Below are 45,013 nucleotides of genomic sequence, written 5' to 3'. Positions count from 1 at the left end.
AAAGCAAAAACCCCAGAATACAAGCGACATAGCCCGTCTTTACTGGGGTCTTCAAGCCACCCTAAGGTGGCTTTTTAAAAGTTAAAACGGTCTTAGTTCAGCGCTTTCGCAACTTCTGCTACTTGCAGTTTGAGGCTTTCTAGACCACCACCTGACAAGTACCAAAGCTCTGGTTCAAGATAAGCAACTTGGATGTCTGAGCCACCGTTTGCAGCCAATTCAGCCTTGAAGCTTTCCATGTCCATGGCGCCAGATTCAGCGCCGATGGCCGCGCTGCGGTCTACAATCATCACTACTGCAGGTTTCATAGCTGCCACATTGGCCGCTGTGAGAGGTGTGAAGCTGCGGGCACCACGTTTAATGGTTTCTACACCTTCTGGAAGGGTGGGAGTTTTCAGACCCAGCAGGTCGTTAACCACGCCATCATTGCGAAGGCTCACATTGCCGCCATTGTGAGTCAAAACAACAACCGATTTGTTAGACCCTTTGACCTGATCGATCTGTTTTTTCAGCGCCTGTAATGCCGTCGCCGCTTCGGACTCTTTATCAAAAGACGCCGCCAAGTCGTTTACCTTTTGACTGAAGCCAGTCCAGTAATCCTCTCCTTGGGCGCCCACATTTTGCACGTTAAACAGGGCTTCCAACTCTGGAATCTTGCTCCCTTGGCGACCCGTGACTAGAACAAGATCAGGCTGAATGGATTTTAGAGCTTCCACATCAGGATTTTTTAAGCCACCAATGTCGGCGTACTGGTCACCTGAAAATTCACTCAAGTAATTTGGCAGTCCCTGCTTAGGCACACCTGCCACCACATCGCTTAATCCCAGAGCATGCAAGGTATCAATACTGCCAAAATCATAGCTCACGACTTTGGCATATTCTGCTGCGCTCGCCATTTGGCTGGCTAATAGGATCGCACTGACGGCGATGGCACGTTTTAGGATCATATCCGTTTCCTCTAGAGTAATAATGAAATCAATTCTTCATTGAGAATTGATCTCATTATTTCACATCCTGCCCATCGGCAGCTGTCTGTATCGGGAACATACCGTTTCAAAACCTGAAACGACTGCAAAGCCTTAACAAGCCTGTGGATAGGGAGTAGATTTATCCACTTAGATTTAAGGACTGTCACGAATGTTGAAAACTCTGATAATCATCGACCAGCAAGAAGGGATCGATCATCCTAAATTAGGGCCTCGCAATAACCCAAATGCAGAACAAGTGATGCTCTCACTTTTATCTCATTGGCGAGCGCAGGGCTGGCCAGTGGTGCATGTGATACATAGATCCAAGGAGCCGGACTCCGTCTTTTGGCCGCACCAATCGGGCTTTAACCTTAAGTCTGACTTCCAACCACAAGACAAAGAAACCCGACTGGAAAAATCCGTACCCTGTGCCTTCACACAAAACCACTTAGCAGAGGTTCTCGAAACCCTTGGCAGTCATGAGCTTGTGATCACCGGCGTGGCTACCAACAATTCAGTAGAAGCCACTGCTCGCACTGGTGGGAATCTAGGGTATGACGTCTATGTCGTGGAAGATGCCTGCTTTACGTTTGCCAAAAACGACTACTTTGGTAACCCTCACAGCGCAGCAGAGGTGCATGCCATGTCCTTAGCGAACCTTGATGGTGAATACGCTCAAGTGGTTCACAGCGAAGTGTTTCTTGGGGCATGAGATTTATGGTTTTGATACAGGTTTTGACTTAGTCGCCAGCGGCGTCGAGACAATTTAAAAAAGGTCCAAACATCCCCTTCAAACTGCTCAAAGCGCCCAGCAACGGCTAAGTCTGGACGATCAAGATCCGCCTCAAAGCCAAGCTTGGTTAAGATTTTAATGGATGCCGGATTGTTCCACTTTAGGCAATGGGCATGCATTTCCTCTAATCCTAAGGTGTCAAAGGCAAACGTGAGTAACAGACGAGCTGCGCACTCGCTGATTCCTTTGCCCCAAAAAGGCTCCCCCAGCCAATAAGCCAATTCCCCTGTGTTTTGAATGCGATGGAGCTTTTTCAAAATACAACAGCCAACTACTTGGCCTTGCCAGACAATCACCCAATGCAACTCTTCCGATTGACTTGGATCCGCCAAAAAATCTCGGCTGGATTGTAGCCATGTTTGCACCTGTTCTTCAGAACAATGGGCTGGCACACCACTGGTACGACTGACTTGCTGATTGTTAGCTATCCTTGCTAACGCTGCCACATGGTGTTCAGCCATTGGCTCTATCTTGATATCCATCTTGTGCGCTCTTGGCTCCCTAAACAAACCTCTATGTTAACAGAAGATCACCATCTCAAAACAGTAATGACAATCAGTTGCATTTGATTTAGATTATCATCTTTAACATTACGACAAAGGAAGTAAGCAAATGTCCGATCAAAAACTTAACGATGCAATGCAATCCATGTTGGCAGAGCAAACGCCTATCTTGGCAACCGTCATTAAAGAGTCCGGCATGCCAAACATCGGCCCTAAACGCTCCTTGCGTGTTTATGACGGCAACCATCTAATTTTTAACGAAAATACAGGCGGCCAAACCCTAGAAAACATCAAGCAAGGCTCAAAAATCGCCATTGCAGTGATCGATCGCCCCAACCTAGACGGCTACCGCTTTGTGGGCACACCAGAAGTCCATCTTGATGGTGTTTTTTATGACAATGCCGTTCAATACGCCGCAGATAACGGCATGAAAACACCAAAGTGCGCTGTCTTGATCAAAGTCGATGAAGTCTACACCCTAAAATCTGGCCCTACCGCTGGACAACAAATCGCCTAGAGCACTCACCGCTCGTCAGCCCCTAATGGCCATCATGCATTTAACTCAAACCGCATGATCCCTTAGGGGCTTTTATTCCCACTCTTTCTCCTAACCATTGCACCATTGGCCTTATTTAAACCACTTTTGGCTGGATTATCTGGCAAGAAGTTAAGAGGAATGAACTACAGCTTTTGCCCCATGCACAGCAACAATAAGAGTCAGTATTTTCATGTTGACCCATTGGATGAGGTGCCTATGAACAAGAGTATTAATAACCCAACACAACACACGTCCCTTAACGATAAGGAAGTGTCTCACAATGCCGAGCGCCGGGACCTGCTTAAGATGACAGGTGCAGGCTTGGCTGCTGTGGGAGTGAGTGCAATGGCTTCAAGCCCTGCCATTGCCCAGAGTGCTACCAGTCTGTCTTTAGACAATAGCTGGGATAAAACCTTCCCTAAGAGCGACAAGGTTGACCATAAAAAAGTCATCTTCCAAAACCGTTACGGCATTCCTTTGGCGGGCGATTTATACACCCCTAAAAATGCCAATGGCAGTCTTGCGGCCCTGGTGGTAAGCGGTCCATTTGGTGCGGTGAAAGAGCAGTCTTCTGGGCTGTACGCACAAACCATGGCCGAGCGTGGATTTGTTACCTTGGCTTTCGATCCTTCGTTTACCGGTGAAAGTGGTGGTGCTCCCCGAAACGTTGCGTCTCCTGACATTAACGTCGAAGACTTCAGCGCAGCAGTGGATTGTATTGGCACTCAAGCCCATGTGGACCGCGAGCGCATCGGCGTTATTGGCATATGTGGATTTGGTGGCATGGCACTGAGCGCTGTTGCCGTGGATAAACGAGTCAAAGCCGTTGTTGCCAGCACCATGTACGATATGACTCGAGTGATGTCGAAGGGCTATAACGACAGTATGACCCAAGAGCAGCGCACGCAAACCCTTGAGCAACTAAGCCAACAGCGTTGGAGTGATGTGGAAAACGGTAAGCCAGCCTACGGCCCTGTTTCTTTGGAGTTACAAGGTGGTGAGCCGCAATTTGTGGTGGAATACGCAGATTACTACAAGTCAGAAAACCGTGGTTTTCACCCTCGTGCAATCAACTCCAATGCCTCTTGGACACTGACTACGCCTCTGTCTTTTATGAATCTTCCCATTCTGACTTACATTGCGGAAATCGCACCACGTCCTGTGTTGTTGATTCATGGGGAGGTGGCTCATTCCCGCTACTTTAGCGAAACCGCTTACGCTGCTGCGGCGGAGCCAAAAGAGTTAATGATCATTCCGAACGCGACCCACACGGATCTATACGATCAACTGGATAAAATTCCGTTCGACAATATCACTCAATTCTTTGAAAGCAGCCTCGCTTAGTCTCACCTTAAGAGCAATAGGTTATAAAAAAGCCCCGCCTGATGCGGGGCTTTTTTGAGACTGAATCGGTTTCTACTTGATGTGTTGTTTGACTTTGATGCGCATATCAAACTCAACCCCTTCACCCAACTTGCTGTAACACTTGATTGAGCCTCCTAGGGCATTAGTAATGATGTTATAGGTCACATTCAGCCCCAGACCCGTACCGCCTTTGCCACGGTTGGTAGTGAAGAAAGGATCAAAAATCTTAGGTAGGTTTTCAGCACTGATGCCTTTGCCGTCGTCTTTGTAACGCAGATTAAAAGTCTTATCCCCACATTCATTCACCGAGATCACAATATTGCCGGACGTGTGATCAACGAAACCATGGTTGATAGAATTGACTATCATGTTGGTCAGTACTTGAGATAAAAGCCCTGGATTAGTGACCACCTGCACCCTGTCAGGACAATCCACTGCCACTTGGACATTGGATTTACGGGTCAGTGATCCCAAGCTAAAGACGACTTCTTCGATGTAAGCTTTTAGATCGATCTGCCGTTCGTCTTCACTGGTTTGGTCTACGGCGATTTGCTTAAAGCCTTTTACCAATTGGGCCGTTCGCTCGAGGTTTTTATTTACGATACCTGACAGCTCATTGGAGTTATTTAGAAAATCTTCGAAATCGGTCTCGGTAAGCTGCCCTAATTCGTAACGTTTGCGAATGGCGGCGCTTTCATCCATAAGCTGGGAAATACCCACTAAACCCACGCCAATAGGAGTATTAATCTCATGGGCCACCCCTGCGACCAAGGATCCGAGACTGGCCATTTTTTCTGACTCAACCAGTTTTTCTTGGGCTTGTTGTAGGCTTTCGATCATATTTTCCAATACGACATTTGACTCTTTCAGCTCAAGGTTACGCTCTTTGATTTGCAGCTCTAGCTCTTTCTTTTCCGAGATGTCACGAATGACGGCATAGATAAGATCCGCCCCCTGCAAGGTCACCTTAGTAACAATGACTTCGGTCCAAAATTCGGTTCCATCTTTCTTTGAATGCACCCACTCAAAACGCACACCACCTTTATGCAGTGAATCAAAGATAATCTCTTTAGCGGCGTCTTTTGAAGGCCTACCGTCTGCTTGGAATTCTGGGGAGATATCCTTTGGATGAAGCCCAATCACCTCTTCTTTGCTGTTAAAACCAAACATACGAACAAAGGCCTTGTTGCAGTCAATGTACTTTTGACCATCGAACACACTCAAGCCATCCATGGATTCGTTAAACAGGGTCTCGAAGGTTTCTTTTTGCTGGGCCAGTTCTAAGGCGAGGTTCTTTTTCTCAGAAATATCACGCCAGTTACAATGAATGACCTCTTCGCCATTTAGCATAAGTTTGGTGATGATCACCTCACACCAAAACAGATCACCGTTAAACCTCTTGTGCAACCACTCAAAGCGCACACTGCCTTCTCGAAGGCATTGCTCGATCTTCTCTGTGCCTTTTTCTAAGGAGGTACGACCATCAAGCTGGTATTCAGGGGACAAGTCAAAAGGCGTTAATCCGAAAAAGTCTTCTTCATTTTCTATACCCACCAAATCCAACATGGACTGGTTACAGTCAAAGAAAACACCTTCTTTGAAAAGCGCCAAACCGTCTTTAGAGTTTCGAAAAACTTTTTCAAAGCCACTTTCTTGCGACGTCACATCATTCATGGGGCAGTGATCCCTAGATAAAAGGAAGGAAGAGTCAGATTTCAAACTAGCAAATAAGCTTAGAAATGCCACTTTGTTATGTAACCAAAATTGTAATTAACGTAATCACAAAAAAGGGCAGACTACGGAAGCAGCCTGCCCTTAGAAAAAACACTATGGTTTAGTGTGCCAGTTTCAACACTACAACCCCTGAAATGATCAATAGAATGCCGATGTAACGCATCAAAGAGGTGGCATCACCAAACACCATCACCCCCACTAAAAACGTACCCGCAGCACCAATCCCCGTCCACACGGCATAAGCCGTCCCCAGTGGAATGTGTTTTTGCGCCATAAATAAAAACGTGCCGCTGACCACCATGAAAACCACAGCCATCATTAAACCGGGCCATTTCACAGCGGATGTTTGTGCGATCTTCATACCTAAAGGCCAGCCTATTTCCGTTAAGCCTGCCAAAATCAAATATACCCACGCCATACTTGCTACCTCCGAATAAGCTCCTAAGACGCTTGTGAATTTGACGGTCATATTATCTGGATATACGATGCTTTAAAGTTAATTACTATCTAATAAATTCATATATGCAAAACTTAGAACACCTTCGCATGTTGGTCTTGTCCGCTGATCTCGGCTCGTTCTCAGCCTGTGCTCGTCATATGGGCAAAGTACAATCGGCTGTCAGTCATGGCATTAGTAATTTAGAAATAGATTTAAACGTTGAACTGTTTGACCGCTCCACTCGCAAACCGTCTCTCACACCCGCAGGGGAACGCTTGTACCGCAGCGCTAAAGCCCTGCTCACTCAATCAGAAGAGTTCGAGCTGATCGCTAAGGCCATCAACCGACAAGAAGAAGGCACCCTGCGTTTGGCCGTTGACGATGGTTTGATGACCCCAACCGTTTTGCAGGTATTGGGGGAGTTTTCGCAAAAGTTCACTCATACCCAGCTGGATCTAGTGCTTTTGCCCTCTCCTGACATCATTCGACAGGTACAACAAGGCCATTGCGTATTGGGCTTGATGACCTCAGAAGTGGAATCCTTTAAAGAAGTGGCCTTCTCTTATATTGGGCAAATGGAGATGGTGCCAGTGTGTCACCCAGAGCACGAGTTGGCGACGCATTCCGGTGTGACAGAAACGGATTTATTCCCCCACCGTCAGATCACTGTGCGCGGCCACCAAAAAGTAGAGCCTGCGAGCTTGGTTAGCATGAGCCCCAATAACTGGTGGAGTTCGAGCCATAGTGCGGCACAAACTCTAATCGAACAGAATATTGGGTGGGGCTATCTGCCCAAACATAAGATCGAAAGCGAACTCAAACAAAAGCGTTTAATCGCCATTCAAACCGTGTTTGACCAACGCACCTGGGAAGTCCCCGTGGATCTCGTTTGGCCAAAGGGAGCCACCATAGGGCCGGCGCTACACTGGTTATTGAACGCCTTCAAAGACGCCTTTTAAACCCAAAACACCTTAAAGTGACAAGGTTAAACCGCCTTCTGGCAACGGCAGGGCCGTTTTATAGCGCACCTGTTTTAAGGCAAAACTTGAGCGGATACTCGCCACACACGGGATTTTGGATAAGTACTGCAGGATGAAGTGCTCTAAGGCCTTGATGTCCGCCACCACCACCCGCAGTAAGTAGTCTTCGTCACCTGTCATCAGATAGCACTCCATTACCTCAGGGCGATCATCAATGGCGTCCTCAAAGCATTTCAGTGCTTCTTCTACTTGTTTCTCTAAGGTCACATGGATAAATACGTTTAAAGTTAAACCAAGCTTTTCTGCTTCCAGCAGAGTCACTTGCTGCTTTATGAGCCCTTTTTCTTCCAACGCTTTGACTCGGTTGTAGCAGGGAGTGGTCGACAAATTCACCGCCTTGGCTAACTCCGCGTGGGTGATCCGGGCATTTTCCTGCATGTACGAAAGAATACGAATATCCGTCTTATCCAAGCTAACCATTATAAATTTTCTCTAAAAGTAATTTATTGAAGAAAATAATTACTACCTAAGATAAATTCAACAAAAAACTCAGAAAATAAAACTCACCCTAACTGCTTACAATGTATGGATCAGCAATACAGGTGATCTATGCAGAAAACATCTACCTTTCCCACAGCGCCTTTTTCAGGGCTTGGCCTCGCCTCACAACAGGCCGAGCATTTCAAAATGATCGCCTTATTTGTCCTAGGCATTGCCTTATTGGGAGGAAATTGGCCGGTCATGAAGCTTGGCCTAAACCACATTCCCCCTATCTGGTTTGCCGCTGTGCGATTTATTTCTGGCTGCATCTGCTTGATATTGCTACAGGCGCTATCAGGTCGCTTAGTCCTACCAAAGCGTCGAGACTTTCCCATCATTGCCAGCGTTGGCTTGATTCAAATGATGATGTTTACCGCCCTTGGTGCCATCGCCATGTTGAGTGTTTCAGCAGGGCGATCCGCTATCTTGGGTTACACCACGCCCTTATGGGTCACTCCGGTGGCTATGTTCCTATTCAAAGAACGCTTCAGCCCACGCCAACTGGCCGGCACCATCGTCGGCTTTGCAGGTGTCATGCTTATGTTGAATCCTGGGGAGATCAATTGGCAAGACAGCCAAACCGTGCAGGGCAATGCTTTATTGTTGTTTTGCTCCCTGTGCTGGGCCGTGTGCATCCTACACATTCGTCATCACCAGACAGAGGCTAGCGCCTATCAGCTGGCCCCTTGGCAGATGCTCTTAGCCAGCATGTGCTTGCTGCCATTGGCCTACTGGATTGAAGGGGGCTTCACAGGGGATCTAAGTCCGACCTTCTGGTGGGTGATGCTGTATGTGGGGCCTCTGGCCACAGCGTTTTCCTTTGTTGCCATTAACGCGGCAGGGCGCTGGCTTTCCTCAGCGAGCATGTCGAATGCCATGCTCGGTGTCCCTGTGATTGGGCTGCTCACTTCCACTATATTCTTAGGGGAACCTTTAAGCGCATCCCTATTAATCGGAGGTGTGGTTATTCTGGGAGGGATTGTCTGTGTTACTTGGAAGTCCGCAAAAGGCGCTTAAGACACGCCTTTAGTGGAAGATTGACGCCCCCATTTAGGCAACGACCAGTCAAACTTCACGGCACAAACAGACAATAGAATCAAAGCCACCCCCACTAGTTGCCAAAAGGAAATATGGGTCGCAAAGGCAATATGATCCACAAACAAGGCGGTTATTGGATAAATAAACGACAGGATCGCCAACAAGTTCGTCGGCAGCTTCTGAAATGCGTCATACATGATGATGTACATAAAGCTGGTATTGATAGCCCCAAGGATAAATAAATCCAACCAAGCAATATTATTGGATGGCAAGGCTTCCCATTGCACAAAAGGCAACAACATCAGCACCCCGACTCCCATTTGAATCAAAGCCACTAAATAGGGCGGCACACTGCGCACCTGCTTTGTGATCAAGGTAGTAGCCGTGTATAACAATGCAGCCGCCAATGCTAAACCTAACCCCAATACGGCTTCAAAAGAATTACTGTCCCCTTGCAACAAACTGCGCACTTCCGCCATATCCAGCTCAATGACGAACCATAGTCCCGTGAAGGAGACGATCAGCCAAAAGATCAGGGAGCCCGTGGGGGCTTGGCGCGACAAAAACGCTCCCGCCAACACCAACATTAATGGCTGGGTGTGATAGGCCACCGTTGCGATGGAAAATGGGATATAGGAGAAGGAAGCAAACAAAAACACCCAATTCGCCACCAAGGTGACCCCGCCCAACAGCACGAGCAGCAAGATACTGCGCTGCTTGAGCGCTTCGGGTAATACCCCTCGATAGAAGGCATAAGCCAACAACAGGCCACCGCCGATCACACAACGAAAAAACACCACATTCCAAAACGACTGTCCCGAATGCACCACAAAATAGCCAATGGTGCCTGACAGCATCATGGCGAGAATCATCTCAAGATTCCCTTTGGTCATTTCATTTACTTTCACGCTCTAATCTCCTAACGTTGAATAAGCATAAGATTAGAGGCTTTCAACGGGCATTGGCATAGATAAAACTATGTAAAACCAGCTCATAACATTTATAACGTGAGGCAAAAATGCGAAGTAACCTTAAAAACGAAGTTAGAGCATTGGACGGTATCGATGCGAAGCTGGTTTCGCTTCTCAATGAGAATGCGCGCATGAGCATAGCGGAGCTTGGCCGCGCTGTGAATATGTCCTCCCCCAGCGTAAACGAACGTCTAAAACGCCTTGAAGAAGCAGGGATTATCTCAGGTTACACGGTCACTTTAGATCCCGAGCAAATCGGCTATACGCTGCAGGCGATTGTGCGCATGCGCCAACTGCCAGGCAAGCTAAAAGAGCTGGAAGAATTGATCCAATCGATCCCACAGTTCATCGAATGCGATCGAGTCACCGGAGAAGACTGCTTTTATGCCCGACTCTGCCTGACCGACATCCACCAGCTCGACGAGATTCTCAATCGCGTGTGCGAGATTGCTGAAACCAACACCTCCATCGTCAAATCCACCCCAGTCAAACGCCGCCAAGCGCCATTGCTGGTGGGAGGGAGTTAAGGTTGGTTACGCATTTCTCGCACACGCATTGGCATACGGTCGATATCACCAAATAAACGATCCAGATCTAACCCAGAAATACGTTCTTTCAAGCCCCCATCTTTACCAATCAAAATGACTTCATTGTCACTCAGTTGGTACTGGCTCTTAACGCGGTTTAATAAACTTGGACTCACAGTGCCTGGATAATTGGTTTGTAATTCATCATCAGAAAACACAAACCAGATCACATCCCGATCAATGATGCCGTTATTTTCTTGGCTAAAGAGATCGGTCAGCTCATCGCGGTTTTGTTCACTGTTCGCCACTATAATGCGGTTCTCCCAGATCAAATCTTTTAAACTGGTTAATTCACCATTACTGGCCATGGCTGTCTGTGCGAGTGTTGCTGCGGCGAGTGCACAGGGTATTAGGTAACGTTTCATAAACACCTCCTTAATGGATACTAAAGGGCGTTACGCAATCCAACTGTACACAGATCAACCAAAATTACTTCTTTACACTAGAGCGTTGATACATTTTTTCTTTAAAAGCTCTATCACCAGTGCTTAAATCCTATAACGATTAATGACTTGGGACTGGGAATGGCTAAACGTAAAAGAGGTGTATTCGGTTGGATATGGTATGTGATTTGGCGTTTGGCCTTATTGATTGTCGTATTGCTACTGATCTTGCGTTTTCTCCCCCCGCCGACCACAGCCTTTATGCTGCAGAGCCCAACGCCTGTCACTTATGAATGGGTTGGCATACAGCACCTGCCGTCCCATGTGTCTTTAGCTGTAGTTGGCTCGGAAGATCAGCGTTTTCCTGATCACTTTGGTGTGGACTTCACAGCCATCAGTAAGGCCATCACCCAACGAGACGAAGGGGAAACCTTACGCGGCGCCAGCACCATTACCCAACAAACCGCCAAGAACCTGTTTTTATGGCCCGGTCGAAGCTATATTCGCAAAGGCCTAGAAGCAGGGATTGCATTAGGACTAGAAGCCCTCTGGGGGAAAAAACGTATTCTTGAGGTTTACCTCAATATTGCAGAGTTTGGCCCCGGCATATACGGAGTAGAAGCCGCCAGCCAACATTACTTTGGTAAAACTGCGAAACGCCTCACGCCCAGACAATCCGCCCAATTGGCCGTATTGCTCCCCAACCCGAAAGAGCGAGACCCGAACCACCTCACCCCATATCTGAGGGAACGGGTGACATGGGTGGAGCGCCAGATGGATCAATTAGGCACAGGGTATTTAAACTCAGTGCTGGAGTAACGAACGCTTGTATCGATTGCTATGCCTTCACTCACAGATCTAAGTCAGTCGAAAGACAACAACTTTAATCTGCTCCGTATGGTCTGTGCGCTGGGCGTTCTATGGGCGCATAGTATCTTGGTTTATACCGGTGAACCGCTGCCTTGGCAGATTTTTCACATTCGTTTGGATCACCTTTTTGTCGCAGTCTTTTTTGCCATCAGCGGTTTTTTGATTTGCCGCAGTTTACTCGTCAGCCAAGACTTGAAGCGCTATGCCATCGCACGCATGGTGCGCTTATTTCCGGCGTTATGCCTTGTAGTGGCAATAACTGTGTTAATTGTAGGTCCCTCCTTAAGCACCCTGCTGCCCTCAGAATATTTCAGCCATCCAAACACTTGGCAATATTGGCAGAACCTAAACTTGCTGAGCATCCATACCCAATTTGACCTCCCCAAGGTATTCAGTAATGCTCCGTTCCCAAACAATGTGAACGCCTCCCTTTGGACCTTGCCCATCGAAGTTTGGCTGTACGTCATGACCGCCATGGCTTACTGCCTAATTCACCTGATTATCGAACGCTGGCCATTGCTCCCTCGCCAACATCCCCAAAGCCTAATGCTTACCATTGGCCTTGTTCTGCTGATAATACTCAGTCTGTTTGGCAGTATCGCCACTCAACACCGCAACGATGATGCAGGGGTTATGCTGGTCTTCGTCTGCGTCTTTTTTGCGGGGGCTCTGAGCTATTTGGCCAGAAGAGCTCTCGTTCTAAACCTGCCATTTATGCTGGGGCTTTGGCTGGTGGCTCTCGTCTTACAAAATACACCACTGTGGCTCGCCGGCTTCTGCCTAAGCCTTGTTTACAGTGTCCTCTGGCTCGCCTATCGCCCTAATGGAGTGATTCGACGTTTTAACCGCCTAGGGGATTATTCGTACGGCACCTATATCTATGGCTTTATGATTCAACAGAGCACACTGGCCATCTGGCCGACACTCTCCTTCAGTAGCTTCTTAGTGATATCAACAATGGTGACACTAATGTGTGCGGTAGGCTCTTGGCATGGGCTGGAAAAGCCTTTTATTAGGCATTTCAAGCTAAGCTCTTCAGATAGATAAGCTACAATTACGCGGCGCATTTCACACCGCCATTTGTTAAGATAGCCTCCTTTCGATTGGCGCTACCCTGAAGGCTCCCTATGACTGTTCTTTTAATGACTCCTCCTATGACCCAGCTGAATACGCCGTATCCGGCGACAGCCTATTTGACTGGCTTTTTGCGGTCTCGGGGCTATGAAGCAGTGCAGCGAGATCCTGCCATTGAGTTGTTTTTGGAGATGATGACGGGACAGGGTCTCGACATCATGCGTCAGCATGTAGAAGAAAACTTTGAGCAGTTTGAGGATGACGAGCTGCCGGATGTGATTTATACCTTTTTAGCGGAGTTTGACCGCTATAAGCTGTGCGTCGAGCCCGTTATTCGCTTTTTACAGGGCAAGGACTCCAGTCTTGCCATGCGCATTAACTCCCGTCGTTTTTTGCCTGAGGGGCCTGCGTTCGATGCCATCGAGCAGATGGAATCGGTTTCGGGCGATGTGCTCACCAAAGCCTTTGGAGATCTGGGAGTCCAAGACAAAGCTAAGTATCTAGCGACTTTATTTATCAATGACTTATCCTCTGTCATCACCCAAGGGGTAGACCCTTATTTTGAGGTCAGTCGCTACGGCGAGCGTTTGGCTGCAGCCAATCCCACCTTTGATGACCTGTACGATACGCTCATGGGGGAACCTAGCTTTAGCTCGGAGATCCTTGAGCAGTTGATTGAAGTCTATTTAGAAGAAACCCAACCCAGCGTCATTGCCTTAACAGTACCTTTTCCCGGTAACGTATTAGGGGCGTTGCGTATTGCGCAAACCTGTAAAGAGATTAACCCTGACATTCCTGTGGTCATGGGCGGAGGCTTTGTGAACACAGAGCTGCGCGCTCTGAAAGACCCTCGGGTGTTTGAGTTTGTGGACTTCATTTGTCTAGATGATGGGGAACGTCCATTTATCACCCTGTTGGAATACTTTGATGGCCAACGGGAAGTGGACGAGCTTGTGCGCACCTACTTTTTAGCAGAAGACGAAACTGGCGAGCCATTTGTCTACTTTAATGACAACAAAGCGCTGCACGACATTCCGCAAACAGAAGTAGGTGCCCCCGTTTACGATGGCTTGCCCCTGACGGAGTATTTGTCCCTGTGTGAGATGCTCAACCCTATGCATCGAATTTGGAGCGATGGCCGCTGGAATAAGCTCACCATTGCCCACGGTTGTTACTGGAAGAAATGCAGCTTCTGTGATGTCAGCCTCGATTATATTGAGCGCTATGATTATGCAGGGGCAGATATCCTTGTGGACCGTATTCAAGAGCTGATTGAAGAAACCGGTCAAACGGGCTTCCACTTTGTGGATGAAGCTGCGCCACCTAAGGCGCTATTCGCTCTGGCAGAACGCTTGATTCAACGGGGCGTTGTAATCAGCTGGTGGGGCAATATCCGGTTTGAGAAGACCTTTACCCCAGAAAAATGTCAGCTACTGGCGGACTCAGGTTGCATAGCGGTCAGCGGCGGTTTGGAAGTAGCGTCCGACCGACTGCTAAAACTCATGAAGAAAGGCGTCAGCGTCGAACAGGTGGCACGGGTGACCAAAGGCTTCAGCGATGCTGGCATCTTGGTACACGCCTATTTGATGTATGGTTTCCCCACACAAACAGAACAAGAGACGGTGGATGCCCTTGAAATGGTGCGCCAGATGATGTCCCAAGGCTGTTTCCAATCCGCCTACTGGCATCGCTTTGCGGCCACGATCCACAGCCCCATCGGCATTCATCCAGAAGAATATGGCATCACACTGGCAGAACGCCCTGAGACCTTATTTGCAGAAAATGATGTGGACTTCTTTGATCCCACTGGCACAGATCATGACATGCTAGGGAATGGCCTGCGTAAAGCCCTGTACAACTACATGCACGGCATTGGCTATGATCAACCTATGAGTTTCTGGTTTGATCAATCAGTCAGCCGCACCACAGTTAAGAAAGACTTAATCAGCAAAGCTTTCAGTAGCCTCATCGCCAGCAGCTAGAGCTGTCTGGCGACGGACCTAACGTTAGATTTTAAGTACTCAATGCGGGATCAAAGATCAACGAGCGGTGGGCGCAGATTCCCGCAAACATACCGGATGCCACCGCCAAGGTGCCGCTTTGCATTGGGTTAGACAGATCCCCCGCCACAAACAATCCCTTGATGGAGCTCTCTTTCATCTCGTCCACTTTGACCACATTCCCCATGGGCGTTTCTTGCATTGCCAAACCTAGCCGCTCAATCAAAGGTGTATTCATTTCTATCTGTGGCCCAACATAAAGTCCCCCTAGGGGAATCTCTCGACCATCGGCTAACACCACGCCTTGGACCTGTTTCCCCACATGGATCACCCGCACTACAGGCGTTCGCTCGATGGTGACACCCCGGCGCCTGAGCAGGCCAGCCATATCCCCCTCTGGCTCAAATTCCCCTTGAGTAAAAAGCGTTGTCGCCCCCCAATCAGGAATCATGGCGGCCTGATGCAATGACATCTCCGTGGTCGCCAAGACCCCTAGATTTTGATTGCGAAGCTCATAGCCATGGCAGTAGGGACAATGGACAGCACTCTCGCCCCAACATTCAGCGATGCCGTCAATCTCAGGTAGGCGATCACGAATGCCTGACGCCAAGATCACTCGCAGACCTTTGGCTTGCCGATCTGATTGCGTGATAACAGAGAACCCCTCAGCACACTGCTCCAGCCCTTCTACTAAATCTTCCCAAAGTTCAAAAGTAGGGTACGCGTACAACTGGCTTAGACCGATTTCACGAATTTCAGCAGGACTTTTACCATCCAAACCAAACACCCCATGGGATGCTTTAGCAAAACGATTTCGGGGAGAGTTCCCATCGATCAACAACACCTTCCGCTGGGCTCTTACCAATTGCATGGCCGCCGACAGCCCTGCAAAGCTGCCTCCAATAATGATTACGTCATAGGTCATATTTGCCTCCAAGACAGGCTTCAACTATTAAGTAACTTTTATTGTTACATTTAAAAACCCTCAAACGCAATACATGTAACATTAAATGTTTCGTGATAGACTCAGAACCCTATCTATGAGGTGACATCATGCGCAAAGACAGTCGACTTTCTCGAGTACTCCATGTCCTCATTCACTTGGATGCATTTGAACATCCGGTAACGTCAGACACCTTGGCAAAGATGCTGGGCACAAACCCAGTGGTAGTCAGGCGTACCATGGCTTTGTTACGGGAGCAGGGGTATGTGAAATCAATCAAGGGGCACAGTGGTGGTTGGTCACTGGCAAAAGCACTGGGAGATATCACCCTGTTGGACATTCACCAAACATTAAGTGACAGCAGTGTCTTTACTATTGGTTTGACGGACGAGCATACCGAATGCCCTATCGAGCACGCGGTAAACCGAACGTTAAAAGAAGCCATGGATGAAGCAGAAGGAGTGTTACTCAAACGCTTTGGGGAAGTGCCTTTGTCTGAGCTGACGGTTGAATTCAAAGCCGCTTTAGCTAAGAGATAAAGCCTTAAGCTAAGAAATAAAGCCTTTAGCCTTGCTCAAACCCTTCAAGTACATTGACCACATTGGTCCCTAAAGCCTCTGTGGCATAACCCCCTTCCATGATAAAAGCCGTCGGCAGCCGCAAACTCGCAAGCTTGTGACCCACTTTAAAAAAGTCATCGCTCTGTATGGTGAATTTTGAAATGGGATCTTCCGCAAAGGTATCCAGTCCTAGAGAAATCACCAAAGCCTCTGGCTGGAAGCTGTGAATGTTCTCTAATGCTTGTTCTAAACATTGCAACCACTGGTCAAAGTTCGTTCCAGCTGGCATGGGATAATTAATATTATAGCCTTCGCCCTTACCTTCTCCGGCTTCGTCCCCGTGACCTAAGTAAAACGGAAACTCGGTCTTAGGGTCCCCATGAAGACTGATAAACAAAACGTCATCACGATCGTAAAACAGACTTTGGGTGCCATTACCGTGGTGGTAATCGATGTCGAGAATCACGACCTTTTTCATACCCTGCTCCAAAAGGGTTTGGGCCGCTAAGGCGGCGTTATTTAGAAAACAATACCCCCCCATAAAATCTCGCCCAGCATGGTGTCCCGGTGGCCGACTGGCGCTGAACACACTCCCATTACCGTTCAGTAAATACTGGGCAGCACTGACCGCCGCATCGGCCCCAGACTTAGCGGCTCGCCAAGTGCCCTGAGCCAATGGGGTGCCATTATCCATGGAATACAGCCCCAACTTAGCAATGAAATTATCTGGCACCACATCGTCTCTTAGGGTGCGCGTCGGCCAGACAGACGGGAAAGGTTGCAGAGCTTCATTGGCAGGATCCAACGCCAACCATTGCTGCCACGCTGTTTCCAAGAATTGGACATAAACAGGGTCATGGAGAGTATGGATCACACCTGTTGCATCGTGATCGGGAGAAACGGTTTTATGTCCTCGAGCCTGTAATGCCTTGACGATGTTATCCAAGCGCTCCACTGACTCAAAACAAGGCACCTTCTCCCCACGAAAGTACTCATATTTAGGATTGTGATCACGGTAAGAGTCCGAAAGAAAGCAATGCATGAGTCCATATCCTTAAGTTGCTAGCTCAATGGTTCAATATAAGGTCTTCGATCTTCACAAGGCAACTGCTTGCACCCAACACCATTCTTCCCTTGTGACAGTCTGTTAGCTTCACGCACAAATCCTCTTAAAACTGTTACAAATCTGCATAGGTAAAGAATGGCTCTTAAATATATAACTATACTCAAACAGTGTGTGCTTGATCGGAGCCCTACCCATGAGTCTTCAAAAGAAATTTACCCTAACGGTTGCAGCCATCATTGCCATCGTTACCCTCATCATGATCGCCGTTGTGGTTGGTCTGTCTAACAACCAAACAAAGGTCGCCATTGCTTATGAAAAAGAGCAGCTGGGTGACCAGATGGTTCGTTTGCTAGATGTCACTGACACTCTAGTATCCGCACAGGTGCAAAGCAGCATGAAGCTACTGCAACAGCGCGGTATGGCGATTGGCCAGCCAAGCCAAGGTAGCCCCGTCAAAGTGGGAGAGCGCAATCCCCCTAACCTACTGCTGGGAGACAAACCCCAGGCCAACAACTACGATCTCGTTGATGGTTTAACCGCTGTCATGGGCGGCACAGCGACTCTATTTAGCCGTGATGGTCAAGACTATGTTCGCGTGAGCACTAACGTTATCAATAAAGGCGGTCGAGCAACCGGCACCATCTTGGCTCCCACAGGTAAAGCCATTAAAGCCATCAATCAAGGGAAGCCTTACTATGGTCAAGTAGATATCTTAGGTCGCCCATACTTAACTGGCTACGCGCCGATTAAAAAAGGCAATGACACCATCGGCATCTGGTACGTGGGCTACTCCGCTGACCTGAAAGCATTGGAATCCGTTATTAATAAAACCAAAATTCTGGACAGCGGCTTCATTGCCCTACGTGATGGAAAAGGCAACGTACGCCTTCATTCTGAGCACTTAAGCAGTGACGCTATTCAAGACGTTATCTCTGGCAAAACCCAAGACTGGACCATTGACATCTTACCCTATGCTAAGTGGGGCTACGACATCGTTATGGCTTACCCAAACAGTGAAGTGAGTGCGGCATCCACCAGCAAGGCTATCAATGCGGCGCTAGCTGTGATCGCGATCGGTCTCGTATTGATCATTATCATCAGCTTGTTGATTCGCACCCTAGTGGGTCGTCCATTGGGCAACTATGTCAGCGCCATCAAAAACATTGCGGAAGGCGAAGGTGATCTGACAACACGCTTTGACGCCCATGGCAAAGATGAGCTAGGACAAATGGCTTCTGGCTTTAATGCCCTGCTGGATCGAATTCAAAATACGATCAAAGAAGCCAAAGCCGATGTACAAACCCTTACTCGCTCATCCGAGACCTTAGCAGAGACATCCGCCCAGTCGAGCCGTGCGGTCATGGCCCAAACCTCTGATGTGGAGCAAGTTTCCGCCGCAACGCATCAAATGAGTATTGCCGCAGAAGATGTATCGAATAATGCTGCAGCAGCAGAACAACAGGCTCTCAGCGCTAACGACAGTGTCGCTCAAGCGAACCAAACCTTGAGTCAAACCATTCTTAGCATTGAGACCCAAGCCCAAGCTATCGAAACCTCTAGCCAAGTGGTGCAAGAGCTAGTCAATGCCAGCGAAGACATCAGCAAGGTATTGGAAGTGATCAGCGACATTGCTGAACAAACCAATCTATTGGCACTGAACGCCGCCATCGAGGCAGCCCGTGCCGGTGAACAAGGTCGAGGATTTGCAGTCGTTGCCGATGAAGTGCGCTCCCTTGCGAGCCGGACACAGGCCTCCACTGAAGAGATCCGTACCATGATTGAGCGTTTGCAACGTGGCGGCAAAGACGCTTCCGAGCAAATGAGCAACAACAAACGTGGTGCATTAGAAAGTGTCAACAGTGCTAAACACGCAGGTGAAATGCTGACTTCTGTACTGGAATCGGTACGTCAAATCTCTGACTACAACACTCAGATCGCCAGCGCAGCGGATCAGCAACGTCAGGTGTCTAACGAGGTGAGTCAAAACATCGAATCCATTAAACGCTCTGGTGAGGAAAGCACGTCCTACTCTCAAGCCACTATGGAATCGTGCAAACAGCTTAGCCACCTAGCGGATCAACTAAACAGCAAGCTTGGAAAATACCGAGTCGAGTAGGCCCTATCACCAGCCAACGACAGGCAATAAAAAAGCGCCCCATCGGGCGCTTTTTTCGTCTAGCACTTTGTTCAAATGAAGCTCTTAGTGAACAATACCATTTTGCAGCGCTTTCATTTCATCGTGACATTCTTTAGCCTGCACCTTAATACGCAGTAGTGCCGCTTCAGATTCAGGAGTTTGCTCCTTAGACAACGCATCGTCTAGTTCTTCCAGAACACGATCCTCCACTTCTTCCAGCTGGTCCACATAAGTAAATTCGGTGTTGGAAGACAGTTTCGCCACCGCTTGGGTGTAAGTTTCCCGCGCTTTAACCAAGTTGTCAGTGCCTGTTTCAAGATCACCTTTTTCTTCTACAGCAAATGGCTGCAACTCAAAAATAGCTTTGGCTTTCGCATCAATCATGCGATTAAAAAAACCTTGGTAACTCTGGTCATCCACTTTCTCTTTTGCCTTCTGGTAAAACTCGATACCGCTGTTCATGACTTTAATAATGTCCGTGATGTGATGTACAGATTCTGTTTGCTGAAGCATGGCTTCCTCCTTATCTATCACTGTGCGATTTAATGAATGAATATTTACCGTTCGCATTTATAGATTTGAAGATGTGCCAAGGGATTTCAACCGTACTGGCGAGGCTTCACATAGGTTGCAAGCTTGCTACATGTTTGCAGCCAATCCTCACACTTTGTTGTCACTTACCCAGCCTCTGATAAAACACTTAGCACAAAAAATCCCAGCCAAGGCTGGGATTTTTATCTCACGCTTAATGCATCTAACTAGCTAGGCTGTTGCCCAATATGAACCTCTCCTATGGCACCAGCTTCTGGATCGTTGTACACATCTTTATCAACTTGGCCTTCACTGTTGGCCACCACCACAGACACCACCGCATCCCCAGAGATATTGACCGCCGTACGTATCATGTCGAGCAAACGATCCACACCTAAGATTAAGCCAATCCCTTCGATCGGCAAACCGACCTGAGCAAACACCATAGACAACATAATCAGCCCCACACCTGGGACCCCTGCCGTACCAATAGATGCCAAAACGGACATCAGAATGACCGTTAAATAACCGCCCATCCCAAGATCGACATTATAGATGTTGGCAATAAACACGGTCGCGACACCCTGCATGATCGCCGTACCATCCATATTAATGGTCGCACCAAAAGGCACGGTGAAAGACGCCACCGAGTTACGCACCCCCATTCGCTCCGTCACCGTCCTTAAAGTAACAGGAATGGTGGCGTTGGAGCTGGACGTACTAAAAGCAAAAACTTGAGCGTTACGAATCTTGCGAACAAATGTCAGCGGGCTAAGTCCAGAAAACAACTTGAGCACCACCTGCAGTGTGATGAACAAATGGAACATCAGCACACCAATGAGCACTAACACATAGCCCAATAGTTGACCGAGTAACTCCATCCCTAAATTGGCTATCGCACGAGCGATCAAACAAAACACTGCATAGGGAGCAACCGCCATGACCACAGTCACCATTTTCATCATGACTTCGTTCAGTTTTTCGACAAAATCACTGACGGATTCTGCCTTTTTCCCCACCATCAAAATACTCACACCAAACAAGATGGAGAAGAAAATCACTGGCAACATATCCCCTTGGGCCATGGCATTAATGGGGTTAGAAGGAATAATACTAACGATCACATCAGTTAACGGTGGCGACTCTCTGCCTGAAAAGTTAGCTTCCGAGCTGGCATTCATACCTTCACCGATACCAAAGCCCGCAGCAATAATAATGGCTGAAGCAATAGCAATCGCTGTAGTAAGGAGGTACAGCAAGAAGGCCTTGGAGCCAATACGCCCTAGTAATTTTACGTCTCCGATCCCGCACACACCGCAGACCAGAGAGAAAAACACTAAGGGCACCACCAACATTTTTAACGCATTTACAAACATCTGGCCGACAACGCTAAACAGCCCCTCAGTGAGGTAAGCATTGGCCCAAGATCCTGATGCATTCATCCCCGTCAAATTAATGACGAGCCCTACCAGAATACCCAGCACCATCCCCACCAAAACTTTCATAGTGACACTCATAGACATCTCCCTATCCGATCAAAACCTTTCGCGACGCTTACCTGACGTAATGCCTCTCTTACTAAAATTTGGCACAAAATGTGTACAATCGGTAGTTAATGTCATCTCAATGACACAAATCGAATCAACTTCTACGTTCTGTGCACATTTCCCATCGTGGTCTGAGCTGGTCTGACTCTTGGCTATTTAACTGAATATTAATGTTATGTTATAACATTAATATTCGAGAGGAGAGCATAATGACTACCGATATCCCCAAATTACCCGTCACGGTTTTATCCGGCTTTCTTGGCGCAGGAAAAACCACCCTACTAAGTCATATCCTAAACAACCGCGCGGGGCTGCGTGTGGCTGTAATCGTGAATGACATGAGTGAAATCAATATCGATGCTGAGCAAATTCATCAGGAAGTATCACTCAACCGTGGTGAAGAAAAGCTCGTAGAAATGAGTAATGGCTGTATTTGCTGCACCTTGCGAGAAGACTTATTAATCGAAGTGAGCCGTTTGGCCCATGCCCGCCAGTTTGATTATCTAGTCATCGAATCCACCGGTATTTCAGAGCCACTGCCCGTGGCAGAGACTTTTACCTTTACGGACGAAGACGGCATCAGCCTATCTGACGTAGCCACTCTAGACACCATGGTTACCGTAGTGGATGCGGTTAACTTCATGAAAGATTACGAAGCCGCAAAATCCCTACAAGAAACCGGTGAAAGCTTAGGGGAGGAAGACGAGCGCAGCGTAGCAGACTTGTTGGTTGACCAAGTGGAATTCGCCGACATGCTGCTCATCAGCAAAACCGACCTTATCAGCCCTGCAGAGCTAGAGCAGCTACAAGCTATCTTACGTTCGTTAAACGCCCTTGCTGAAATCGTGCCTATGCAGCACGGTAACGTCCCCATTGAAAAAGTCCTCGGCACAGGCAAATTCAGCTTTGAGAAAGCACAACAAGCAGCAGGTTGGTTAAAAGAAATGCGAGGGGAACACACTCCCGAGACCGAAGAATACGGCATCTCAAGCTTTTCCTATGTGGCTCGCCGCCCATTTCACCCGGAGCGCTTCTATAACCTGCTACATAACACGGAACCTTATGGCAAATTGATCCGCTCCAAAGGGTATTACTGGTTGGCGACACGTCCTCAATTTGCTGGGCAATGGAGCCAAGCCGGGGGCATTGCTCACTATGGTTTCGCAGGTATGTTTTGGCGTGCCGTACCGGAGGATCGCTGGCCTCAGGACGAAGAATCCCGCCAAATGATCATGGAGCATTGGCATGAACCCTTTGGAGACATGCGCCAAGAATTAGTCTTTATCGGCCAAAACCTGAAAAAGGACCAGATGATAGCCGCCCTAAATGCTTGTTTGCTGAGCGAAGAAGAAGTTTTAAAAGGCGTGGACTACTGGCACTCCCTCAATGATCCCTTCCCTGCTTGGGAGGAATCCGCATGAGCTTAGCCCAGGCATTTCCCATTACCAACAACCCTAAATCAGAGTTTGTATCCGAGCTCATCGGACTTGCCGAAATCGACCGTGCGACGATTAACATGGTCACGTGGCAGAGGGAGCAATCTGAGTCACTTATTGGAGCCACCAAAAAGCTCTCAGATAGAAGTCCTCACTTAAATGTTCGGGAAGAAGTGACACCGGATTCGGTGAGCAAAGCTCTAACTCGCCATCTTGGCAAGACAGATAACCTAGAGCCGCTCATCAATGACATCTCAGAATTAACCGATGCGTTTTGCTGTTTAATGGGCTGCGATAGCGTGGGCCTTCGATTAGAAGTGGTCGATCGTGCCTCTTGCCCGCGCTTTCATGTGGATCAAGTGGTGTGCCGCTTGATTACGACTTACCAAGGACCCGCGACCCAATGGCTGGCCCATCAAGATGCGGATCGCAGCAAACTAGGACGTGGCAATGGCGGACTACCGGATGAGCAATCCGGACTTATGACATCCACAGATCAGATTCAATCCATCGCTTCTGGTGATGTGGCCCTATTAAAAGGTGAAGGCTGGCCGGGTAACCAGGGGGCAGGGATTATCCATCGCTCGCCCACTATTCCCGCTGGGGAGCAGCGCCTTGTGCTCACCCTTGACCCAATCTTTTAAACCGCTGACTAGACAATCGAGTGCTCGCAATGGCGGGCGCTTTTTGACTTAAGCCCGTGTTTTTAATCGCCGCCACCATAAACTTAGCAAAATCGATACGGCGGACTCGATTGTGCGCAATACGAGGATCCCCCACATGCTCTGCCCATACCGGTAAGCCTTCGCTCTCCCCTTCTTCTAAATCACTACCACGAACAAGGGTCCAATCACGGCCAGACTCAAACACCGTCTTAGCGGCGCGCTCTTGATCACGCAAGTCTGCAAACCTTAACCAACGAGCTAGGGAACCAAACACCGCAGCAAAACAGCGTAAGCTCAAAGGATACTGATCCAAACCGTCCCGACTCAAATGCCAACCTCCGGAGAACACCAAACGAGCCTCTTTTGGCGCAGCGTTTAACACCGCTTCAACCGTGTGTGTGGCGTAGCCGTTTACCCCCCAACAGACCATAACGGTTAGTACCGCATCCACATCAGCCAAGGCCTTAGTCAATGCCCCTTGGTCATCTGTATAGGCTGGCACAACGTCAATCAACCCTTCCCAAAGGGCCAACTTAGTCACGCTTTGCGGGCGGCAAATCACCGTCACACGGTACCCCTGCATCAAGGATTCATCAATCATGTAACGCCCAAGTTTCCCTGAACCCCCTACAATCGCCACATGGGGCTTGTTATGAATGGTGTGATGCGCATGTGAAAACATATGGACTACCTCCTATAATTTTGTATAGGAGAAGTATATTTTTACCTTTATCCTTTAAAAATCGCCCATTATTAAAGATCGGATATACATTTTTGCATGGCAATGAATTATGAACAGCTGGATTGGAATGCTTTAAAAGGCTTTATAACTGCCGCTCGAGAAGGCTCATTTTCTAAGGCGGCTATCCACCTTGGCATGACACAACCCACCTTAAGTCGCCAGATTTATCAGCTGGAACAGTCTCTTAAAGTGACCTTGTTTGAGCGCCTGAGCACAGGCTTGCAACTTACCGACGCAGGTCAACGGCTATTAGAATTCGCTGCACCTATGGGCGTTTGTGCAAAAAATGTCAGTCTTGCAGTGGCTGGTTTAACGGAATCTTTGGAAGGAGAAGTCAGCCTTTCTGTCAGTGAAATTGACGCTCTGTTTCGCATACCAGACTTGGTGGACTACATATGTCAGCAGGCTCCAACAATCGAGCTAACCATTCATGTAAGTAATCAGGTCTCAGATATCAAACGCCGAGATGCAGACATTGCCATTCGCAGCTTTAGACCAAAGGACGAAGATCTGATCGCACGCAAATTAATGGATGAGCCCATCTGGTTTTACGGCACGCCAGATTACCTTGCCCAATTTGCAACTAACCGTACCAAAGCTGCTATTCAGGGCATGCAGATTATCGGATTTGAGCGTAATGACGAACTCATCAACCATCTAGTTCCCTTAGGTTGGCCTGTCAGTACTGCCAACTTTAGATTGGTGACCAGCTTTCAACCCCTGCAATGGCAACTGGTATTACGAGGGCATGGACTTGGCTTTTTCCCAGAGGCTATCGGTGATAACGAACCTCGTCTCAACCGAGCATTCCAAGGGTTTGGTCCAGTAATGACCTTACCCCTTTGGTTGGTCACACACAGGGAGCTAAGGACCAGCCCCCGCATAAATAAGGTATTTGCATTGATCGGAGAATGGTTCGAAAAACAGACGCTGTAACCCACTCAATTGCCTATACGCGTCACTTTACCCATGTAAGCAATCTGTTCTCATGCAGCAAAAAACGCAAAATAACACTATAAGCAGGCAAAATACTATCAACCACAAGAGGAGAGACGTTAACTTTTGAGAGACTCCATGCATCAGGGTTACAGCTGATCAAAATAAGTACAGCTATGATAAACACCTAATAATTCGTTAAAAATGTGTATAAATTTCAGACAATTAAAAAATTATCTAACTAAACTCTCACTCTTAAATATTAGTCATTGACCGGTAGGGAAACGTCGCTTTAGCCCACAAGACTTAAGGGGTACAACTACTTTAGAACCTTTAAATATAAGCTTAACTAATGGCTTTCATTATTTCTTAGTCAGTTTACTGCCCCATGAAATTTGCATACTTTGTGTACATAACTATGACATGAGGGACACCAATGGCTAATTCTAAGCATTCTGATACGGATTACGTGATAGTCGCCGATCAGGGTCTATTCCGTGATGTAAACCCACCCATGGCGATGCTATCCAAGTTCGTCATTCTCGCATTCGTTCTGTTTACCATTTCTGACGTTGAACTAGCCGGTAGCATTTTTAGCGGCATGCAAAACTGGATTCAAAGCACTTTGGATTGGTTCTACATAGCGTCCATGTGTATTTTCATCCTTTTTATCTTTTGGTTGATGACGTCTAAATACGGCAATATCCGCTTAGGTCGTAAAGATGAGCGTCCTGAATTCAGCTATTTCTCTTGGTTCTCCATGCTGTTCGGCGCTGGTATGGGTATCGGCTTACTGTTTTGGTCCATTGCCGAGCCTATGTACCACATTCAGAGCAATCCATTTTTAGCGGAAGGGACTGCGAATACCATGGCAGGGGCTTACACGGCCATGCAGGTGACTTTCTTACATTGGGGACTCCATGGCTGGGCCGTTTATGTGATCGTTGGGTTGGCGTTAGCCTACTTCACCTTCCGTCATAACTTACCCCTGACGATTCGCTCCGCCCTATACCCATTGTTTGGGGATGAAATCTTTGGCTGGCGCGGACACATTGCCGACATCCTAGCGGTGTTTGGTACGGTATTTGGTGTCGCGACCACTCTGGGCTTAGGGGCCGGTCAAATTAACGCGGGCCTTAATTACTTATTCGATGTGCCCATCGGTACTACGTCACAGGTATGGATCATTGGTGTTGTCTCGGTCGTCGCAACCGTTTCTGCTGTGACAGGGGTAGGCAAAGGCATCAAGATCTTATCTGAAATGAACATGTGGCTGTCGGTGATTTTAATCACAGTGTTCTTGGTCGCAGGCCCAACGGTCTTCTTACTGGGCTTCTTCGTGACAAACGTAGGGGAATACGTTGCTAACTTCATCCCTATGGGCTTCTGGGTCGATCCTGATCCTGAAGGTCAATGGCAAGGCTGGTGGACAGTGTTCTACTGGGGGTGGTGGATTGCTTGGGCACCATTTGTCGGTATGTTCATTGCCCGTGTATCCCGTGGTCGTACGATCCGTGAATTCTGTCTAGGGGTCTTGTTAGTACCAACCTTAGTGACCTTCTTCTGGATGTCGATCTTTGGTGGCACAGGTATGTACATGGAGCTGTTTGCAGACGGTGGCTTCGGTACTGGCGCGGTAATGAATGCCGTGAACGAGAATATCTCAAAACCTTTGTTCGTGGTGATCGAGCAGCTTGATTTAGGCTTGCTTACTAACATCGTCGCTTTGATCTCTATCGTATTGATCATTACTTACTTCGTCACGTCTTCGGACTCGGGTACCCTAGTGATCACAACCTTAGTGAGTATGGGTAGCAATGAGCCGCCACATAGCTACCGTATTTTCTGGGGTATGGGTCAAGGTGCAGTTGCTGCCGTATTGCTGCTCGCAGGTGGCTTGAAGGCCCTGCAAACCGCCTCTCTTGCAGCGGGTCTACCGTTTGCCTTCATCATGTTTTTAATGATGTGGAGTTTGGTGAAAGCCCTTAAAGCTGACCATGAAGATTTACATGTCACTGAGTTGGCACCATTAAAAAACACCAACCGTACTGACCATTATATCTCTCAAGTACAAAATGCCAGCTAAGCCAATCACTTACTGAGCAATTTATAGAAAATCCCCTAGCCGGAAAACGCCGGTTAGGGGATTTTTTTGATCTCAAATCTAGGCGCGATCAATTTTGATAATTCTCAGCAAGCCCCCGTTAAACGGCGAATGCGGCTTTCTTAGAAACCCAATCTGTTTTAGTATCGTTATCTTAAGATTTGGACATCCACTCGAGCCTGCCCAAACTTAACCCAACTTACCTCTAGGTATTCTTTTATCAACTCAGTAGGAAACAATAATGGCGGCTTTTGGTAGCGTGTTTATGCCGAAAATGGCATTAGCAACATTCGAAGATAACAAATGGTCTGACACTCAGATCGTTGCATCAGACAGCATCTCTCTTCACCCAGGTGCGCACGTCTTGCATTACTCAAGCACTTGTTTTGAAGGCTTGAAAGCATTCCGTCACGAAGACGGCAGCGTGCATGTCTTCCGAATGGACCAAAACGTCAACCGCTTCGCCCAAAGCAGTGAGCTATTGTCTCTTCCAAAAGTCGACAAAGACCAAGTGTCTAATATGATCGTCGACATCGTAAAAGAATACGCTGCGGACGTACCTACGCCTCCAGGTTCTATGTACATTCGTCCGACTCATATCGGTACCGAAGCTGCTGTGGGTAAAGCCGCAGCGCCATCCGATTCGTCTATGGTTTACATCCTTCTATCTCCTGTGGGTGACTACTTCGCAGGCGGCGCGCGTGCATTGCGTCTTCTGCTAGATGAAACAGGACAACGCTGTGCACCGCACATGGGAATGATCAAAAGCGGCGGTAACTACGCCAGCGCGTTGGCTCCAACCCTAGAAGCGAAAGAAAAATTCCAAGCAGACCAAGTTTTGTTCTGCCCTAACGGCTACATCACCGAAACCGGTGCCGCAAACTTCCTGTTAGTAGATGGCAACGAAATCATCACTAAGGCATTGGATTCTAGCTTCCTACACGGTGTGACCCGCTCCAGTATCCTACAAATCGCGAAAGACCTAGGTATGACGGTGTCTGAGCGTGAAGTGTCTGTAGAAGAGCTACTAGAACGCGCTGCTAAACCAGGTGTCGAAGCCATGCTGTCTGGTACAGCTGCGGTACTAACGTCTGTTGGCACCTTCATTCATAACGGTAAAGACGTGAAAGTAGGCAATGGTGAAATTGGTCCAATGGCACAAAAACTTCGCCAAGCCCTAAACGACATCCAATGGGGTAAAGCACCTGATACACACGGTTGGTTGACTCGTATCGCCTAAGGCTGAATCGGTCAATCACCACGAAAAAGCCCCGCTCAGAGCGGGGCTTTTTTATAGCTAATGGCTAATATCAAATATCCAAGCCGAGCTTATTTACTGGACTTGAAATGCGTCACCATGGCTTGTAGCTCACTGGACAATTCATTCAATGCGGCCGCAGTGTGAGACACTTGAGAAGACAAGTCATTGGATTCGCTAGAACCGTTATGGATCACCAACACATTGTTGTTGATCTCCTCTGCCACCAAATGTTGCTCTTCCGCAGAGGCGCTGATTTGAATCATCATGTCTTTGATGGTTTGCACCGATTCAAGAATCTGCTCAAACACCACATAGGTCTGGGACGCTAAATCCACAGAACTGTGTGCCACGCTGACACTGTTAGACATCTTACCGGCCACCAATTGGGTTTGCTGTTGCAAACGGGTCAGCAGTTTATCGATTTCATCCGTCGATTCCGCCGTACGGCCTGCCAAGGTACGAACTTCATCAGCTACCACGGCAAAGCCTCGACCTTGTTCCCCTGCTCGTGCTGCCTCAATGGCTGCGTTCAAGGCTAGCAAGTTCGTTTGCTCAGCAATGGCTTTAATGGTGTCTAGAATCCCCACAATGTTGTCAGACTCTTGGGACAAGGTGGTCATGGACTCATTGGAGCTGTTTAACTCAGTTTCTAGATTTTTCAACGAGTCCATCGTCTGCTGAATCAGCTTGTTACCCGATTGAACGTGTTTTTCACTGTCCTCTGCCGACGCGGCCGCGGACGTACAATTAGAGGCTACTTCATTGGCGGTCGCCACCATTTCATTGAAAGCGGCAGACAAATGATCCACTGAACTGGCTTGTTTTGCTACGATATTGCTGAGGTTTGAAGACAGACTTTCCGACTCGTTGGCCACCTTGCTGATCTGTCCACAAGACTGCTTAGTATGACCGACAATATCATCAATGGAGGCCACAAATCGGTTGAAGGCTTCCGCCATCTGGCCGGATTCGTCTTTGCTGTTCGCCTCAAGGCGCTGGGTCAAATCACCGTCACCTTGGCTAATCGCCGTCAATCGATCGGCCATATCTCGTACCGGGCGCAGCACCACACCCGCTAATATGGAGCCTATCAAAACGAAGATAGCCACCATGATGACACCAACAATGACGGTCATCATGATCAGGTTATTTGCTTGAGCATACACCACACTGCTTGGAATCAGGCCAATAAACTTCCATCCCAGTTCTGGTGACGTGTACACCTTAGCGAACCACTCTTCACCGTTGTACATCATGGTTTGAATGGCACTGTCACTTCCCAAAGACGCGTAAGGACGGGATGCGTCACTGATGTTTTTAAAGTTATTCTCAGGATCCATTGGGTCTGCCAAGATGGTATTGGTGTCCTCCACCATGACCACATAGCCTTCGCCACCAAACTTCACATCCGCAAGTAGCTCCGTCAATTTCTGCAAGGTCACATCGACACCTACGACCCCATAGAGACCGTTTTTGCCTTCAAAACGTTGCAGGTAGTCCACCAGTGGCGCCCCTGTGAAGGTGTCTCGGTAAGCCGGAATACGTACTGGGGTTTTGGCATTAATCGACTGCTTATACCAACCTTTTTCTGATGGGGTGTAATTGTCTGCACTCTTGCCAAGTGGGTACTGCAAGTAACCTTCGTCATTGGTGCCTAACCAAATGTAGGCAAGGTCAGGATGGGTTTTGCCAAAGTCATCAAATAATGAGAACGCCGCCTGCTCTTGGGGGGAATTCGACTCAGGGGTCATCTGTTTGGCTTTTTGTTTGGCGTAGCTTTCAATGCTGCCAGGGGTCAGTTGTTTGAGCACATCAGAGCGAGCAAAAAAGGCCGCATCTTCGGCTAATCCATTCAAATACATGGAAAACAATGCATCCACATGGCCCACTTCAGATTCCGCCTGCTGAGCAAACTTATTCACCGCATCAGAACGCACAGAGCTCACAAATAGAATAGAGATAATCAGCACAGGGAGAATCACCCCAGCCGCAACAAGAGCGATTATTTTCGCACGTACCGTCATATGAAAACCTCGTTAGTTACACAGCTTGTTTTCAACACTCGACAACATTATTCAACTTGGCTGCACGCCACCTACGGTTGAAACATCATGAAAACATTCCATGTAAACCTAAGTTGGTTTGTGTATTGCAGAGAAACCTTGTGAGCCACCCGGCTAGGTTATGCTTACCTGCTTGATGTGCCGACAAAATTTCTTATAAGTTACATTTATCACAAACTAAAAAAAGCAACAAAGAAAATCGACGATCGAATTAAATAATCGTCGATTAGCCTTCCACCTATAACAAGATTAGTCTGGTGCGACACCAGAAATGAAAATTTGCACCTGCTGGTGACTGGAGCCCCAAATGTGGGATTTGATGTCATGCAAAAACTTGTCTGCTTCTTTGAGGGTGACAATGCCGGCCATCAGCTCAACGCCTATGCCTTCTTGAGTAAAAATGAATCGCCAAGTGTGGCCATCCACCAGCACTTCGCCTTCGCCGTTTTGATAAGAAACCTGTGTGAAAGGGTAATCAGGAGGGACAAAACACGCCAGTTCTTGACCTGATGCGCCGTAATTTAAATCTGGAACATAACCTTGTCGATCGACCAGTCCGAACTTCATAACAAGTACTCCGTTTTTATTGTTTATTTGAGCATAGCCGGAAGCCGAAAATTTGCCGCGATTTTTTACTCTCCTTTGAGTGCTTCATAAAACATCTTTTGGGGTGACCACCATGAATTAAGGAGGGCTTTATATGCTTTTTTTACTCATTATGTGCACTCTTAGAATCTCCCGTTAATTTTCTATCAGCATTCCCACTCTAATCTGGCTGGCTACTGTGCCTTGACAGCTCTCCTCGAATATCTCGGCTTACTATAAAAATAGCATTTTCACAGAGACCAGATTTATGCATCAAAACGAATCAAAACCGTTTGTGTATGCCAACATGCGTTTGGCATTTATCCTTTTGATCACCTGCTTTGCCGCTTGGGGTGTAGCAGCCAACATGACCGACCCCTTGGTTAAAGTCTTCAGCAAGATCTTTACCATGACGAATTTGCAATCTGCCCTAGTGCAATTTGCCTATTATGGCGCTTACTTCTGTTTGGCTCTGCCTGCCGCTTTCATCAATGTTCGATTTTCCTATAAGACAGGCGTACTGACAGGGTTAGGCTTAGCCTGTCTAGGGGCTTTAGCGTTTTATCCTGCTAGCATTTCCATGAGCTATGGTTTCTTCTTAGCTGCGCTGTTTATTATGGCTGCGGGGATGTCGATCCTAGAAACCTCAGCAAACCCGTTTGTTATGGCCATGGGGCCCCGTCATAATGCCACCCGCCGCTTGAACTTGGCACAAGCCTTTAACCCTGTAGGCACCAATATCGGGGTCTTCTTGGCGGCCGTATTGATCCTACCGAATTTGAACACGGCCACCGCAGAGCAGCGTGCAGCCATGACTCAAGAGGCACTCAACGCAGTCCGTGCAGCTGAGCTGCAGGCAGTTATGACGCCCTATGTGGGCATGGCGCTGGTGTTGTTGGTAATCTGGTTGCTGATTGCCTTTGTCAAAGTTCCCCGTGCTGAAAACGCAGGTGTCAGTGATGAACAAGAGCAGCACGATGGCTTTCTCGCCACCCTTAAACGCCTCATTAAATTGCCACAATACCGTTGGGGCGTGGTGGCACAGTTTTTCAATGTGGCGGCGCAAACCTGTGTCTGGACCTACACAATTCAATACGTTCAAGAAGCCATTGGCGGCACCGAAGCCAGTGCTTCGGATTACTTACAGTACAGCCTGATCTTGTTTTTGATTTCGCGCTTTGTAATGACCTGGCTGATTGGTGTGTTCCGTCCCACTATTTTGCTGGCCACTCTGGGCTTCGCTGGCACCTTGTTGTGCGTATACGCTTCCCAAGTGTCTGATATCACTGGCGTGTGGGCGATTGTTGGTATCTCTGCTTGTTTGTCCTTAATGTTCCCTACCATTTACGGCATTGCCTTAAATGGCCTAGGTAAAGACACTAAGTTTGGCTCAGCAGGATTGGTCATGGCGATCCTTGGCGGCGCTATTATGCCTATGGTTCAAGGGGCTGTAATCGATACCCAGAGCGCTAGCCTATCTTATCTGGTTCCCGCTGCCTGCTTCTTAGTGGTTGCTGGCTATGGTGTGTTTGCGATTCGCAACATCCAAGACTAAGCCTTTGGCAAAGCGCTGCACCTAAGCAGCGCTTTGCACCTCATCTTTGACACCCTCTTTATCCTCTTGATGATTTACCAACATGGGCTGAAAATTCATCCCCATTTCCTACCAAGTCCGGCCAGAACGTTAAGAGTATCAGTGTGACCTTACAATCGTTACGCAGCTAATCAACTTTCCTAACCTGAGTTTTGCTTTACCTTATAAGGACTTAATTAACGTTACGAATGACGGGGAGGGCCTTATGACAAATCAAGCCAACAACATTTCACTGAATGTCCAGCGCCACCAAGATACCTTGGTTCTCAACATGAAGCCGTCGGGTCACCCTAGCCGCCAAGATTTTAAAAAGCTTTCCCAGATGATGGACACAGCGGTGTACGCCATTCCATCGGCTAACATCGCTTTATTGGTAGATCTGAGTGAATTAAAAAGTGTCAGCGCCAGAAGCGCTTGGAATGAGCTCTTGCACGGTTTGAGAATTGGCTCCGAATTCAACCGCATTGCCATTGTGGGCCACAACCACTGGCACAACTTTTTGATCCGCGCGACCAGTTGGCTGATCTCCTCAAACCTAAAGGTTTTCCAGCAAAAAGACCAAGCTGCCGATTGGGTATTGGCGGCTTAGTCATGCCTTGTTGGGATTAGCGTCGGCGGGGCTTGCCGCTTCTCGGTTTGCCGCCACCACTTTGGCCAAGGGCCTTCGCCCGTAGGGCTTTTTTAGAAGGTTTACGTTTAGAACTGCTAGCGTCTTCTTGCGCCATGGGATTCGGCTCAAACCCTTCCATCCACTGAGGCACAAAATGCTCCCCAGTCAGTTTTTCGATGTCCGCCAGTAGATACTTCTCTTTATGGGATACGAGGGACACGGCTAAGCCCTCTTTACCCGCTCGTCCCGTTCGACCGATACGGTGAATGTAGTCTTCCGCGTTGTAGGGCAACTCATAGTTAATCACGTATTGCAGCTGTTGAATGTCCAACCCCCGAGCCGCCACGTCAGTGGCAACCAAGGCCCGCACCTGTCCAGTTTTGAACTCTTCCAACCCCCTATCACGGGCACCTTGGGATTTATCCCCGTGAACGGCTGCGGCGCTAATACCGTCTTTTGCTAACTCTTTCGCCAGCTCATCAACCGCTTGCTTGGTACGAGTAAAGATCAGTACTTGCTGCCAGTTTTTAGAACCAATTAAATAGGCCACCAAGCCCGCTTTGCGCTTGTTATCAACCTCGTAGATACGCTGCTCTACCTTAGCGGCAGTGGCGTTGCGCTCCGCAACTTCGATCAGCTTAGGCTGGTTTAACAGAGTTTTGCTGAGGGCAAACACCTCATCGTTAAAAGTGGCCGAAAAGAATAGGGTTTGGCGTGTGTCAGGTAAGCGCTTCAGGATACGTTCAATGTCGATAATGAACCCCATATCCAGCATGCGATCCGCTTCATCCAGTACCAAGGTCTCAACCGTGGTGAGATCAATCAGCTCTTTCATAGCCAGTTCTAATAGACGACCTGGGGTTGCTACCAGCACATCACAGCCAGCATTCAGAGCTTCGATTTGCGGATTAATACTGGCACCGCCGTAAGCCACGACGGCATTCAACTGAAGCCCTTGGCTGTAGGAGACAAAGCTTTGGTGGACCTGCTGTGCAAGTTCTCGCGTCGGAGTAAGCACTAACACACGAATGCTTTTCTCTATGTCAGCACGAGTCAGATGTCGCTGAATCAAAGGCAAAGCAAAGGCTGCCGTTTTACCTGTGCCCGTTTGCGCCCCCGCCATCACATCGTGCCCAGCCAACACATCTGGGATCGCCGCCTGCTGAATCGGCGTAGGATTTTGGTAGCCAAGACGGTCCAAAATAGACAGCAAATCAGCGTGCAAACCAAGGGTAGAAAAACTCATAAACAAGCACCGTAAGAGCAATAAACTAAGACGGTGCTAGTGTATCATTTCACAGTTTTTCTGCTTGGTTTAATAAGGTTTTGTACGCCACGTTCTCATATTTGGCGAAGCTTGGCTGCTGTCGGGCTTTGAGTTTGGTGAACACAGGTTGCGTTAAACCCGCCATGAATCGAGCTAACAATACTGGCGTCACTTGCTCTGATGGCAGCTTTTGCAATAACCAGAGTTTGGCTCCTTGCAGGTCAGTGTTGAGATCATCAAGAGAGGTGTCGTCTTCCTGTTGTTTCAAGGTCAGCACTTCCCCTCGGCAGACAGAACAGTGACCACACTGCTCTGGGGCCTGTTGATCACCGAAGTAGCGAGCTAAGTTATGATTTAAGCAACGACCCAGTTCGAAGAAGCGAATCATGGTCGCGATACGTTCGATTTCTGACGTTTCTTTTTGGGTGACATAGGCTTGCAGTTCTTCAGCCAACACTGGCGTCAGTTTTTCAACCTGTACTCCGTACACTTCTGTAAGGCCTTTGGTTTCTAGGGCAATCAGATCTCGATCCGCCAAATGCTCTAGTAAACTTAAGGCCATGCCTCGCTCGATACCTTGCTGGTGCAAGCGCTCGAAGTCCGGCACGCCCCATACTTTTTTAAAGTGGGTTTGTTGTGCCACCTTTTGGAGTGTTGTGTGATGCTCTGCTGATAAAGACTGAGCAATCTGTTCAAGGCTTTGATTCCATTTGAGTTTTACATCGCTGTAGTAGCTGTAGCGCGGCACAATGGCCCCCGCCAACTCCAGTTGTACCAGCAGCGTCTTTAAGGGCAGGGCCCGAATATTCGTGAGCTGGGATAAGCCATAGGCTTGGGTTTCCCATTCCCCATGGACAGTGTTGTCAGCCATTTCTTGCAGCAAGGTTTGAATGGCATGGGGCTCGGGGGTATCTCCATAGACAAAGTTCTCCAGAACATGAAGCCCCTCTAGGCTCGCCAACATCACACAGCGACTTGGCAAACCATCTCGTCCCGCCCGACCAATCTCTTGGCTGTAGTTTTCGATGGATTTCGGTAGGTCATAATGGACCACAAAGCGAATGTCCGATTTGTCGATGCCCATCCCAAACGCAATGGTCGCTACTATGATGCGGGTCTGCCCAGCCATAAAATCGTTTTGAATGGCGGCGCGAACCTCGTTGCCAAGCCCCGCGTGGTAGGACACTGCAGAATAACCGCTCTGCTGAAGACTGGCTGCCAAGTCGTCAGCGGTCTTTTGTTGCGTCACATACACTATGCCCGCCCCTTGTGTGTCATTCAGTACTTGGCGCAGCAAAGCCTGTTTGTCTTGGCCTTGGGCAGTGATGAGGTCAATGTCCAAATTCTGACGATAAAAACCCGTCTGCACTATGTTCTCTGGGGCGATTTGAAACTTCAACGCCATGTCTTTTTGCACCCGACGGGTGGCAGTGGCGGTGAGCAATAGCACCAATGGGATTTGTAGCTCTTGTTGGTACTGGGGCAGTTTCAAATAATCGGGGCGGAAATTATGCCCCCACTCAGAAATACAGTGGGCTTCGTCCACCACCAACATGGAAATAGGCACCCCTTGAATAAAACGACGAAAGCGTTCGTTTTTAAAACGCTCAACAGAGATCATTAGGATTTTGATCTCGCCATTACGCACTTGCTGCATCACCTGCTGACTTTCTTCTTTGCTTTGCGTGGAGTCCAAGCTGGCACTGGCGATTCCCTTACTTTGTAAAAACGCCAGCTGATCATGCATCAGGGCAATCAGGGGGGATATCACCAAGGTTAAGTGAGCTAATTGAGTAGCAGTCAATTGATAACACAAGGATTTGCCAGAGCCCGTGGGAAACACCGCCAAGGAGGACTGCCCCTGCAACAGTTGCTCAATGGTGTGTTGCTGGCCTTCGCGAAACTGGTCAAAACCAAAGTAGTCGTAAAGCGTACGCTGCAAAGTTGTCATGTATATCCTTGTGGTCAATCGATAGCTCCCCTATTCTCTCGGTTCTAACACCAATGGGCAAAGCATTGCGCAATTTCATCCAATCTTTCTTTACTTTACTGGGTTAGAGTTTAATCCTTACTCAAGGGTTCTATTTGCACTGAGGTGATCATGCCGAAAGACAATCAGTTTCAATTTGCCACCAGCCAAGCCGTTGACGGTGTAATGTTGCTGAGCGCATCTATGACTGACTTTTCTTACGGCCGCCATGCCCACGAAGAGTTCTCCTTTGGTGTCACCTTAGCAGGCCGCCAAGATTTCTTTACCCAAGGGGAGCAGCGCCACAGCTATCCGGGGAACGTACTGGTGTTTAACCCAGACGATGCCCACGATGGGGAGTCCGGCAGTGACGACACCTTGCGCTACCAAATGCTCTATGTGCACCCAAACCAATTAGCACCGTTTTTAGACGCAGTCGGTGTTAGACAAGCAGAGCAGTTCCGCATTGGGACACCTGTACTAGAAGACCCTTTGCTACGCCATCAGATTCTGCAATTGGCAAACTTGGTGAAGGATGAGGACACCAGCACCTTTGCCTACACGTCTGCCATGTTTGAATTTGCAGAGCAGCTGGCCCGCTTTGACGGAATCGCTCCTTTAACCCCCAATAAGCAACGGGACATCCTCTTGCTGCGGGCACGGGACTATCTTTATGACAACCTAGACAAAGAGATCTCTCTGGACGATCTCAGTCAGGCGGTTCACATGTCTAAGTTTCACCTGCTGCGTCATTTTAAACAGCACTTTGGCATGACTCCGTATCAGTTTTGGCTCAATGGTCGTATCAATAAAGCACGACAAGCCTTGCTGTCAGGCAAGTCTGTACAGGACGTTGCCATGTCGTTTGGCTTTAATGACGTGAGCCACTTCAACCGTCGCTTTAAGCCGATCTTTGGCACCACGCCGCGCCAATATCAGCGCTTTCTAGCGCAACGATAACCTTACCTAACGAATCCAACCGACTCTGCCCACGAGGCTCAAGAGGGACACCCTATGCTCGAAATTCTGTTGTTCTCATTATCTATCATGTATACCCCAGGCCCAGTAAACCTGCTGACTCTGCTCGCGGGTGTCAAAGGTGAAGGCTGGCGGACTTTGCAATTTTGTCTGGGGGTTGGGGTCGCCATGTGCCTGCTGTTTTTGTTGATCGGCTATTTAGGGGAAGCCATCGTTTCACCCCATTTGCAGCGAGTGGTCGGTTTGCTCGGCGGGCTGTATTTGTTGTATCTGGCGGTTAAGATCTTACGCTCCCGACCAAGCCCTAAAGTCAATCAGGAAGAGGGCTCCAAGTTGACCTTCCTCAGTGGCTTAATCATGCAATTAAGTAACCCTAAGGCGCTGATCGTGATCTTACCCGTTGTTACCATACAGTTTCCTAATGCCCATATCGTGGGGCCGAGTATCGCTCTCTGGTCTATTTTGCTGAGCTCTCTGGCGGCAGGGGCTCCGACCACCTATTGGTTACTCGGATCTCGCTTTAAGACAGCGGCTCTATCAGGCAACCGTATTCTCTGGATCAACCGATTAATGGGGGTCATGCTGGGGTACATCGCCCTGCAGTTCATTTTTGATAGTGTGGTGATGTGATCTTCCATACAACCCACCATGCAGATTGCCATACAGATGCATAGATCCTTTTCTGTATGGCAAAAAACCATAGCAAGTGTCCCTAAACGAGCTAGGAAAACCCCGTTACATTATCCATTCTGACACCACCCACTGAGGGGCCCCCTATGTTTTTAGACAGCTCGTTTTACCTCGCCGTGGCGACCTTTGCTTTCATCACATCGGTCACCCCCGGCCCCAACAACATGATGCTCTTAGCGTCCGGTGCACACTTTGGTTTCGTCCGTACCATCCCGCATATTTTAGGTATTGTATTGGGTATGGCGTGTTTGTTGACCTCAGTATTGGCGGGGCTTGGCACTATTTTTATCCTCTGGCCTCCGGCGCACGACATTTTAAAAGTCGTCGGTAGCGTGTATTTACTGTGGCTCGCTTGGAAGCTTGGCAGTGCTCCGACAGATGAAATCAGCGCCAAGGACCCAAACCATCGCCCCATGCGTTGGTGGCAAGCCGTGTTATTCCAGTACGTGAATCCCAAAGCCTGGATGATGACCATCGGCTGTATCACATCTTTTTCCATCGCTGGTGACCTGTATGTGCAATCTGGGGTTTGGATCATTATTTTATTTGCCTTGATGGGCGGCCCAGCCATCTGTTTATGGGCATGGGGTGGCATGGCCATTCGCCGTTATTTGAACAACCCTAAACGACGCCGAGTTTTTAACCTTTTGATGGGCCTTGCCACGGCCAGTACGGTACTGCTCATCATCAAGTAACCCTCTCCCAGGGAATCCGTTACTCGAGTTCTCTGTTACAATGCCTCAATTGTTGAACGACTTTTGAGGCATTTTTTTGCACATGAACAGCCCAACCATTGAAGCCATTGACGCATGGACAACCCCTCTGTTTGTCGCCCAGTTGGCAGATCATGAGTTTTTAAAAGATGCCCTGCTGGCACATATTTACCAGTGCCAAGCTCAACAGGCGAGTGAGGTAGACAGCCAAGTGGCGGTACTCGCCAAGCACAAGCTGTTTGAAAGCCAGCTAGACTATCTCGACGCAGAAGTACCCGAAGTAATGGAGCTGCGTCGTATACTGGAAGAAATCGTAGTAGACGTGGCCGGAGAAGTGAATCACGCCCATTGGCCAGAAGATGTCACCGCCTACGCCCATGCGATTGAATCTTGGTATCACATTACCCAAAACGGCGGCTACCATGACGCCCATTCCCATCCTAACTGCTCATGGTGTGGCATCTATTACCTAGAACCGGGAGACGCCACGTTAGATCAGCGCAATGGTATCAACCGGTTTTACGATCCAAGAGTGAATGCGGAACACTACGCCGACCCTGGCACCGCCTATTTAGGCAATCAAGGCTTTTGGGACTTTGCCCCTACAGAAGGCCAAGTGGTGATTTTCCCTTCTTATCTGAAACATTCTGCGTTGCCCTACTTTGGACAAAAGGATCGCGTGGTGGTGGCGTTTAATTGCGTAATCGAATTAGATTAGTCCACTCTCTTTTTTGAACAATGTCATAGATCTGTCAAAAGGGCAGACCTATGACGTTCAAACATTTTCGCTACCCGCCAGTTACAAAATAACACCCCTATTACAGCTCTTAACATAGCGCAACAAGAGTTAATCAAACTCACCCTGACAATTACGGCATCTTGTCTTTAACTAGTTGGCAATTAAAACATTAGTTTTTACTAAAGCATCTAGGCTGCTTCTGCATACAACAGGACATGTGAACATGAGTCACCAATTAGAAGACATTCTCAATCCCGAAGTACACTCAATTCTATCTGAAAAATCTGTCATTCAACGTTTTGTCAGCATGATGAAAGCAAACTTGGGAGTTGCCACTTTCACAGGAGAAGGACTACTCATAGAAGCAGACGACGCTTTTGCACGCTTCTTAGGAAAAAAACCACAAGAGCTAAAAGACCAACCTCTATTTTTCGATGATGTTATGGTCTGTGTGAAAGGGAATCACTTTGAAGATTTAAAAGAATCTCTTACATGTGACACTTTTATAAGCTTTGCAGAAGGGGCTGATTTGTTGTCATTCAAAGGACAACTCGTCACCTGTGATAACGATCAGTTCGCTCTGATTGGTCAGTTTTCAGAGTTCGGGCTGCGCTCTATGTACGAAGCCGAAAATGCTGTGAAAAGTATGCTCGATAACATACCAATGATTAAGTTTTCCCCCGATGGCTCCATTATCGATGCCAATAACTTGTTTCTTAGCAGCGTTGGCTACTCTCGAAAAGAAGTACAAGGCGCACATCACCGTATGTTCGTGGATGAAGAAACTGCAGCATCACGAGAGTACGCAGAGTTTTGGAAGCAGCGATCTCTAGGCATGAGCTACTCAGGAACCTTCCCTAGAATAAATGCCAACGGCGAACGTTTGTGGCTATTTGGCATGTACCTACCTGTCCATGGACCACATGGAGAAGTGACCAAAGTCATCAAGATCTGTTTCGATATCACTCAGCAAAAAGAAATAGAGATCGATCGTGAAGAAAAGCTCAACGCCATCAACAATACCCAAGCCGTAGTAGAGTTCACACCAGATGGTCGTATTCTAAAAGCCAACGACAACTTTTTAACTACAATGAAGTACGAACAAAGTCAGGTGATCGGTCAATATCATTCTATGTTCGTCTCTCGTGAAGAAGCCATCTCAGACAGTTACATTTCATTCTGGAAGGAACTCGCTCGTGGGCACGCTAAAGAAGGTCAATTCAAGCGTTACAACAGCGAAGGGCAAACCGTTTTCATTCAAGGTACTTACACCCCTATCCGTAACGTAAATGGCAAAGTCTACAAGGTTGTAAAATTCTGTTCTGATATTACGGCGAATGAACGCCTTAAAGCACGTGCAGACACACTTTATAGCGCTATTAACTCTAATAATTGCGTTTGGGAGCTAGACCTCGATCATCAAATTATCCGTGCTAATAGAAAGTTTGCCGAGACCCTAGGCTATCCCGTGGCAGAACTTGAAGCGATGGAAGAAACATCACTGATGGCATCAGCCACTGTTGAGAGTAATCGTTATCAAGAAGATTGGCGCAACCTTAAATTAGGCAAAGTCATCAACCGTGAGATCCGCCGACTCGACAAGCAAGGTAATGAAGTGTGGTTCAAGGCCACTTTCCAACCATTACCTGATAGTAATGGTCATGTCGAAAGTGTCTTAGTTCTAGGTCAAGATGTTTCACATGAGAAGCAGCTCTTCTTAGAAATCGAAGGCAAAATGAATGCCATCGAGCGCTCAGATGCCGTCATTGAATTCACGCCTGATGGCCACGTTATTCGTGCAAACGACAACTTCCTAAACACGCTGCAATATGAGCTCAGCGAAATCAAAGATCAACATCATAGGATGTTTGTGCCAAAAGATATCGCTGAGAGCCAAGAGTACACCAATTTCTGGCGTGAGCTTGGTCGGGGAGAATATTACAGCGGTGAATTCAAACGTATCACTAAAACCGGCCAAGAGATTTGGATTCACGGCACCTACAATCCAGTCTTCGACCTGAATGGCAAAATCAAAAAAGTCGTTAAATTCGCCAAAGACATAACGCGCCATAAATTGATTTCGGCGGAGTACGAGGCCAAGGTTGAGTCAATCGATAAGAGCTTAGCGACCATTGAGTTTGACCTAGAAGGCAATGTCCTAACAGCGAATTATAACTTCCTTAGCGCGATGGGCTATACGTTGAAAGAAATCCAAGGCCACCATCACTCCATTTTCTGCAGTGGAGAATATGTTCGCTCGGACGAATACCGTTCATTCTGGCTCAATTTGAGTGAAGGCAAGCCTATCAGTGGCCGCTTCCATCGCCTTGGCAAGTTTAATCGCGATGTCTGGATTCAGGCCTCTTACAACCCTATTTATGATCTGAATGGTAATGTCAGTAAGATCATCAAAATTGCATACGACATCACTCAAGAGATGGCGCTGCAAAACCTCATCATTGATGAGACGAAGAACATGAGTGATAACGTTACCAATGTTTTCAACACCCTAGAGTCGTCAGCAAAACAGTTAAGCGAAGCCGCAATTGCATCACAAAATACGCAGAACAGCGCTGAACATGGTGAAAAATTGATTAATGAGATTGGGGAATCTTGGTCCTCAGTAAAAGGAGCGTATGAAAACATCTCTGAGATCGTGACCCATATTCGAGAAATTTCCAGTCAGACCAATCTGTTAGCCTTTAATGCCGCTGTTGAAGCCTCTAGAGCAGGCGTTCATGGCGTCGGCTTTTCTGTCGTAGCAAGTGAGGTACGACGTTTAGCAGAAGAATCTTCACAAGCAGCGGAGCAAATTTACAGCCTTGTGAAGGAGATTAAATCAAGTATTCAGCAAGGCTCGAACATCAGTGAAGAAGCCAGCTCTGCATTCCAAACCATCGTCTGGAATGTAACCGAGACTCGCAACTTAATAAAAGCCTTTGAATCGTCACAGCAAATACAGCGAAATATTACCTCAGATGTCCACAGTACCTTGCAACAACTAGCTTCAGTGGTTTCTGACAATGGTTAACACTGCTGCCAGCAACACAATCGACAGAGTCGACACAGTGTTTGGTATTTTTGAATTTGCCAAACACTTGTTTAGTGTTCCAGCTGAAACAATTCGAGAGGTTTTGCCAGCTCATCACTTAACACCCATGTTAGGTGCAAACCCAGTGGTCGCTGGCACCATTCGGGTTAGAGAACAAAGCATTCCCGTTTTGCATACTCATATATTAACTGGATCGACTATTAGCGAGGATGAACAGACCACCAATGCGTTGCTGATCCTATCCCGGGGTGACTTATGTATTGGCTTAACGATCAGTGAAGTTATCTCTCTAACCGAACATAATGCAGCTCCTCCCAGTTATTTTACAAACTGTGATAACCAGCTGATTCATGGCACTCTGTTTGTACCAGAACTGAATAAAGACAGCGTGATCGTAAACACCGACTGGTTGTTCTCACGCAATGACTTACCAATGGCAACGGTAGCTGCCCCCGTATTGGATCATGGCAAGACAAATAACTCCCAAGTAAGTCTGACATCGTCATACTTTTTAATGAAAATGGGGGGAGCACCGATCACGATCGAATCCGATAAGGTCAATGCAACTATTCAAGTTAGGCAACTCTCACCCTCCAAAATCAATGCAGACATCATCTTAGGAGAAGTAGTTTATCTTGAGGAGTACGTGCCTGTAATTGACTTACAGTTATTATTGTTCGGTAAAAGTAGTCTAGATAAACCACGACAATCAGGCCCTGCTATCACCCTTAAAACCTCAGAAGAACATACCGTAGCTTTCTTGGTGGACGATATATTGAATATCGTGTCTATTCCAGATGAAACGTTTGTAGATCTGCCAGAGGAGGACTTCAAAGGAAAGCAATGGCTCAGTTCTATTGGTAAACCCAACTCAGCCACTCCAGATGAGTCTTTACTGCTCAATTTGGATGTAGACACATTGCGTACTCACCCTACGGTAATAGGGATTTCAAAGATGTGCCGTTCGACGCAAGCGAAAGACCATGAATTTGGCTCGAATATGTTTTCTGAAGAAATCACTTCGCAAAAGGAAACGCTATTAGTTTTTCGTCGAAAGACTACGTTTAGCATGCGTTTGACTGACATCGTCGAAATAAAAATGGCAAATATCCCTCTGATTCCAGTCCCCGATGAAAATGTATTAGGGGTCTTCCAACATGAAGGGGCATCATTACTGCTCTACGATATGGAGACTTTGTTCGGCCTTAACTTTGAGGATTTAGACGAAGATGAGCGTTATGAAGAAATCCCAATCAACCAACGAATTGTCATCATTCGCACCCCTGCAGGGAACCGCGCGATCTTAGTAGATGATTTGGTCGATATATGTGATGCAGTTCCGCTGGTCGGAGACGAAGCCCAGGATAATACTGAGCAACGTCACAACCGCCACTTAAGCTATTATTTGACTCGAAAAAATAACAGAAAAGTTTATTTAAGCTGTCTTAACCCTAGTTATTTGGAGACTGTAGAATCGATCAATACTGTGGTGCATAAATAGCGACTTACTTTGGGTAAAAAGACTCTCTCATGATAGCCTTTGGTTGCGTAGTCGAATTGGAGTAACTCTCATATGATGATGACGGAACGAGACGAACAGGCAAAAACCCAAGCACTCATCGCCTACTTGCTGATGGTCTTCGGTTTGTTCACAGGCATCTTTTGGGTAATTGGCGCCGTGTGGGCCATGGCTAAAGCAAGGGACGCGAAAGGCACTCTGTTTGAAGATCACTACCGCAACATGATCTCGATCTTTTGGTGGGGTATTGGCCTGAGCATCGTCGGCGTAGTCTTAGCCCTGTTTGTGATTGGCTACTTTATTTTATTGGGGGTTTGGATCTGGTCTGTGATCAAGTTATTTAAAGGCTTGGCTCGACTGACATCAAACCTACCTTACGAAAACTTCTAACCAGACACAAAAAAGCGCGCCAATCGGCGCGCTTTTTTAATCACTCTACTTTTAACTCTCTACTATTTGGCAACCATGCGTTTACTGCTTTGGATGGACTTCTTCCAAGCTTTTTTGCCATGCACTTTTTCCA

At 47.8% G+C, this 45,013-nt stretch carries 42 protein-coding genes (1 of these 42 running past the window's edge); 25 read left to right on the top strand and 17 right to left on the bottom strand.

Going from position 1 to position 45,013, the window contains the following annotated elements; genetic code table 11:
• Positions 1 to 92 precede the first annotated feature (92 nt).
• On the bottom strand, positions 93 to 947 hold the full coding sequence (locus tag ACFQ45_RS07955) for an ABC transporter substrate-binding protein (RefSeq protein ID WP_377366474.1): 855 nt from the start codon (positions 945 to 947) through the stop codon (positions 93 to 95).
• Between the two features lie 190 nt (positions 948 to 1,137).
• Between ACFQ45_RS07955 and ACFQ45_RS07950 the strand changes: the two genes are divergently transcribed.
• Entirely contained in the window at positions 1,138 to 1,680 is a 543-nt protein-coding gene (locus ACFQ45_RS07950) for a cysteine hydrolase family protein (protein WP_377366473.1), read from the top strand.
• Here ACFQ45_RS07950 and ACFQ45_RS07945 read toward each other — a convergent pair.
• Positions 1,653 to 2,243: a GNAT family N-acetyltransferase gene (locus tag ACFQ45_RS07945; protein WP_377366472.1), complete on the bottom strand. Its 591-nt coding sequence runs from the start codon at positions 2,241 to 2,243 to the stop codon at positions 1,653 to 1,655. The genes ACFQ45_RS07950 and ACFQ45_RS07945 overlap by 28 nt on opposite strands.
• 130 nt (positions 2,244 to 2,373) lie before the next feature.
• Between ACFQ45_RS07945 and ACFQ45_RS07940 the strand changes: the two genes are divergently transcribed.
• Positions 2,374 to 2,781 carry a pyridoxamine 5'-phosphate oxidase family protein gene (locus tag ACFQ45_RS07940; protein ID WP_377366471.1) on the top strand — a complete coding sequence of 136 codons (408 nt, stop codon included), beginning with the start codon at positions 2,374 to 2,376 and terminating at the stop codon, positions 2,779 to 2,781.
• Positions 2,782 to 2,940: 159 nt separating this feature from the next.
• Positions 2,941 to 4,146 carry a CocE/NonD family hydrolase gene (locus tag ACFQ45_RS07935; RefSeq protein WP_377366470.1) on the top strand — a complete coding sequence of 402 codons (1,206 nt, stop codon included), beginning with the start codon at positions 2,941 to 2,943 and terminating at the stop codon, positions 4,144 to 4,146.
• A gap of 72 nt (positions 4,147 to 4,218) precedes the next feature.
• Here ACFQ45_RS07935 and ACFQ45_RS07930 read toward each other — a convergent pair whose 3' ends face one another.
• The gene (locus ACFQ45_RS07930) at positions 4,219 to 5,841 is read right to left on the bottom strand and encodes a PAS domain-containing sensor histidine kinase (protein ID WP_377366469.1); all 1,623 of its coding nucleotides are present in this window, start codon (positions 5,839 to 5,841) and stop codon (positions 4,219 to 4,221) included.
• A 160-nt stretch (positions 5,842 to 6,001) separates the two neighbouring features.
• Positions 6,002 to 6,319: a DMT family transporter gene (locus tag ACFQ45_RS07925; RefSeq protein WP_377366468.1), complete on the bottom strand. Its 318-nt coding sequence runs from the start codon at positions 6,317 to 6,319 to the stop codon at positions 6,002 to 6,004.
• Positions 6,320 to 6,423: 104 nt separating this feature from the next.
• On the opposite strand from ACFQ45_RS07925, the gene ACFQ45_RS07920 reads away from it, so the two are divergent.
• Positions 6,424 to 7,299, top strand: a complete 876-nt coding sequence (locus tag ACFQ45_RS07920) for a LysR family transcriptional regulator (RefSeq protein ID WP_377366467.1) — start codon at positions 6,424 to 6,426, stop codon at positions 7,297 to 7,299.
• A 12-nt stretch (positions 7,300 to 7,311) separates the two neighbouring features.
• On the opposite strand, the gene ACFQ45_RS07915 is transcribed toward ACFQ45_RS07920, so the two are convergent.
• A complete protein-coding gene (locus ACFQ45_RS07915) occupies positions 7,312 to 7,800 on the bottom strand; it encodes an Lrp/AsnC family transcriptional regulator (protein ID WP_377366466.1) in 489 nt (162 codons plus the stop codon).
• 129 nt (positions 7,801 to 7,929) lie between these two features.
• Here ACFQ45_RS07915 and ACFQ45_RS07910 point away from each other — a divergent pair, with 129 nt between their 5' ends.
• On the top strand, positions 7,930 to 8,877 hold the full coding sequence (locus tag ACFQ45_RS07910; RefSeq protein WP_377366465.1) for a DMT family transporter: 948 nt from the start codon (positions 7,930 to 7,932) through the stop codon (positions 8,875 to 8,877).
• On the opposite strand, the gene ACFQ45_RS07905 is transcribed toward ACFQ45_RS07910, so the two are convergent.
• A complete protein-coding gene (locus ACFQ45_RS07905) occupies positions 8,874 to 9,806 on the bottom strand; it encodes a DMT family transporter (protein ID WP_377366464.1) in 933 nt (310 codons plus the stop codon). The two genes, ACFQ45_RS07910 and ACFQ45_RS07905, sit on opposite strands and share 4 nt — an antisense overlap.
• 110 nt (positions 9,807 to 9,916) lie before the next feature.
• Between ACFQ45_RS07905 and ACFQ45_RS07900 the strand changes: the two genes are divergently transcribed.
• Complete coding sequence (locus ACFQ45_RS07900) at positions 9,917 to 10,396, top strand: Lrp/AsnC family transcriptional regulator (protein ID WP_377366463.1); 480 nt, start codon at positions 9,917 to 9,919, stop codon at positions 10,394 to 10,396.
• On the opposite strand, the gene ACFQ45_RS07895 is transcribed toward ACFQ45_RS07900, so the two are convergent.
• Positions 10,393 to 10,821: a DUF4174 domain-containing protein gene (locus ACFQ45_RS07895; RefSeq protein ID WP_377366462.1), complete on the bottom strand. Its 429-nt coding sequence runs from the start codon at positions 10,819 to 10,821 to the stop codon at positions 10,393 to 10,395. The two genes, ACFQ45_RS07900 and ACFQ45_RS07895, sit on opposite strands and share 4 nt — an antisense overlap.
• 159 nt (positions 10,822 to 10,980) lie before the next feature.
• Here ACFQ45_RS07895 and mtgA point away from each other — a divergent pair, with 159 nt between their 5' ends.
• The 3 genes from mtgA to ACFQ45_RS07880 all read left to right on the top strand — a co-directional run bounded on the left by mtgA (position 10,981) and on the right by ACFQ45_RS07880 (position 14,765).
• Positions 10,981 to 11,658, top strand: a complete 678-nt coding sequence (mtgA, locus tag ACFQ45_RS07890) for a monofunctional biosynthetic peptidoglycan transglycosylase (RefSeq protein ID WP_377366461.1) — start codon at positions 10,981 to 10,983, stop codon at positions 11,656 to 11,658.
• Positions 11,659 to 11,679: 21 nt separating this feature from the next.
• On the top strand, positions 11,680 to 12,756 hold the full coding sequence (locus ACFQ45_RS07885) for an acyltransferase family protein (protein WP_377366460.1): 1,077 nt from the start codon (positions 11,680 to 11,682) through the stop codon (positions 12,754 to 12,756).
• Positions 12,757 to 12,836: 80 nt separating this feature from the next.
• Positions 12,837 to 14,765 (top strand): B12-binding domain-containing radical SAM protein, encoded by a 1,929-nt coding sequence (locus ACFQ45_RS07880; RefSeq protein WP_377366459.1) that lies wholly within the window; start codon positions 12,837 to 12,839, stop codon positions 14,763 to 14,765.
• A 31-nt stretch (positions 14,766 to 14,796) separates the two neighbouring features.
• Here the strand turns inward: ACFQ45_RS07880 and ACFQ45_RS07875 are convergent, their stop codons facing one another.
• Positions 14,797 to 15,708: an NAD(P)/FAD-dependent oxidoreductase gene (locus tag ACFQ45_RS07875; RefSeq protein ID WP_377366458.1), complete on the bottom strand. Its 912-nt coding sequence runs from the start codon at positions 15,706 to 15,708 to the stop codon at positions 14,797 to 14,799.
• Positions 15,709 to 15,836: 128 nt separating this feature from the next.
• Here ACFQ45_RS07875 and ACFQ45_RS07870 point away from each other — a divergent pair, with 128 nt between their 5' ends.
• Positions 15,837 to 16,265 carry an Rrf2 family transcriptional regulator gene (locus ACFQ45_RS07870; protein WP_377366457.1) on the top strand — a complete coding sequence of 143 codons (429 nt, stop codon included), beginning with the start codon at positions 15,837 to 15,839 and terminating at the stop codon, positions 16,263 to 16,265.
• 25 nt (positions 16,266 to 16,290) lie between these two features.
• Here ACFQ45_RS07870 and ACFQ45_RS07865 read toward each other — a convergent pair whose 3' ends face one another.
• Complete coding sequence (locus ACFQ45_RS07865; protein WP_377366456.1) at positions 16,291 to 17,328, bottom strand: histone deacetylase family protein; 1,038 nt, start codon at positions 17,326 to 17,328, stop codon at positions 16,291 to 16,293.
• Between the two features lie 217 nt (positions 17,329 to 17,545).
• On the opposite strand from ACFQ45_RS07865, the gene ACFQ45_RS07860 reads away from it, so the two are divergent.
• Complete coding sequence (locus ACFQ45_RS07860; protein WP_377366455.1) at positions 17,546 to 19,468, top strand: methyl-accepting chemotaxis protein; 1,923 nt, start codon at positions 17,546 to 17,548, stop codon at positions 19,466 to 19,468.
• Between the two features lie 84 nt (positions 19,469 to 19,552).
• On the opposite strand, the gene ACFQ45_RS07855 is transcribed toward ACFQ45_RS07860, so the two are convergent.
• Together ACFQ45_RS07855 and ACFQ45_RS07850 are read right to left on the bottom strand one after the other, a co-directional pair.
• Positions 19,553 to 20,002 (bottom strand): PA2169 family four-helix-bundle protein, encoded by a 450-nt coding sequence (locus ACFQ45_RS07855; RefSeq protein ID WP_377366454.1) that lies wholly within the window; start codon positions 20,000 to 20,002, stop codon positions 19,553 to 19,555.
• A gap of 245 nt (positions 20,003 to 20,247) precedes the next feature.
• Complete coding sequence (locus ACFQ45_RS07850) at positions 20,248 to 21,537, bottom strand: dicarboxylate/amino acid:cation symporter (protein ID WP_377366453.1); 1,290 nt, start codon at positions 21,535 to 21,537, stop codon at positions 20,248 to 20,250.
• 239 nt (positions 21,538 to 21,776) lie between these two features.
• Here ACFQ45_RS07850 and zigA point away from each other — a divergent pair, with 239 nt between their 5' ends.
• Together zigA and ACFQ45_RS07840 are read left to right on the top strand one after the other, a co-directional pair.
• Positions 21,777 to 22,988: a zinc metallochaperone GTPase ZigA gene (zigA, locus tag ACFQ45_RS07845; RefSeq protein WP_377366452.1), complete on the top strand. Its 1,212-nt coding sequence runs from the start codon at positions 21,777 to 21,779 to the stop codon at positions 22,986 to 22,988.
• Entirely contained in the window at positions 22,985 to 23,647 is a 663-nt protein-coding gene (locus ACFQ45_RS07840; RefSeq protein WP_377366451.1) for a DUF1826 domain-containing protein, read from the top strand. The genes zigA and ACFQ45_RS07840 overlap by 4 nt, the downstream gene beginning before the upstream one ends.
• Here ACFQ45_RS07840 and ACFQ45_RS07835 read toward each other — a convergent pair.
• The gene (locus tag ACFQ45_RS07835; RefSeq protein WP_377366450.1) at positions 23,625 to 24,350 is read right to left on the bottom strand and encodes an NAD(P)-dependent oxidoreductase; all 726 of its coding nucleotides are present in this window, start codon (positions 24,348 to 24,350) and stop codon (positions 23,625 to 23,627) included. The genes ACFQ45_RS07840 and ACFQ45_RS07835 overlap by 23 nt on opposite strands.
• 96 nt (positions 24,351 to 24,446) lie before the next feature.
• Here ACFQ45_RS07835 and ACFQ45_RS07830 point away from each other — a divergent pair, with 96 nt between their 5' ends.
• The 3 genes from ACFQ45_RS07830 (at position 24,447) to ACFQ45_RS07820 (ending at position 28,690) form a co-directional block, all read left to right on the top strand.
• The gene (locus tag ACFQ45_RS07830; RefSeq protein WP_377366449.1) at positions 24,447 to 25,346 is read left to right on the top strand and encodes a LysR family transcriptional regulator; all 900 of its coding nucleotides are present in this window, start codon (positions 24,447 to 24,449) and stop codon (positions 25,344 to 25,346) included.
• Positions 25,347 to 25,782: 436 nt separating this feature from the next.
• Positions 25,783 to 27,432 (top strand): BCCT family transporter, encoded by a 1,650-nt coding sequence (locus tag ACFQ45_RS07825; RefSeq protein WP_377366448.1) that lies wholly within the window; start codon positions 25,783 to 25,785, stop codon positions 27,430 to 27,432.
• 259 nt (positions 27,433 to 27,691) lie between these two features.
• Positions 27,692 to 28,690, top strand: a complete 999-nt coding sequence (locus tag ACFQ45_RS07820; protein ID WP_377366447.1) for a branched-chain amino acid aminotransferase — start codon at positions 27,692 to 27,694, stop codon at positions 28,688 to 28,690.
• 89 nt (positions 28,691 to 28,779) lie between these two features.
• Here the strand turns inward: ACFQ45_RS07820 and ACFQ45_RS07815 are convergent, their stop codons facing one another.
• A complete protein-coding gene (locus tag ACFQ45_RS07815) occupies positions 28,780 to 30,735 on the bottom strand; it encodes a methyl-accepting chemotaxis protein (protein WP_377366446.1) in 1,956 nt (651 codons plus the stop codon).
• A 288-nt stretch (positions 30,736 to 31,023) separates the two neighbouring features.
• A complete protein-coding gene (locus tag ACFQ45_RS07810; RefSeq protein WP_377366445.1) occupies positions 31,024 to 31,341 on the bottom strand; it encodes a hypothetical protein in 318 nt (105 codons plus the stop codon).
• 286 nt (positions 31,342 to 31,627) lie between these two features.
• On the opposite strand from ACFQ45_RS07810, the gene fucP reads away from it, so the two are divergent.
• Positions 31,628 to 32,914 (top strand): L-fucose:H+ symporter permease, encoded by a 1,287-nt coding sequence (gene fucP / locus ACFQ45_RS07805; RefSeq protein ID WP_377366444.1) that lies wholly within the window; start codon positions 31,628 to 31,630, stop codon positions 32,912 to 32,914.
• 244 nt (positions 32,915 to 33,158) lie between these two features.
• Positions 33,159 to 33,542 carry a SpoIIAA family protein gene (locus ACFQ45_RS07800; RefSeq protein WP_377366443.1) on the top strand — a complete coding sequence of 128 codons (384 nt, stop codon included), beginning with the start codon at positions 33,159 to 33,161 and terminating at the stop codon, positions 33,540 to 33,542.
• Positions 33,543 to 33,558: 16 nt separating this feature from the next.
• On the opposite strand, the gene ACFQ45_RS07795 is transcribed toward ACFQ45_RS07800, so the two are convergent.
• Together ACFQ45_RS07795 and ACFQ45_RS07790 are read right to left on the bottom strand one after the other, a co-directional pair.
• Positions 33,559 to 34,809, bottom strand: coding sequence for a DEAD/DEAH box helicase (locus tag ACFQ45_RS07795; RefSeq protein ID WP_377366442.1), 1,251 nt, complete (start codon positions 34,807 to 34,809; stop codon positions 33,559 to 33,561).
• A gap of 49 nt (positions 34,810 to 34,858) precedes the next feature.
• Positions 34,859 to 36,781 (bottom strand): RecQ family ATP-dependent DNA helicase, encoded by a 1,923-nt coding sequence (locus ACFQ45_RS07790; RefSeq protein ID WP_377366441.1) that lies wholly within the window; start codon positions 36,779 to 36,781, stop codon positions 34,859 to 34,861.
• Between the two features lie 150 nt (positions 36,782 to 36,931).
• Here ACFQ45_RS07790 and ACFQ45_RS07785 point away from each other — a divergent pair, with 150 nt between their 5' ends.
• From ACFQ45_RS07785 to ACFQ45_RS07755, 7 genes are all read left to right on the top strand, one after another.
• Positions 36,932 to 37,759, top strand: coding sequence for an AraC family transcriptional regulator (locus ACFQ45_RS07785; protein WP_377366440.1), 828 nt, complete (start codon positions 36,932 to 36,934; stop codon positions 37,757 to 37,759).
• Positions 37,760 to 37,813: 54 nt separating this feature from the next.
• A complete protein-coding gene (locus ACFQ45_RS07780; protein WP_377366439.1) occupies positions 37,814 to 38,407 on the top strand; it encodes a LysE family translocator in 594 nt (197 codons plus the stop codon).
• 146 nt (positions 38,408 to 38,553) lie between these two features.
• A complete protein-coding gene (locus ACFQ45_RS07775; RefSeq protein WP_377366438.1) occupies positions 38,554 to 39,162 on the top strand; it encodes a LysE family translocator in 609 nt (202 codons plus the stop codon).
• Positions 39,163 to 39,244: 82 nt separating this feature from the next.
• Positions 39,245 to 39,898: a TIGR02466 family protein gene (locus ACFQ45_RS07770; protein WP_377366437.1), complete on the top strand. Its 654-nt coding sequence runs from the start codon at positions 39,245 to 39,247 to the stop codon at positions 39,896 to 39,898.
• 244 nt (positions 39,899 to 40,142) lie between these two features.
• Positions 40,143 to 42,950, top strand: coding sequence for a PAS domain S-box protein (locus tag ACFQ45_RS07765; RefSeq protein ID WP_377366436.1), 2,808 nt, complete (start codon positions 40,143 to 40,145; stop codon positions 42,948 to 42,950).
• Positions 42,943 to 44,472 carry a chemotaxis protein CheW gene (locus ACFQ45_RS07760; protein ID WP_377366435.1) on the top strand — a complete coding sequence of 510 codons (1,530 nt, stop codon included), beginning with the start codon at positions 42,943 to 42,945 and terminating at the stop codon, positions 44,470 to 44,472. The genes ACFQ45_RS07765 and ACFQ45_RS07760 overlap by 8 nt, the downstream gene beginning before the upstream one ends.
• 72 nt (positions 44,473 to 44,544) lie before the next feature.
• Positions 44,545 to 44,880, top strand: a complete 336-nt coding sequence (locus tag ACFQ45_RS07755) for a DUF4870 family protein (RefSeq protein WP_377366434.1) — start codon at positions 44,545 to 44,547, stop codon at positions 44,878 to 44,880.
• A gap of 62 nt (positions 44,881 to 44,942) precedes the next feature.
• Here ACFQ45_RS07755 and ACFQ45_RS07750 read toward each other — a convergent pair whose 3' ends face one another.
• Positions 44,943 to 45,013 carry the end of a sugar porter family MFS transporter gene (locus ACFQ45_RS07750; RefSeq protein ID WP_377366433.1) on the bottom strand. The gene runs 1,420 nt beyond the window's last position, so 71 of the gene's 1,491 nt are visible here — the last part of the coding sequence; its start codon lies off the right edge, out of view — the gene reads right to left on this strand; the stop codon is at positions 44,943 to 44,945.

It is taken from the genome of Rhodanobacter aciditrophus, assembly GCF_042679525.1.
Classification (GTDB): domain Bacteria; phylum Pseudomonadota; class Gammaproteobacteria; order Pseudomonadales; family Marinomonadaceae; genus Marinomonas; species Marinomonas aciditrophus.
This window is presented reverse-complemented; position numbering and strand designations above follow the sequence as displayed.

Coding starts and splice junctions, on each gene's coding strand:
- ACFQ45_RS07765 (WP_377366436.1), top strand. CDS start 40,143: ATGAGTCACCAATTAGAAGACATTCTCAATCCCGAAGTACACTCAATT.
- ACFQ45_RS07925 (WP_377366468.1), bottom strand. CDS start 6,319: ATGGCGTGGGTATATTTGATTTTGGCAGGCTTAACGGAAATAGGCTGG.
- ACFQ45_RS07800 (WP_377366443.1), top strand. CDS start 33,159: ATGACAAATCAAGCCAACAACATTTCACTGAATGTCCAGCGCCACCAA.
- ACFQ45_RS07815 (WP_377366446.1), bottom strand. CDS start 30,735: ATGACGGTACGTGCGAAAATAATCGCTCTTGTTGCGGCTGGGGTGATT.
- ACFQ45_RS07915 (WP_377366466.1), bottom strand. CDS start 7,800: ATGGTTAGCTTGGATAAGACGGATATTCGTATTCTTTCGTACATGCAG.
- ACFQ45_RS07760 (WP_377366435.1), top strand. CDS start 42,943: ATGGTTAACACTGCTGCCAGCAACACAATCGACAGAGTCGACACAGTG.
- ACFQ45_RS07840 (WP_377366451.1), top strand. CDS start 22,985: ATGAGCTTAGCCCAGGCATTTCCCATTACCAACAACCCTAAATCAGAG.
- ACFQ45_RS07860 (WP_377366455.1), top strand. CDS start 17,546: ATGAGTCTTCAAAAGAAATTTACCCTAACGGTTGCAGCCATCATTGCC.
- ACFQ45_RS07875 (WP_377366458.1), bottom strand. CDS start 15,708: ATGACCTATGACGTAATCATTATTGGAGGCAGCTTTGCAGGGCTGTCG.
- fucP (WP_377366444.1), top strand. CDS start 31,628: ATGCATCAAAACGAATCAAAACCGTTTGTGTATGCCAACATGCGTTTG.
- ACFQ45_RS07775 (WP_377366438.1), top strand. CDS start 38,554: ATGTTTTTAGACAGCTCGTTTTACCTCGCCGTGGCGACCTTTGCTTTC.
- ACFQ45_RS07850 (WP_377366453.1), bottom strand. CDS start 21,537: ATGAGTGTCACTATGAAAGTTTTGGTGGGGATGGTGCTGGGTATTCTG.
- ACFQ45_RS07755 (WP_377366434.1), top strand. CDS start 44,545: ATGATGATGACGGAACGAGACGAACAGGCAAAAACCCAAGCACTCATC.
- ACFQ45_RS07930 (WP_377366469.1), bottom strand. CDS start 5,841: ATGAATGATGTGACGTCGCAAGAAAGTGGCTTTGAAAAAGTTTTTCGA.
- ACFQ45_RS07900 (WP_377366463.1), top strand. CDS start 9,917: ATGCGAAGTAACCTTAAAAACGAAGTTAGAGCATTGGACGGTATCGAT.
- ACFQ45_RS07830 (WP_377366449.1), top strand. CDS start 24,447: ATGGCAATGAATTATGAACAGCTGGATTGGAATGCTTTAAAAGGCTTT.
- ACFQ45_RS07780 (WP_377366439.1), top strand. CDS start 37,814: ATGCTCGAAATTCTGTTGTTCTCATTATCTATCATGTATACCCCAGGC.
- ACFQ45_RS07895 (WP_377366462.1), bottom strand. CDS start 10,821: ATGAAACGTTACCTAATACCCTGTGCACTCGCCGCAGCAACACTCGCA.
- ACFQ45_RS07920 (WP_377366467.1), top strand. CDS start 6,424: ATGCAAAACTTAGAACACCTTCGCATGTTGGTCTTGTCCGCTGATCTC.
- ACFQ45_RS07865 (WP_377366456.1), bottom strand. CDS start 17,328: ATGCATTGCTTTCTTTCGGACTCTTACCGTGATCACAATCCTAAATAT.
- ACFQ45_RS07935 (WP_377366470.1), top strand. CDS start 2,941: ATGAACTACAGCTTTTGCCCCATGCACAGCAACAATAAGAGTCAGTAT.
- ACFQ45_RS07870 (WP_377366457.1), top strand. CDS start 15,837: ATGCGCAAAGACAGTCGACTTTCTCGAGTACTCCATGTCCTCATTCAC.
- ACFQ45_RS07885 (WP_377366460.1), top strand. CDS start 11,680: ATGCCTTCACTCACAGATCTAAGTCAGTCGAAAGACAACAACTTTAAT.
- ACFQ45_RS07950 (WP_377366473.1), top strand. CDS start 1,138: ATGTTGAAAACTCTGATAATCATCGACCAGCAAGAAGGGATCGATCAT.
- ACFQ45_RS07955 (WP_377366474.1), bottom strand. CDS start 947: ATGATCCTAAAACGTGCCATCGCCGTCAGTGCGATCCTATTAGCCAGC.
- ACFQ45_RS07795 (WP_377366442.1), bottom strand. CDS start 34,809: ATGAGTTTTTCTACCCTTGGTTTGCACGCTGATTTGCTGTCTATTTTG.
- ACFQ45_RS07855 (WP_377366454.1), bottom strand. CDS start 20,002: ATGCTTCAGCAAACAGAATCTGTACATCACATCACGGACATTATTAAA.
- ACFQ45_RS07785 (WP_377366440.1), top strand. CDS start 36,932: ATGCCGAAAGACAATCAGTTTCAATTTGCCACCAGCCAAGCCGTTGAC.
- mtgA (WP_377366461.1), top strand. CDS start 10,981: ATGGCTAAACGTAAAAGAGGTGTATTCGGTTGGATATGGTATGTGATT.
- ACFQ45_RS07790 (WP_377366441.1), bottom strand. CDS start 36,781: ATGACAACTTTGCAGCGTACGCTTTACGACTACTTTGGTTTTGACCAG.
- ACFQ45_RS07910 (WP_377366465.1), top strand. CDS start 7,930: ATGCAGAAAACATCTACCTTTCCCACAGCGCCTTTTTCAGGGCTTGGC.
- ACFQ45_RS07940 (WP_377366471.1), top strand. CDS start 2,374: ATGTCCGATCAAAAACTTAACGATGCAATGCAATCCATGTTGGCAGAG.
- ACFQ45_RS07945 (WP_377366472.1), bottom strand. CDS start 2,243: ATGGATATCAAGATAGAGCCAATGGCTGAACACCATGTGGCAGCGTTA.
- ACFQ45_RS07835 (WP_377366450.1), bottom strand. CDS start 24,350: ATGTTTTCACATGCGCATCACACCATTCATAACAAGCCCCATGTGGCG.
- ACFQ45_RS07880 (WP_377366459.1), top strand. CDS start 12,837: ATGACTGTTCTTTTAATGACTCCTCCTATGACCCAGCTGAATACGCCG.
- ACFQ45_RS07820 (WP_377366447.1), top strand. CDS start 27,692: ATGGCGGCTTTTGGTAGCGTGTTTATGCCGAAAATGGCATTAGCAACA.
- ACFQ45_RS07810 (WP_377366445.1), bottom strand. CDS start 31,341: ATGAAGTTCGGACTGGTCGATCGACAAGGTTATGTTCCAGATTTAAAT.
- ACFQ45_RS07770 (WP_377366437.1), top strand. CDS start 39,245: ATGAACAGCCCAACCATTGAAGCCATTGACGCATGGACAACCCCTCTG.
- ACFQ45_RS07825 (WP_377366448.1), top strand. CDS start 25,783: ATGGCTAATTCTAAGCATTCTGATACGGATTACGTGATAGTCGCCGAT.
- zigA (WP_377366452.1), top strand. CDS start 21,777: ATGACTACCGATATCCCCAAATTACCCGTCACGGTTTTATCCGGCTTT.